Origin of the sequence: uncultured Dysosmobacter sp. (assembly GCF_947631635.1) — a bacterium.
Taxonomy (GTDB): domain Bacteria; phylum Bacillota; class Clostridia; order Oscillospirales; family Oscillospiraceae; genus Oscillibacter.
Genome location: NZ_CANRMB010000017.1, coordinates 1 through 55,986 on the forward strand (window position 1 = coordinate 1; position 55,986 = coordinate 55,986).

The 55,986-nt window shown below is 59.2% G+C and carries 58 protein-coding genes; 28 read left to right on the plus strand and 30 right to left on the minus strand.

Going from position 1 to position 55,986, the window contains the following annotated elements; all coding sequences use genetic code 11:
* Positions 1–304: 304 nt before the first annotated feature.
* The 3 genes from Q0Z71_RS09750 to Q0Z71_RS09760 all read right to left on the minus strand — a co-directional run bounded on the left by Q0Z71_RS09750 (position 305) and on the right by Q0Z71_RS09760 (position 2,412).
* On the minus strand, positions 305–865 hold the full coding sequence (locus tag Q0Z71_RS09750) for a TetR/AcrR family transcriptional regulator C-terminal domain-containing protein (RefSeq protein WP_298021623.1): 561 nt from the start codon (positions 863–865) through the stop codon (positions 305–307).
* A 120-nt stretch (positions 866–985) separates the two neighbouring features.
* On the minus strand, positions 986–1,564 hold the full coding sequence (locus Q0Z71_RS09755; protein ID WP_298021626.1) for a dipicolinate synthase subunit B: 579 nt from the start codon (positions 1,562–1,564) through the stop codon (positions 986–988).
* Positions 1,561–2,412 carry a dipicolinate synthase subunit DpsA gene (locus Q0Z71_RS09760; protein ID WP_298021629.1) on the minus strand — a complete coding sequence of 284 codons (852 nt, stop codon included), beginning with the start codon at positions 2,410–2,412 and terminating at the stop codon, positions 1,561–1,563. Before Q0Z71_RS09760 ends, Q0Z71_RS09755 begins: the two co-directional genes overlap by 4 nt.
* Positions 2,413–2,520: 108 nt before the next feature.
* Here Q0Z71_RS09760 and Q0Z71_RS09765 point away from each other — a divergent pair, with 108 nt between their 5' ends.
* Positions 2,521–3,204, plus strand: coding sequence for a YjjG family noncanonical pyrimidine nucleotidase (locus Q0Z71_RS09765; RefSeq protein WP_298021632.1), 684 nt, complete (start codon positions 2,521–2,523; stop codon positions 3,202–3,204).
* Positions 3,205–3,352: 148 nt separating this feature from the next.
* Here Q0Z71_RS09765 and Q0Z71_RS09770 read toward each other — a convergent pair whose 3' ends face one another.
* From Q0Z71_RS09770 to Q0Z71_RS09780, 3 genes are all read right to left on the minus strand, one after another.
* Positions 3,353–4,342: an HD domain-containing protein gene (locus tag Q0Z71_RS09770; RefSeq protein ID WP_298021635.1), complete on the minus strand. Its 990-nt coding sequence runs from the start codon at positions 4,340–4,342 to the stop codon at positions 3,353–3,355.
* Positions 4,339–6,060, minus strand: a complete 1,722-nt coding sequence (locus Q0Z71_RS09775) for a hypothetical protein (RefSeq protein ID WP_298021638.1) — start codon at positions 6,058–6,060, stop codon at positions 4,339–4,341. The genes Q0Z71_RS09770 and Q0Z71_RS09775 overlap by 4 nt, the downstream gene beginning before the upstream one ends.
* 90 nt (positions 6,061–6,150) lie before the next feature.
* On the minus strand, positions 6,151–7,464 hold the full coding sequence (locus tag Q0Z71_RS09780) for a CCA tRNA nucleotidyltransferase (protein ID WP_298021642.1): 1,314 nt from the start codon (positions 7,462–7,464) through the stop codon (positions 6,151–6,153).
* A gap of 185 nt (positions 7,465–7,649) precedes the next feature.
* Here Q0Z71_RS09780 and murC point away from each other — a divergent pair, with 185 nt between their 5' ends.
* Entirely contained in the window at positions 7,650–9,035 is a 1,386-nt protein-coding gene (murC, locus tag Q0Z71_RS09785; protein WP_298021645.1) for a UDP-N-acetylmuramate--L-alanine ligase, read from the plus strand.
* Positions 9,036–9,041: 6 nt separating this feature from the next.
* Positions 9,042–9,581, plus strand: coding sequence for a prolyl-tRNA synthetase associated domain-containing protein (locus Q0Z71_RS09790; RefSeq protein WP_298021648.1), 540 nt, complete (start codon positions 9,042–9,044; stop codon positions 9,579–9,581).
* Positions 9,582–10,067: 486 nt separating this feature from the next.
* Here the strand turns inward: Q0Z71_RS09790 and Q0Z71_RS09795 are convergent, their stop codons facing one another.
* From Q0Z71_RS09795 to Q0Z71_RS09840, 10 genes are all read right to left on the minus strand, one after another.
* The gene (locus Q0Z71_RS09795; RefSeq protein WP_298021652.1) at positions 10,068–10,883 is read right to left on the minus strand and encodes a hypothetical protein; all 816 of its coding nucleotides are present in this window, start codon (positions 10,881–10,883) and stop codon (positions 10,068–10,070) included.
* 30 nt (positions 10,884–10,913) lie between these two features.
* On the minus strand, positions 10,914–12,173 hold the full coding sequence (locus Q0Z71_RS09800) for an amidase domain-containing protein (protein WP_298021655.1): 1,260 nt from the start codon (positions 12,171–12,173) through the stop codon (positions 10,914–10,916).
* Positions 12,174–12,210: 37 nt separating this feature from the next.
* Positions 12,211–12,579, minus strand: a complete 369-nt coding sequence (locus Q0Z71_RS09805) for a hypothetical protein (RefSeq protein ID WP_298021659.1) — start codon at positions 12,577–12,579, stop codon at positions 12,211–12,213.
* Positions 12,576–12,974, minus strand: a complete 399-nt coding sequence (locus Q0Z71_RS09810) for a hypothetical protein (protein ID WP_298021662.1) — start codon at positions 12,972–12,974, stop codon at positions 12,576–12,578. Before Q0Z71_RS09810 ends, Q0Z71_RS09805 begins: the two co-directional genes overlap by 4 nt.
* A gap of 16 nt (positions 12,975–12,990) precedes the next feature.
* On the minus strand, positions 12,991–13,383 hold the full coding sequence (locus Q0Z71_RS09815; RefSeq protein ID WP_298021665.1) for a hypothetical protein: 393 nt from the start codon (positions 13,381–13,383) through the stop codon (positions 12,991–12,993).
* 15 nt (positions 13,384–13,398) lie between these two features.
* A complete protein-coding gene (locus tag Q0Z71_RS09820; RefSeq protein ID WP_298021668.1) occupies positions 13,399–13,806 on the minus strand; it encodes a hypothetical protein in 408 nt (135 codons plus the stop codon).
* Positions 13,807–13,827: 21 nt separating this feature from the next.
* Positions 13,828–14,277, minus strand: coding sequence for a helix-turn-helix transcriptional regulator (locus Q0Z71_RS09825; RefSeq protein WP_298021671.1), 450 nt, complete (start codon positions 14,275–14,277; stop codon positions 13,828–13,830).
* 488 nt (positions 14,278–14,765) lie between these two features.
* Positions 14,766–16,148, minus strand: coding sequence for an NADPH-dependent glutamate synthase (gene gltA, locus Q0Z71_RS09830; RefSeq protein ID WP_298021674.1), 1,383 nt, complete (start codon positions 16,146–16,148; stop codon positions 14,766–14,768).
* A gap of 2 nt (positions 16,149–16,150) precedes the next feature.
* A complete protein-coding gene (locus tag Q0Z71_RS09835; RefSeq protein ID WP_298021676.1) occupies positions 16,151–16,993 on the minus strand; it encodes a sulfide/dihydroorotate dehydrogenase-like FAD/NAD-binding protein in 843 nt (280 codons plus the stop codon).
* A gap of 154 nt (positions 16,994–17,147) precedes the next feature.
* A complete protein-coding gene (locus Q0Z71_RS09840; protein WP_298021680.1) occupies positions 17,148–17,807 on the minus strand; it encodes a Crp/Fnr family transcriptional regulator in 660 nt (219 codons plus the stop codon).
* Positions 17,808–17,998: 191 nt separating this feature from the next.
* Here Q0Z71_RS09840 and Q0Z71_RS09845 point away from each other — a divergent pair, with 191 nt between their 5' ends.
* Positions 17,999–18,448: a CBS domain-containing protein gene (locus tag Q0Z71_RS09845; RefSeq protein ID WP_298021684.1), complete on the plus strand. Its 450-nt coding sequence runs from the start codon at positions 17,999–18,001 to the stop codon at positions 18,446–18,448.
* A gap of 79 nt (positions 18,449–18,527) precedes the next feature.
* Here Q0Z71_RS09845 and Q0Z71_RS09850 read toward each other — a convergent pair whose 3' ends face one another.
* Positions 18,528–19,139, minus strand: coding sequence for a helix-turn-helix transcriptional regulator (locus tag Q0Z71_RS09850; RefSeq protein WP_363316702.1), 612 nt, complete (start codon positions 19,137–19,139; stop codon positions 18,528–18,530).
* A 244-nt stretch (positions 19,140–19,383) separates the two neighbouring features.
* Here Q0Z71_RS09850 and Q0Z71_RS09855 point away from each other — a divergent pair, with 244 nt between their 5' ends.
* The 8 genes from Q0Z71_RS09855 to Q0Z71_RS09890 all read left to right on the plus strand — a co-directional run bounded on the left by Q0Z71_RS09855 (position 19,384) and on the right by Q0Z71_RS09890 (position 29,531).
* Complete coding sequence (locus Q0Z71_RS09855; protein ID WP_298021687.1) at positions 19,384–20,796, plus strand: YgeY family selenium metabolism-linked hydrolase; 1,413 nt, start codon at positions 19,384–19,386, stop codon at positions 20,794–20,796.
* 355 nt (positions 20,797–21,151) lie between these two features.
* On the plus strand, positions 21,152–22,342 hold the full coding sequence (ygeW, locus tag Q0Z71_RS09860) for a knotted carbamoyltransferase YgeW (protein ID WP_298021690.1): 1,191 nt from the start codon (positions 21,152–21,154) through the stop codon (positions 22,340–22,342).
* A gap of 107 nt (positions 22,343–22,449) precedes the next feature.
* Positions 22,450–23,382 (plus strand): carbamate kinase, encoded by a 933-nt coding sequence (gene arcC, locus Q0Z71_RS09865; protein ID WP_298021693.1) that lies wholly within the window; start codon positions 22,450–22,452, stop codon positions 23,380–23,382.
* Positions 23,383–23,635: 253 nt separating this feature from the next.
* A complete protein-coding gene (locus tag Q0Z71_RS09870) occupies positions 23,636–24,889 on the plus strand; it encodes a BMP family ABC transporter substrate-binding protein (protein WP_298021696.1) in 1,254 nt (417 codons plus the stop codon).
* A gap of 116 nt (positions 24,890–25,005) precedes the next feature.
* Positions 25,006–26,562, plus strand: coding sequence for an ABC transporter ATP-binding protein (locus Q0Z71_RS09875; protein WP_363316703.1), 1,557 nt, complete (start codon positions 25,006–25,008; stop codon positions 26,560–26,562).
* A complete protein-coding gene (locus Q0Z71_RS09880; protein ID WP_298021701.1) occupies positions 26,555–27,637 on the plus strand; it encodes an ABC transporter permease in 1,083 nt (360 codons plus the stop codon). Before Q0Z71_RS09875 ends, Q0Z71_RS09880 begins: the two co-directional genes overlap by 8 nt.
* Positions 27,638–27,639: 2 nt before the next feature.
* Positions 27,640–28,623 (plus strand): ABC transporter permease, encoded by a 984-nt coding sequence (locus Q0Z71_RS09885; RefSeq protein ID WP_298021703.1) that lies wholly within the window; start codon positions 27,640–27,642, stop codon positions 28,621–28,623.
* Positions 28,624–28,859: 236 nt separating this feature from the next.
* Positions 28,860–29,531, plus strand: coding sequence for a phosphatase PAP2 family protein (locus Q0Z71_RS09890; protein WP_298021706.1), 672 nt, complete (start codon positions 28,860–28,862; stop codon positions 29,529–29,531).
* 206 nt (positions 29,532–29,737) lie between these two features.
* Here the strand turns inward: Q0Z71_RS09890 and folD are convergent, their stop codons facing one another.
* The 6 genes from folD to Q0Z71_RS09920 all read right to left on the minus strand — a co-directional run bounded on the left by folD (position 29,738) and on the right by Q0Z71_RS09920 (position 36,141).
* On the minus strand, positions 29,738–30,577 hold the full coding sequence (gene folD, locus Q0Z71_RS09895) for a bifunctional methylenetetrahydrofolate dehydrogenase/methenyltetrahydrofolate cyclohydrolase FolD (RefSeq protein ID WP_298021708.1): 840 nt from the start codon (positions 30,575–30,577) through the stop codon (positions 29,738–29,740).
* On the minus strand, positions 30,561–31,559 hold the full coding sequence (gene lgt / locus Q0Z71_RS09900; protein ID WP_298021710.1) for a prolipoprotein diacylglyceryl transferase: 999 nt from the start codon (positions 31,557–31,559) through the stop codon (positions 30,561–30,563). Before lgt ends, folD begins: the two co-directional genes overlap by 17 nt.
* A gap of 37 nt (positions 31,560–31,596) precedes the next feature.
* Entirely contained in the window at positions 31,597–32,868 is a 1,272-nt protein-coding gene (locus Q0Z71_RS09905; protein ID WP_298021712.1) for an EF-P 5-aminopentanol modification-associated protein YfmH, read from the minus strand.
* Positions 32,865–34,127 carry an EF-P 5-aminopentanol modification-associated protein YfmF gene (locus Q0Z71_RS09910; RefSeq protein ID WP_298021817.1) on the minus strand — a complete coding sequence of 421 codons (1,263 nt, stop codon included), beginning with the start codon at positions 34,125–34,127 and terminating at the stop codon, positions 32,865–32,867. Before Q0Z71_RS09910 ends, Q0Z71_RS09905 begins: the two co-directional genes overlap by 4 nt.
* 121 nt (positions 34,128–34,248) lie before the next feature.
* On the minus strand, positions 34,249–35,211 hold the full coding sequence (locus Q0Z71_RS09915; RefSeq protein WP_298021715.1) for a dipeptidase: 963 nt from the start codon (positions 35,209–35,211) through the stop codon (positions 34,249–34,251).
* 63 nt (positions 35,212–35,274) lie between these two features.
* Positions 35,275–36,141 (minus strand): DUF819 domain-containing protein, encoded by an 867-nt coding sequence (locus Q0Z71_RS09920; RefSeq protein WP_298021718.1) that lies wholly within the window; start codon positions 36,139–36,141, stop codon positions 35,275–35,277.
* 271 nt (positions 36,142–36,412) lie between these two features.
* Between Q0Z71_RS09920 and ylxM the strand changes: the two genes are divergently transcribed.
* The 4 genes from ylxM (at position 36,413) to Q0Z71_RS09940 (ending at position 38,711) form a co-directional block, all read left to right on the plus strand.
* Positions 36,413–36,778, plus strand: a complete 366-nt coding sequence (ylxM, locus tag Q0Z71_RS09925; protein ID WP_298021721.1) for a YlxM family DNA-binding protein — start codon at positions 36,413–36,415, stop codon at positions 36,776–36,778.
* A gap of 3 nt (positions 36,779–36,781) precedes the next feature.
* Entirely contained in the window at positions 36,782–38,143 is a 1,362-nt protein-coding gene (gene ffh / locus Q0Z71_RS09930; protein WP_298021724.1) for a signal recognition particle protein, read from the plus strand.
* 79 nt (positions 38,144–38,222) lie between these two features.
* Entirely contained in the window at positions 38,223–38,465 is a 243-nt protein-coding gene (rpsP, locus tag Q0Z71_RS09935) for a 30S ribosomal protein S16 (RefSeq protein ID WP_298021820.1), read from the plus strand.
* Between the two features lie 15 nt (positions 38,466–38,480).
* Positions 38,481–38,711, plus strand: a complete 231-nt coding sequence (locus tag Q0Z71_RS09940) for a KH domain-containing protein (protein ID WP_298021727.1) — start codon at positions 38,481–38,483, stop codon at positions 38,709–38,711.
* A 16-nt stretch (positions 38,712–38,727) separates the two neighbouring features.
* Here the strand turns inward: Q0Z71_RS09940 and Q0Z71_RS09945 are convergent, their stop codons facing one another.
* Entirely contained in the window at positions 38,728–39,312 is a 585-nt protein-coding gene (locus Q0Z71_RS09945; RefSeq protein ID WP_298021730.1) for a hypothetical protein, read from the minus strand.
* A 273-nt stretch (positions 39,313–39,585) separates the two neighbouring features.
* Here Q0Z71_RS09945 and Q0Z71_RS09950 point away from each other — a divergent pair, with 273 nt between their 5' ends.
* The 4 genes from Q0Z71_RS09950 to Q0Z71_RS09965 all read left to right on the plus strand — a co-directional run bounded on the left by Q0Z71_RS09950 (position 39,586) and on the right by Q0Z71_RS09965 (position 42,883).
* A complete protein-coding gene (locus Q0Z71_RS09950) occupies positions 39,586–39,822 on the plus strand; it encodes a helix-turn-helix transcriptional regulator (protein WP_298021733.1) in 237 nt (78 codons plus the stop codon).
* Between the two features lie 1,168 nt (positions 39,823–40,990).
* A complete protein-coding gene (gene rimM / locus Q0Z71_RS09955) occupies positions 40,991–41,497 on the plus strand; it encodes a ribosome maturation factor RimM (RefSeq protein WP_298021737.1) in 507 nt (168 codons plus the stop codon).
* Positions 41,487–42,263 (plus strand): tRNA (guanosine(37)-N1)-methyltransferase TrmD, encoded by a 777-nt coding sequence (trmD, locus tag Q0Z71_RS09960; protein WP_298021740.1) that lies wholly within the window; start codon positions 41,487–41,489, stop codon positions 42,261–42,263. Before rimM ends, trmD begins: the two co-directional genes overlap by 11 nt.
* 68 nt (positions 42,264–42,331) lie before the next feature.
* Positions 42,332–42,883, plus strand: coding sequence for a hypothetical protein (locus tag Q0Z71_RS09965; RefSeq protein WP_298021743.1), 552 nt, complete (start codon positions 42,332–42,334; stop codon positions 42,881–42,883).
* Positions 42,884–42,918: 35 nt separating this feature from the next.
* Here the strand turns inward: Q0Z71_RS09965 and Q0Z71_RS09970 are convergent, their stop codons facing one another.
* From Q0Z71_RS09970 to Q0Z71_RS09990, 5 genes are all read right to left on the minus strand, one after another.
* A complete protein-coding gene (locus Q0Z71_RS09970) occupies positions 42,919–43,389 on the minus strand; it encodes an LURP-one-related/scramblase family protein (RefSeq protein ID WP_298021746.1) in 471 nt (156 codons plus the stop codon).
* Positions 43,386–44,258, minus strand: coding sequence for a DUF3795 domain-containing protein (locus Q0Z71_RS09975; RefSeq protein ID WP_298021749.1), 873 nt, complete (start codon positions 44,256–44,258; stop codon positions 43,386–43,388). Before Q0Z71_RS09975 ends, Q0Z71_RS09970 begins: the two co-directional genes overlap by 4 nt.
* 192 nt (positions 44,259–44,450) lie before the next feature.
* Positions 44,451–45,758, minus strand: coding sequence for a M18 family aminopeptidase (locus Q0Z71_RS09980; protein ID WP_298021752.1), 1,308 nt, complete (start codon positions 45,756–45,758; stop codon positions 44,451–44,453).
* 251 nt (positions 45,759–46,009) lie between these two features.
* A complete protein-coding gene (locus tag Q0Z71_RS09985; protein ID WP_298021755.1) occupies positions 46,010–46,279 on the minus strand; it encodes a hypothetical protein in 270 nt (89 codons plus the stop codon).
* Positions 46,263–46,496: a helix-turn-helix transcriptional regulator gene (locus Q0Z71_RS09990; protein ID WP_298021758.1), complete on the minus strand. Its 234-nt coding sequence runs from the start codon at positions 46,494–46,496 to the stop codon at positions 46,263–46,265. Before Q0Z71_RS09990 ends, Q0Z71_RS09985 begins: the two co-directional genes overlap by 17 nt.
* A 182-nt stretch (positions 46,497–46,678) precedes the next feature.
* Here Q0Z71_RS09990 and Q0Z71_RS09995 point away from each other — a divergent pair, with 182 nt between their 5' ends.
* The 8 genes from Q0Z71_RS09995 to Q0Z71_RS10030 all read left to right on the plus strand — a co-directional run bounded on the left by Q0Z71_RS09995 (position 46,679) and on the right by Q0Z71_RS10030 (position 55,467).
* On the plus strand, positions 46,679–47,506 hold the full coding sequence (locus Q0Z71_RS09995) for an HAD family hydrolase (protein ID WP_298021760.1): 828 nt from the start codon (positions 46,679–46,681) through the stop codon (positions 47,504–47,506).
* Between the two features lie 217 nt (positions 47,507–47,723).
* Positions 47,724–49,631 (plus strand): acyl-CoA dehydrogenase family protein, encoded by a 1,908-nt coding sequence (locus Q0Z71_RS10000; RefSeq protein ID WP_298021763.1) that lies wholly within the window; start codon positions 47,724–47,726, stop codon positions 49,629–49,631.
* 25 nt (positions 49,632–49,656) lie between these two features.
* Positions 49,657–50,874 carry an FprA family A-type flavoprotein gene (locus Q0Z71_RS10005; RefSeq protein WP_298021767.1) on the plus strand — a complete coding sequence of 406 codons (1,218 nt, stop codon included), beginning with the start codon at positions 49,657–49,659 and terminating at the stop codon, positions 50,872–50,874.
* A 152-nt stretch (positions 50,875–51,026) separates the two neighbouring features.
* The gene (locus tag Q0Z71_RS10010) at positions 51,027–51,554 is read left to right on the plus strand and encodes an ECF transporter S component (protein WP_298021770.1); all 528 of its coding nucleotides are present in this window, start codon (positions 51,027–51,029) and stop codon (positions 51,552–51,554) included.
* A 329-nt stretch (positions 51,555–51,883) separates the two neighbouring features.
* Positions 51,884–54,082 carry an anaerobic ribonucleoside-triphosphate reductase gene (gene nrdD, locus Q0Z71_RS10015; RefSeq protein ID WP_298021773.1) on the plus strand — a complete coding sequence of 733 codons (2,199 nt, stop codon included), beginning with the start codon at positions 51,884–51,886 and terminating at the stop codon, positions 54,080–54,082.
* A 67-nt stretch (positions 54,083–54,149) separates the two neighbouring features.
* A complete protein-coding gene (locus tag Q0Z71_RS10020) occupies positions 54,150–54,428 on the plus strand; it encodes a hypothetical protein (RefSeq protein WP_298021776.1) in 279 nt (92 codons plus the stop codon).
* Between the two features lie 19 nt (positions 54,429–54,447).
* A complete protein-coding gene (gene nrdG, locus Q0Z71_RS10025) occupies positions 54,448–54,987 on the plus strand; it encodes an anaerobic ribonucleoside-triphosphate reductase activating protein (RefSeq protein ID WP_298021779.1) in 540 nt (179 codons plus the stop codon).
* 282 nt (positions 54,988–55,269) lie between these two features.
* Positions 55,270–55,467 (plus strand): alpha/beta-type small acid-soluble spore protein, encoded by a 198-nt coding sequence (locus Q0Z71_RS10030; protein WP_187028650.1) that lies wholly within the window; start codon positions 55,270–55,272, stop codon positions 55,465–55,467.
* Between the two features lie 54 nt (positions 55,468–55,521).
* Here the strand turns inward: Q0Z71_RS10030 and Q0Z71_RS10035 are convergent, their stop codons facing one another.
* Positions 55,522–55,941, minus strand: coding sequence for an Rrf2 family transcriptional regulator (locus Q0Z71_RS10035; RefSeq protein WP_298021785.1), 420 nt, complete (start codon positions 55,939–55,941; stop codon positions 55,522–55,524).
* Positions 55,942–55,986: the final 45 nt, after the last annotated feature.

The window sequence follows — 55,986 nt, forward strand, 5'->3', positions numbered from 1 at the left end:
AGATTTTTTCCTTCTGATTTTCCGTGTTTCGCGCCGCAGCTTCGTGCCGGACAGTTTGGTTAGAATACCAGACCCCTCGTCAAAAGTCAACCCCTTTTTTCATGATTTGTTCATTTTTTCCATGCGCCAATATTTTTTTCCGAAATTTGGTTTTCTATTCATGTATGCAGCTAATAATATTAATATTTACTATTAGTTGCTCTTATCAATTCAATCTTTCTCTCCACCTTTCTTTCGTCATTTTTACTTTCTGCTGGTTTTTGCCTTTTTCAGCGTATTTTTTAAGAAATGGTCCTTGTCTTTTTTACTCCTGAAGATTCTTGAGCATAAATGGGATACTGCCATGTGCGGCTTTCAAAAGCTTTTCCAATTGAATATCCGGGATCTCTTTCTTCTCCTTTTCGATCCATTCATGGATCATACCCACCACGGAAAGCGTCAAAAGCTCCGTAACAAATTCAATATCCTCCGGCGCCGCCGGCGGCATCATGCCTTCCGCCTCCGCCTGCACGACACGCAGCATATAGGGCCACAGGGTGCGTTTCATGTAGTTCGTCACCGCCTTATGGCTGAGGGAATGATAGGCGTTATATACCAGGGTGCGGTTTTCCCACAGGGAATTCATAACCATATACACCCCTTTATTCCAGTCCTTATAATCCTGCTGTTCCCCCAACAAGGTATCCGCCGCATCCTGAAAAAGCCATTCCATCAACTCATATACATCGTGAAAATGATAATAAAATGTCTGCCGGTTCACGCCGCAGTCATCTACGATATCCTGCACAGTGATTTTTTTCAATTCCCGCTTGGACAGCAGCTTTTTGAAAGACTCCGCAATGGCCCTTTTCGTTTGGAGCGGCATAATGGTCCCACCTTTTCTTTCGCTTTTTTATAATGGTATAATTATAGCACACCTCATCTTCCTCTCAAATGATTTTTTTGTTAAAAAGACCAGGCCGACGGCCTGGTCTTTTCTCCTGGTCTACCCACGCAGCAGGATCGGCTGAAGCTGCTCTCCCCGCAGCGCGGCATCCACGGTTTCAGGCAGCTTTTCAAAGTCCGCGATCAGGGAGCAGGGCTTGGCGGCTGCGTTGTCCTGTCCAAAGGGCACAAAATAGTACTGCTTGCGCACCAGCAGCTCTCCGATATTCCGCGCGCCGGCGGCAAGGCCGTCATTGCTGGCCATGGCGAGGACCACCGGTCTTCCATTCCGCAGGTGAGCTTTTGCCGCCATTGTGACCGCCGTATCGGTGATCCCCGCCGCCAGCTTGGCAATGGTGTTTCCCGTGGCGGGCGCGATCACCAGCACATCCAGCAAGCCCTTGGGGCCAATGGGCTCCACCGACGGAATGTCGCAGAGGACCTCATGTCCCGTCAGCTCCTCCAGCTTTTCCATCAGGTCATCCGACGTGCCGAAGCGCGTGTCTGTAAAGGCCGCAGTCTCCGACACGATGGGGATCACCGTCTCGTACAGCTCCGTCATCCGCTCCAGTGCTTTCAGCACCTGTCCGTGTGTGCAGAAGGACCCGCATATGGCGAATCCGACCCGTTCTTTTCTCATACAGGGGCACCCCGTTCTTCCAAGATGTAATAGACCGCGTCCCGGATGACCGCCGCCGCGGTGCGGGGCACTATGCGCCCCGGCAGGGACCTTGCCCAGATATGGGGCAGGCCCAGCTTTTCCGCTTCCGCCAAATCGATCCCCGGTATGGACGCGAGCTCCACACACAGGCAGTCCCTTGGCAGCTGGGCCAGCAGAGGCGCATCCAGGACCGGAGAGGGGATCGTGTTGAACACCACGCCGAACGGCTCCAGGTTTCCATCCAGAGCGCCTGTCTCCAGAGGCTGCCAGCCAAAGGCTCGGATCCAGGCCAGGTCCTCCGGTTTTCGGGCGGCGGCCGTCACCTGCGCGCCCAAGCCATGGAGCCGGTGGCTCAAGAGCTTGCCGATCCTGCCAAAACCCAGGACCAGGCAGGGCATTCCCAGCAGCGTTTGGTCCAGCTGTTCCATGGCCACCTGGATAGCCGCCTCCGCTGTGGCGGCGGCGTTGGCCACTGTCAGCTCCTCCCGCAGGAAGTAGTCCTCCAGGGCCAGGCCGCAGGCCGCGGCCTCCTGGCGCTGCTGGGGCTTCACCTGTCCGGCCAGGATCGCCTGGCCGGGGCGCAGGCGGCGGAACAGGTCGATGGTAGGCACAGCCCCCTCCTCACAGTTCAATACGCCCTCCCCCTTGCACAGCGGCAGCGGCAGGATCACCGTATCCGCTGATACCGCGCGGTCCAGTGTGCCCTCGCCGCCCGGTTTCCAGCGGTCCAGTCCGTATGTGCGGACCGTATTTCCATCCGCCGCCAGCAGCTGGGCCAGTTCCGCCTGCCGCCGGTCTCCTCCGATGACGCCAAAGACCTTGTTCATCCGGCATTCCCCCTCGCTTCATGGTATGGCCGGACGCCTCCGGAGGTGATTGCCTTTTTGATGCTTTCATGATAGGATGGAGACAAGTTTCTGAAAGGAAGTCAGCCGATGAAGTATTCACACCTGCTCTTTGACGCGGACGATACGCTGTTCGATTTCCCCAAAGCCTCCTCCCGTGCCTTCTCCATCATGTGTGAAGCCCATGGGATCTCCAACTCCCCGGAGATCTATCAGCTGTATCACGAGATCAATCTGGAGCTGTGGGCCGCTTTTGACCAGGGCGAGGTGACTAAGGAATTCGTCACGCTGGAGCGCTATGTCCGCTTTTTCAAGGCACTGGACATCGACGAGGACCCCGCCCAGTGCAACCGGGACTATCTGGCGGCCCTCGGTCAGGTGGTCTATCCCCTTCCCCACGCCGAAGCGGTGTGCCGCACGCTGGCGGAGCGGGGCCACCGGCTGTACATCGTCACCAACGCGGTGGCGTCCGTCCAGCGGAGCCGCCTGCGGAACTGCGCCTTCGGAGACCTGTTCACCGGCGCCTTTATCTCCGAGGAGGCGGGCGCCTCCAAACCCAGCAGGGCCTATTACGACTATGTGCGCGCCTGCGTCCCCGCCATCACGTCGGAAAACACGCTGGTCATCGGCGACTCCCTTGCCACCGACATCCGGGGCGCAAACAACGCCGGGTTTCCCTGCTGCTGGTTCAATCCCGGCGGAAAGCCCCGCCAGGAGGGCCTGCGCATCGACTACGAGGTCACAGACCTGCGGGAGCTGTTGGATATCGTATAATTGCCGCAGAAAGCCCAATCATGGCCGCGGTCCGCGGCCTGTCACAGCGCATGTGCGCTGTGACAGACTTGAAAAGTGGATTTACCACGTTTCAAGTTATTTGATGATAAAGAGAGCGCCGGAGAAGCTTCTCCGGCGCTCCTGTTTTTCACTCCGCGCTGAGCCATTGGGAAAAGTCCAGGTCCCAAAACCATTCCAGCTGTTTCCGCACCTCCATATCCCACTGGGAGACACGGCCCATTCCCCGCACCAGCGGGTCGATCCACCGCTTTTTGGCGTCCACCTGGAGCCAGCCGTCCCCCGGGCATTCCGCGCTCCGCAAAATGCGGGACCAGCCGCAGAACCTCCGCCAAGCCGGACCGCAGACCGGGTCCGCCGCCAGCTTTTGGATGACCGGCCCCTCCGTGCCCCACAGCTCCTCCCGCCGCAGAACCCCCCGGTCCAGCGCCAGCCTCAGCAGGTCCGCCAGAGACTGCATGGCAAAGCGGTCCTCGTCCGCCACATAGACGCGGGCGTTCCGCAGCGCCGTTCTGGTAAAGGCGGCCGCGGTCTCCGGCGTGGAAAACACCAGCTCCGGACGGCCCGCCTCGTCCTCCCCCACGGTCAGGTCTTCATAAAAGCCGCGGAGCTGTTCCATATCGGCAAATCCGTAATTCAGCGCGTTCCCCAGGGTGTATTCCAGCCGGTCCGCCGACAGGGCGGGCGACGGATTGTCGGCAATGGGGTACTGGTGATAATCCGCCGTCTGTTCCACGGTGAGGCCGTATCGCTCCAGCAGAGCGCAGAGCTCCGGCGAGTCCGTGATGCGCTCCGCCGTCCCTGCCTCTGTGGACTCCTGCCGCAGGTGGTCTCCGTTGAGGAAGTCCACCACATGGGCGAAAACCGGCGTGCCGATATCGTGGAACAGTCCCGCCAGGGCCTGTTTCCTGTCCCCGGTAAAATGCCAGACGATCAGCGCCACCCCCAGGCTGTGGTCATAGCGGGAATAGGGGCCGATGCCCGCAAACCGGGGGAAGTGGGTATATTCACACCCGCAGTTCATGCCCACGGCCTTCAGCCGCGCCATGGGCGGCGCGGCTGAAAACTCCTGGAGAAAGGGCGGGATCTCTCTGTGATAGAGCTTCCACAATCGGTTCATAGCATCTCCCATTCCACAGCGGGGACCGTCCCGCCGCAGGACACTGTGTAAAGATAACACTGGTTTTTCCAAAAGGACACCGCGAAGGTGGATTGCCACTCCGCGTCGTGGAACACGCCGTCGGTCCCGATCTCATGGCCCTCGCAATAGTTGACACAGTAGGCATACACCGTTCCATCCTGCTCATGGAAAATGATGTACTGGTCCGCCCACCCCTCTTTGCCGTCCAGCAGCCGGAGGACGCACTCCCGCTGTCCGTCCTGGTCCATATCCACCCAGGCCAGCTTCTCCACGGTCTGCGGTGTGTCCGCAAAACGGTCCACGCCGCCGGGGGCCAGATATTGTTCCAGCGTCGTCCAGCCGGTGTCCCCGCCGAAGCCGTCGGCGGAAGCGCCGTAAAATTCCGCGCCGTCCTCCAGGACTGCCGTGATGGCCCGCCGGGCTGCCTCGTCCCGGTCCGGGCCGGTCTCCCGCCGCTCCCGCTGCCGGCCATAGTCGTAGATGGGCAGGAGCAGCGGCTGATCCGCGCCGGAGCCGGCCTCCTCCAAAAACGTCAGCCCCAGGGTGGTCCGCGTCTCCCGGAGATCTGTACTGCCGGGCACAATATCCGTTATATCGGTATATTCATCCTCCACGGCATACTCCGAAAAGACATCCTCAAAGGTCAATGTGCTGCCCGCCAGACTGATCTTTTGTACATAGTGGCCGCCCATGTGGCCCCAGTTGAACGCCACGGCGTTCTCCCCCGGCCAGGTGTACAGGCTGGAATGGCCGCTGGGAAAGTCCCCCAATTCCACTGCCGTGCCGTCCACCCAGCCGTACACACAGGTGTGGTACGCCGCCTCACAATCCCCATATCGGATGAACATCTCCGGGATGCCATCCTCATTGATATCATAAAGGCAGCAGCCGCTGCTCAGCACCCCGATCTCTGCGGCGTACGCATTGGGGTCATAGTCCGGCCGTTCGATGTTCCGCACCGCCGCCTCCTGTCTGCACAGCTCCCGCAGGAAGTCCGCGTAGGCCCGCTGCCAGTCCGCGCAGCTGGACTCGTCATAGGTGAAGTCCAGTTCCCGCGTCTCACCGTAGCGGTCGATCAGCGCGGTGTTGGGTGTCTGGGTATAGACGCCAGTGACGTCGTCCAGCTCCCCCTCCGCGACGGCCGGAGCACAGCGGTCTGCCAGACATTCGCTGCCGGGGAGCCATGCCGCCATGTCGGTGTATTCCTCCAGCGGCTCGTCCAGTCCCGCCTCCCGCAGGGTCTCGACGCGCAGGGCGCCGTCTGCAACGCTGATCTTGTCGATCCGCTCCACCATCATCTGCCCATAGTGCAGGGCCACGGCGTTCTCCCCCGGCCAGGCGTACAAGCTGCTGTGCCCGCTGGGAAAGTCCCCCAGCTTTTTCACAGCGCCATCCGCCCAGCCGTAGACGTCGGTGCGGCGGTCCGCCTCGCAGCTCCCGTACTGTACCAGAAGCTCCGGCACGCTGTCCTTGTCGATGTCATACAGCCAGTAGCATCCGAGGGGCCGTTCCCGGTCCTCCTTCCCCCACTGTTCCGCATCCATGTCGCACAGTATTTTCAGCTGTGCCCTGTAAGCCTCCCGCCAGTCCATTGCCTCGGGTATCTCCGCGGCTTCCGCCAGTGCCGTGCCCGGCTCCATTCCGCAGCCGGTCAGCACCAGACAGGCCGCCAGCAGATACCCCAAGGATTTTTTCATCACATGCCACCCCCTGTTGTTCTGGGAACAGTATAGGGCATGTCCTCCAGGGAGCTCCACCGCATTTTGGTTACAAATCTCTCGATTTGGTTACAATTTCCCCACCGCTTCCAGCAGGCTGGCCCGGTCATTGGGGAGCTCGCCGTCCACCACGCTGTCCAGCAGCGCCTTCAGCGTCCGCCCGATCTCCGGGCCTGAAAGCCCCAGCTCTATCAGGTCCCTGCCATTCACCGCCAGCTGTTTCAGGGAAAAGCAGGCGTCCGCCGCCAGCAGCTTGTCCAGAATTTCCTCTGCCCGGTCAATCTCCCGCTGGATGCCCCGGTATTCCGGCGCCTGGGCCAGGTTGTCCGCCCGCTTGACGAGAATGAGCCGCCGCAGGTCCTCCTCCCCCAGCGCCCGCAGGGCGCGGCGCAGCCCCCGGTCCGTCCGGGGGATATTCCGGTCATGCCAAGCCACCAGCCGCACCACGGTCTCCCGAAATCCCGTGGGGCATTTCAGCCGCCGGAGCATATTGTCCGCCAGCTCCCGGCTGATCTCCGGGTGGCCGTAAAAGTGGCCGTTCCCATCATCGTCCACGGTGAAGCACCGGGGCTTTCCCACGTCGTGGAGCAGCATGGCGCAGCGCAGGACCGGGTCCGGCGGAACCGCCTCCACCGCGTGGAGCGTGTGCTCCCACACGTCATGGCAGTGGTGGCGGTTCCGATGGTCAAAGCCCACCATGGGCAGGACCTCCGGCCAGAACACGCCCACCACATCCGGGTATCCCCGCAGGACCGCCGCCGCGTCCTTTCCGCACAGCAGCTTGAGCAGCTCCGCCTGGATGCGCTCGGCGGCGATATCCCCCAGCAGCTCCCGGTGTCTGTGGATGCTCTCCGCCGTGGCCGGATCGATGGCAAATCCCAGCACCGCCGCGAACCGCAGCCCCCGCAGGATGCGGAGGGCGTCCTCCTCAAACCGCCGGTCCGGCTCTCCCACGCAGCGCAGGACGCCCACTTCCAGGTCGGTCTGTCCACCGAAGGGGTCCCGCAGGCCGCCCCGCAGGTCCATGGCCATGGCGTTGACGGTGAAGTCCCGCCGCCGCAGGTCCTCTTCCAGGGAAGGGGTGAAGGTCACGGTGTCCGGCCTGCGGTGGTCGTGATAGGCTCCGTCCACCCGGTAGGTGGTGACCTCCACGCTCCGGTGCTCCGCCCGCACCGTCACAGTGCCGTGCTGCAGCCCCGTGGGAAACGCGTGGGAGCCAAACAGCGCCATGGTCTCCTCCGGCAGGGCGCTGGTGGTCACGTCCCAGTCCTCCGGGACCCGGCCCAGCAGAACATCCCGCACGCAGCCGCCCACGCACCAGGCCTCATGGCCCGCCGTCTCCAGTGCCGTCAGCACCCTCTGCACATATTCCGGTATTTTCACTGTCTTTTCACCGCCTTTTCCCGTTGCATTTCCGGCATTTCTGCATTATAATAATTGGGCCTGTCGGAATCGCCTCCGGTCCAGCTGGAAGCCTCTCCGCCTGTCTGCAAAATCTGTGATGATTATATACCGCTTTTCTCCCCTTCGCAACGCGAAAAGCTGTTTTGGAAAGGAAGTCCGTTCCTATGATGAATAATCCCACTCCCATCCGCGACTATCTGGTCGCCGGCAAGCGTGTCCACCTGGTGGGCATCGGCGGCGTGTCCATGTGCCCCCTGGCCGAGGTCTTGAAGGGCAGGGGCCTGACCGTCCAGGGCTCCGACATGACGGACAGCGACACGGTGAAGCATCTCCGCTCCCTGGGCATCTCCGTGGCCATCGGCCACAACGCCGAGAACCTGGGCGACTGTGATTTCGTGATCCGCACCGCCGCCGTGCACGACAGCAATCCGGAGATCGCCGGCGCCGTGGCCCGGGGCATCCCCGTCTATGAGCGCGCCCAGGCCTGGGGCGCCATCATGCAGCACTACCCCAACGCCCTGTGCGTCTCCGGCACCCACGGCAAAACCACCACCACCTCCATGTGCACCCACATCTTCATGGCCGCCCAGGCGGACCCCACCGTCATGATCGGCGGGACCCTGCCCCTGCTCCACTCCGGCTACCGGGTGGGCCACGGCGACACCATCATCCTGGAGTCCTGCGAATACTGCAACAGCTTTCTGTCCTTCTATCCCACCGTGGCGGTGATCCTGAACGTGGAGGCCGACCACCTGGACTTCTTCAAGGACCTGAACGACATCGAGCACTCCTTCCACAGATTTGCGGAGCTGGTCCCCAATGCCGGACATGTGGTGGTCAATGTGGATAATCAGGGCGCGGTGGATTCCGTGGCCGGTGTGGACCGCCCCATTTTTACCTTCGGCCTGGACCACCCCGCCGACTGCACCGCCGCGGGTCTCACGGATGTGGACGGCGCGCCCTCCTTTGACATCATGGTCAAGGGCGAGAAATACGCCCATGTCACCCTTCACGTCTATGGGCACCACAATATTTTAAACGCCTTGGCCGCCGCCTCTGCCGCCTATGTGCTGGGCATCCCCGGCCGCGCCGTGGAGGAGGGACTGGCCGCCTTCACCGGCGCCGGACGCCGCTTTGAGCGCAAGGGTGTTTTCAACGGCGCCGAGGTCTACGACGACTATGCCCACCACCCGGATGAGCTCCACGCCCTGCTGACCACCGCCCGGGAGCTGGGGTATCAGCGCCTGGTGGTGGCCTTCCAGCCCCACACCTACTCCCGCACCGCCAAGCTGTTCGACCGCTTCGTGGAGGAGTTGAAGCTGGCGGATGTGGCGGTGCTGGCGGAGATCTACGCAGCCCGGGAGCAGAATACCCTGGGCATCTCCTCCGCCGACCTGTGCCGCAATATCCCCGGTTCCGTCTACTGCTCCACGCTGGATAAGGTGACGGACCAGCTGCGTCAGCTGGCCCGGCCCGGCGACCTCATTTTGACCGTGGGCGCGGGGGATATTTACCGCGCGGGCGAGAAACTTTTGGCAAAGGAAGCATAAGGAGCCATGGAAATTTCCCCGCTGTACCACAATACCCGCCCCGCGGGAGAACTTCTCCCCCAGGAGGATGCCGCCTTCGGCCTTTTGGAGGAACTGGGTATCGACTATGACCGGGTGTCCAGCGACCCCGCCGACAATATGGAGAAGTGCGCCGCCGTCAGTGAGGTCCTGGGCGTGCCCATCTGCAAGAATCTCTTTCTCTGCAACCGGCAGAAAACCCAATTCTACCTGCTGTGCATGGGACCGGATAAGCCCTTTCACACCAAGGACCTGAGCCATCAGATCGGCTGCTCCCGCCTCTCCTTCGCGCCGGAGGAGAGCCTCTGGGAGCTGCTCCATTGCACCCCCGGCTCCGCTACCCTTCTGGGGCTGATGAACGACACGGAGCACCGCGTCCGCCTGCTGATGGAGCGGGAGGTCTACGAGGCGGAGTACTTATCCTGCCACCCCTGCATCTGCACCAGCAGTTTAAAGCTGAAAACCGCCGACATCCTTCACAAATTCCTGCCTCACACCGGCCATGAGGTCACGGTGGTGGAGCTGTAAAATCGCACAAAACACCCCTGCCCGCATTATGCGGGCAGGGGTGTTTTACTAAATCCTCATCTATATTATACAATACAATTGCCGAAATTGAACCCAACACTGATTTTCTATTTGTCTCCCCGCAGATCACAAAGTCTTGTCAGCGGATTGTGATCTTCTCAGAATACGCTACCGGATGTCCGTCCCAAGTAAGGACATTTCCGACTTTCACATTGGAGATACTAACAGAAACCGCGATCGTATGCCCCGAAATAAAGCTCGTACTAGTAACAGAACCAGACAAGCTGTTTCTCGGTGTAGAGGCTTTTGCAGTAAAACTGTCATACTGTGACTTGCAGCCAAAATAGTCATTCCTTCCTTAGTATATTAAAAAATTATCCATATAACGGTTTACCCTTTTACACATAGCGCAAACGGGTAAACCATTATACAAAGGGAGAGGGCGATACAAACCTGTATCGTCTTCTCTCGTCTTCTCCCTTTGTGCTATTCAAACATCAGTTTAATACTCGGGTTTTCCCACTGATTATCGTCAACGAAATACCCTTCTACATTGTCTTCAAGAAATACTACAATTTTTATCCCATTTTCTGTTTCTTCAAGTGTATAATCTTTTACATATGGATTAAGAGATAATGTTTCCTCTCCAAAAACCTCAGTTGTTATACCCTTTCTTTCTATGTTCACAAACAACACTCTTTCTTCGCCACTTCCTCCTATTTCTATGTAGGGAAGCAACGGAAATCCATCCACTGATTTTTCGGAGTCTTCCTTTGAAGAAAATCCTATGCATATATCTCTAATTCCAAATTCCAAATCTGCGTGTTCGGCGTTCGCTTTATGTTCTGTTCCAACGATTACGCTTTCTGTTAAATTAAACTGCACCGGTTCTCTTACACTCTCAAAAGCTGAATCGCTATCATAAACTCGGAAACACTTTATTGTTTCAGGTGCAGTTCTGTCAACAGACTCGCTGTTCATTCCCGTAGTACGAAAAATATAATAGTTTTCATTTATAATTTCTTCAAGAACAACATGTTCCGGCATTGTCGGAAGATTATACACTGCCCCTTCTTCTAAATCATATAAATCAAATTGTGGTGCGTTTCCTTTTATCTGGGTTTCAACCAAAACAAACCTATCGTTAATTTCATACTTTCCACGAATGTTTTCTGTTGGAAGTTCAATTGGCTTAGGATTGTTTTCTTTTTCTGTCCCTTGTTCATTTATCGGTTCTGGCGCGCAAGACACGAGAAACAAAATCACTACAAGGCAGCAGAGAGCCATTTGCCCTTTCCTCATTATTCGTCACGTCCTCTCGCTGCAATGCCTTTAATAATAGCTCCCCGAGATGGTAAGTAGTCTCAAATTGCTCTGCCCGGCCCCCAAGATGCTCTGAAGGGTTTCATTTCGCCGATTTGCAGAATGGGCGCAAACATAATAATTTGCATTTGTGCGTGATCCAGAAGTTCCCGTTGCCTGAACAATGATATATGTATGATACCATACGCCATCGCTATCTCTAATATGAACCATATCTCCAGCGCAGCCATTCGCCATGCTCCCCGCTTTTCCTGTTGCACCTACCAACCCATCCTTGTCTGCTCCTCCGTCCTCAATGTATGACTTAAAACTCCCGATACTTGTCCACGTACCATTAGAGCATGCTTCAGAACTCGTTGACCACCATTCTCTTCCCGCTGTCTTAATCATGGGTAGGGACTTTGCTTCGATTGCTGCAGCAGTATTCGTTCCATAAAGTCCTGCCCAAACACATTGCGAGACAAAATTTTGGCAATCTTTTGGGTTGTGCTGATCAAACAAATCATTGTACGGTTCTGTATCATAATTACTGTGAGAACTGTTAGAATACTCTAAAGCGTAAGTCAATGCCTGTACCCCACTATACCAATGGAATGTTCTGCTAATCACACCCCGTGCGCTTTGGCTTTCGTTCTGCCTCTTCTGTTCTTCTGCACGAATGTGTTCCGCCTCGATGGTCGGATCCGCAACTGGCGTCACCGCACTATCCGCCACAAATAATGTTGTAACATCAGCAACACCCTCAACTAATCCTTCCAGTTCGTTATTTGTCTTAATTCTGTCGATTTTCCATTCGTTTTCATGTTTAGAAAGTGAAATATTATAAGTAATTCCTCGCGAACTTACAATTCCATCTTCTGCTGAATCCAAGATATATGTATAATTTTCATAAGCAGTAACAGCTGCGGTGTTTCCGTCTACTTTCACCTTATTAATTGTTACCTCGAAGTTCTCTCTCGACACATCCGCGTCAATACTCTGCCTTACAATTTTTTCAAACTGAAAAAGCTTACTACTCGTTTTCTCAGCAAGCGTGTTTCTCACCGCTGGCGCATAAAACTCGGCAAGGCTAATCTCTTTTTCTGATACAAAGTTCTGCTGTTTCTTTTCAAAAAAGTCTTCCGTCAGTGCCCTTACTGCTGCAGCCTCTGCTGTCTCGAATCCGGCATCTTGAGTGGCGTCCAATGCAAAGCCTGTCCCGCCAATAACTGAGACCAGCATAAATAGAACCAGTACCAAAGCGCCCATGCTCTTTGTTTTTCTTTTCATAGTGGTCCTCCTTTCACAAATCGTAAATTCAATAAATTCAATAGGTTACAAATCCTGATACAGATATATCAAAACTGGAATTGTTCCTAACAGCTAGCGTATAATAGCCTCGCTGGTTAACCTCTATGGTCTTATCAAAACTACCATTTTCCGCTCTAAAAGGATAAAACAGACTATCTGGTGCAATTAAGCCAAAATCTACACTAGCAGATCGTGGGGAGTAAACGGCGCTAATTGTTACAGTTTCCCCAGCTTCTAATGGAAAATAGGAACTTGTAACTGCAAGTGTGTTTCCTGGTATATCAATGCTAAATCGTCCCGAAGCACGTTCCACATCGGAATGCACTTCACACACTTCTACACCAGCCGCCTTTGTACTAAATCCAAAACAGCTAACTGCAATCACACAGCTAAACACCATGCATATGTAGTAGGGATACTAAATTCAGTAAAATTCACATAGGTAACATCCACGTCAAAACTTAAAATTTGCGCAGAAGATGCCCAACTGGCAGTTCTGACCGTTACTTGTGTATAAATTTTGGTAGTTCCAATCTTTTGATAAATTTCAATATCAGCAACAATCTCTTCCTCAACAAGTTCCGCCATAGGAGCAATTCCGCTGTCTACGGCAATTATTGCCCGCTGAAGCGGAATAGTCCTTTTTGCCAAAAGAACATAGCCTCCATCCTTGAAGTCCGGCGTCTCCTGGGGTTCCCGTGCAAAAGCTGCCCCAGAAAGCATTCCAACAGTCATTGCAAAAGTCAAAAGGATTGCAGACAGTCTCTTCAAACTTTTCATGAGGCCATTTCCTTTCTTATCTATTTTTTCGTTTTCGTCCTATTCTCAGCAGCAGCCAAGTCATCACGGCGGCAACATAGCAGGCACCGGCCGCCAGACGGATCCGCGGTGCGTGAGAGCTTTCCACAGTAACAGTTCCCAGGGATACCGTACCCGCCCGCGGGAAAATTCCATAAATCAGCAAAACGATAAGCGCAGCTGCCGCCAGCACCCCAGAGCCAGCCAGCAAGGCCGTTTTTCCAGAAACGGCAGGCGCTGCCCACGCCAAAATAACAGATACTGGAAACAGCATTGCCGCGGCAAACGCAGCCATCCGGCCATACAGCGGGGGCAGGACTAGTATTTCATAAACCACAATGAGCAGGAGCATTGCTGCGGGCATGCCAAATTTACAATGACCCATTTTCAAAACAGCGCCCCTTTCTCAATAGTTCACATACCCGGATACCGAAACCGTGCGCGAGGAATTGTTTCTGAATGCCAGCTTATAATTCCCCCGTTCATCTACCCGAAACGATTCTTTTGCATTGCCGTCAAAGGCTGTTACATAATAAAATGCTCCATCGGGACCAATCAGCCCAAAGTCCACTTTTGCAGATGCGGGAGAATAAACAGCGTTGATCGTGACGGTCTCTCCTGCTTCCAGTGGAAAAGTGCTGTTCGCGCTTACAAGCGTCTCTGCGGGGATGTCCATGTTGAAAGATCCGGAAGCCCGTACTGCGATAACCGCAGTTTCAGCACTCTCCGCCTCCGCTGCTCCGGCGCTGACGCTTACGCAAATCGTCACGGTTGCGCAGGCCATCAGCATACACAAAATTTTTCTTAGTCTCACACGTCAACCTCCTTTCCGACATCACCATTGGATGGAAAATTCTCCCTCTGAGACAGGATTCACCTCCTTTACTGTATCTTTCATCAGGTCTAACGGTCCTTCTTTTGCACGCTCTCTCACCACTGCCAGGCAGATCATCGCCCCCAGCGCAAACGCGCACAGGAGAAGCAGCGCCCATCGCGCTTTATCTTTCCAAGTGCCCCGCCGCGGCTCCTCCGGCGCGGCCGCCGCTTTACCCTCCGCAGTGCGCCATTCTCCGCCGCTCCCCTCTTTCCTGCCGTCCACCAGCTCATCCAGCTGCACATCATGCAGCCGGGCCAAAAAGATCATGTTCTCCATGGTGGGGATGGCGGTACCGTTCTCCCACCGGGACACCGCCTGCCGGGACACTCTCAGTATATCCGCCAGTTCCTGCTGAGACAGGTCTTTTTCTCTCCGCAGCCGGGCCAGCTCGTTTCCTAAATCCGTCATCTTCACCTCCGACTGTACCGTGTTTTTTATCAAAAGCAAGCCACTTTTGATTTACACGAGAGCAACTATGGGTTGCGTCGGCCGTTTTTTGGGCCGTTTGCCAACCGGGGCCGCACTCCGTGTCCCTTTTAGTCAGGACCACCCGTATAACGGGTGGCCTGCACTCGCCCCTATAAGGGGCTTTTACTGGCAAAGCCTAAAGGCTTTCGAATTTTATTTCTACTGCATCTGTGCCCTGCTGCCGATTTTTATCGGCGGTGGGGTGCAGTCTTTTTCGTCTCTCCGAGACTTTTTCTTGCTTGGGTTCTTTTCATTTAGTTCCAATGTCTATATTCGTGCTTGTACTCAACCTGGTTGCTTTCTTTGGTCTCTTTTCTTCTCATTTTTCTCCGCATAGGCTTAGCCTTTTTAGAACCACGGGCATAGCCCGTGGTTTTCATTTATACAAAAAAAACCGCCGCCATGTGTCATGGCGGCGGTTTTCGTGCTTACTTGCTCAGGGCCTCGTCAATGGCGTTGGCCGCGGTCTTGCCCGCGCCCATGGCCAGGATGACGGTGGCCGCGCCGGTAACGGCGTCGCCGCCGGCGTAAACCTTCTCGCGGGAGGTCAGGCCGTCCTCATTGACCACGATGCCGCCCTTGCGGTTGATCTCCAGGCCCTTGGTGGTGGACTTGATCAGCGGGTTGGGGCTGGTGCCCAGGGACATGATGACGCAGTCCACATCCAGGTCAAATTCACTGTTGGGGACCTCGATGGGACGGCGGCGGCCGGAGGCGTCCGGCTCGCCCAGCTCCATCTTGATGCAGCGGATCCTGTTCACGTCGTCGTTCCCGTCGGCGAAGATCTCCACAGGGTTGCAGAGGGTCTTGAAGATGATGCCCTCCTCCTCGGCGTGCTCCACTTCTTCCTTACGGGCGGGCAGCTCCTCCATGCCGCGGCGGTACACGATGTACACCTCGGCGCCCAGGCGCTTGGCGCAGCGGGCGGCGTCCATGGCCACGTTGCCGCCGCCCACCACAGCCACCTTCTTGGGGTGCTGGATGGGGGTGTCGGAGCCCTCACGGTAGGCCTTCATTAGGTTGATGCGGGTCAGGAACTCGTTGGCGGAATACACGCCGCGGTAGTTGACGCCGGGGATGTCCATGAACATGGGCAGGCCCGCGCCGGAGCCGATAAACACGGCCTCGAAGCCCTGCTCCTCCATCAGCTCGTCGATGGAGATGGTGCGGCCCACCACGGTGTTGGTGGCGATGGTGACGCCCAGGGCCTTCAGGCCATCCACTTCCTTCTGAACGATGGACTTGGGCAGACGGAACTCGGGGATGCCGTAAACCAGCACGCCGCCGGCCAAATGGAGCGCCTCGAACACGGTGACTTCATATCCCTTCCGGGCCAGGTCGCCGGCACAGGTCAGACCGGCAGGGCCGGAACCCACCACCGCCACACGGTGGCCGTTGGAGGCGGGCTTTTCAGGCGCGGTGGTGCAGTGGGCGTTGTGCCAGTCGGCCACGAACCGCTCCAGACGGCCGATACCCACGGGGTCGCCCTTCTTGCCCCGGACGCAGTACTTCTCGCACTGGCTCTCCTGGGGGCAGACACGGCCGCACACGGCGGGCAGGGCGCTGGTGTTGGAGATGATCTGATAGGCGGCCTCAAAATCGCCCTTGGCGACTTCCTGAATGAACTCAGGAATATGTACCATGACGGGGCAGCCGGTCATGCAGGGCTTGTTCTTGCAGTTCAGGCAGCGCTGGGCCTCGTCCAGAGCCTGTTCCTCGGTATAACCCAGTGCCACTTCCTCAAAGTTCTTATTCCGGACGTTGGGGTCCTGAGAGGGCATGGGGTTCTTTGTCAAAGACATATTCGCCATGATCATTCAGCCTCCTTCTTGAACAGATTGCAGGTCTCCTCGTGCTTGTGCATCTCGAAGTCCCGGTACATCTGGTTGCGCTTGACCGCCAGATCCCAGTCCACTTTGTGGCCGTCAAAGTCGGGGCCGTCCACACAGGCGAACTTCATCTCACCGCCAACGCTGAGGCGGCAGCCGCCGCACATGCCGGTGCCGTCGATCATGATGGGGCTCATGGAGACGGTGGTGGGGATGCCGTAGGGTTCGGTGGTCTTGGAGACGAATTTCATCATGACCATGGGGCCGATGGCGAACACCTCGTCATACTGGTTACCGGCCTCGATCAGTTCCTTCAGGGCGTCGGTGACCAGGCCCTTGCGGCCATAGGAGCCGTCGTCGGTGCAGACGATCAGCTTGTCAGAGGACTTCTTGAAGTCCTCCTCCAGGATGACCAGGTCCTCCGTGCGGAAGCCAACAATGGCATGGACCTCCGCGCCGCAGTCGTGGAACTTCTTCAGCACGGGATAGGCAATGGCGCAGCCCACGCCGCCGCCGACCACGCAGACCTTCTTCTTGCCCTCGGTCTCGGTGGCCTTGCCCAGGGGGCCCACAAAGTCGTGCAGGCAGTCGCCCTCGTTCAGGTGGGACAGCTTCTCCGTGGTGGCGCCCACGGTCTGAACAATGATAGTGACGGTGCCCTTTTCAGGGTCGTAGCTGTTAATGGTGATGGGGATGCGCTCGCCGTTCTCATCCACGCGGAGGATGATGAACTGGCCCGGCTGTGCCTTCTTGGCGACCAGAGGCGCCTCGATCTCGTACAGCGTAACGGTGGGGCGCAGAGCCTCTTTTCTCACGATACGATACATACTCTTCCTTCCTTCCCGAATGTTTGAATTTTCATGCGGACCTGCATCCTGACATTGACACATTAAAATATATTTTAATATATCTTCTTTAAGCTCGTCAATCTCTTTTCGTCACGTTTCTCCCAAAATTTTTACCAATTATTTGGTATTTCCGTTAATTCAGGGTAAACTTCCGTCCCTCCGAGTGAAGAACGCCTTCCTCCCGCAGCCGTTTCAGCTCCCGCATCATGGCGCTGCGGTCCGTGGCGATGTAATCCGCCAGCGTGCTGAGGGAAAATGGGAGGGTAAAGGTGCTGCTGTGCTCCTTTTCTGAAAGCTGGTGAAAATAGCACAGCAGTTTTTCCCGGATGGATCGCCGGGACAGCACGTCGACCCGCTGGCTGAGGGCCTGGGCCTTGTCCGCCATCAGGCGGAGCATGTTCTGCACCAGCAGGCTGTGGTGCCTGCACGCCCGTTCGCACCGCTTTAAAATATGGGCATAGTCGATGAACAGCACGTCGCAGGGCGTCCGGCACACCACCTCCAGGCTGTCCCGCTCCGATCCGGCATACGCCAGCGTCCGGCCAAACACCCCGCCGGTGCTCAGGTCCTCCAGCACCGTAGACACACCCTCCTCGTCGATCCGGATGATGGAGGCTGTCCCCCGCTCTATGATCCCCACGGCGTCCCTTCCCCGGGAGGCAAAGTCATAGATCAGGTCATCTGTTTTGAACGACCGCTGGACCGCCTGAAAACAGTCCAGCATCCCGCGGTATTCTTCATAGGCAATATCCTGAAACAACGGGCTTTTTTCCAGCTCCTGCTGTGTCAGCATGGTATCCGCTCCTTTCCTGTTGCATATATCACAAGTCTAGCATACCAGCTTTCTCCGGAAATGTAAAGCCCATTTCCAGGCAGATTTCATAAATTGTTCACCAAATCGCCGCGCCCATCCTGTATATTATTGATAGAAGCCAGATGGGCAAATACAGGCGGGTCCCCGCCTCACAGAAAAGAGGCTGAAACGTGAACATTGCTTATTTTCTGCTCCCGAAGAACCGTGTTGCTTATCTGTACGATGACTGTACGTTCCGCCAAGGGCTGGAAAAAATGCGGCACCATGGCTACACGGCCATTCCCGTCATCACACGGAACGGGCAATACGTGGGAACGGTCAGCGAGGGCGATTTCCTCTGGCGCCTCCTGGCCGACGAACCGTCAGCACTGTTCTCCCGCTCCATGAAGGACTTGGAACAGCTGCGTATCCGGGACATCCTTCGCGGCAACAACTACCCCTCCGTCCGCATCACTGTCAGTATGGAGGAGCTGCTCAACAGCGCCATGAACCAGAATTTTATCCCCGTGGTGGATGATATCGGCAGCTTTATCGGCATCGTCACCCGCAAGGACATCATCCGCTATTTCGCTGAACAAAAGGCCGCCGCAGAGCCTTCGCTTCTCCGCAAGATCGTATAACACTGTATAACACAGATCCCGGCAGGGCGGTCCTGCCGGGATCCTTTTTTGCCTGCGGCCTGCTCTTCGAGGAAACCAGTCAAGTCGTTTTTTCCTCCTGCTTGGCATCAATATAGGAATATAAAGTATATTTGGATATGCCGAAATATTTTGCGATCTTGTCTCCGGATTTTGTGACCAAAAAGGCGCCGTTCTGGTTCAGGAACTGAATGGCCTTCACCTTGTCCTCCTTGTTCATCAGCGCCACCGGCTTGCCCACCAGCGCCACCGACTGCTGGATCAGATCCTCCAGCATATCATTGATATTCACGATCCGCTCCGGCTCCGCCTGCTGGGGATCCGGGGTGGAGACCAGCTCCCGGACCGCGCCCTCCACCATCAGCAGCTTGGAGATGTCGTAGTTGATGGACAGGATCCCCGACACCTTGCCCTTGCTGTTGCGGATATAGACGGTGGAGGATTTCAGGATCTTGCCGCCCGGCGTCTTTGTCAGGTAGCAGAGATGGTCCTTGGGTTCCGGATCGTTGGTCTGCATCTGCTCGATGACCACATGGGACGCGCCGTCCCCCACCTTCCGCCCGGAGACATGGCCGTTCTCGATCGCCGCGATCGTGTGGTCGGGATGGCGGCTCAAGTCATGCACCACCACTTCGCAGTCGCTGCCGAACTGCGCGGCGATCCCCGCCGCCACCTGTTTCAGCAGTTCCAGTTTTCCGTTTTCTATGGCTTTTCCCCCCTATTTTTAATTATTTCATCCATTTTACCATGACTATCATATCATAAATTTCCTAAAAAGCAATCCCTTTTCTCAAAATTTGTTTGGTTTTCAAAAATTTTGTTTGACAAGTGGATTTCTTATGCTATGATAGGGATAGAACCAAGAAACGCCATCAGGCAAAGGAACTGCTCACAACATTTAAACGGAGGGTATCGATATGGATTTTGAAGCGATCAAAGCGGCCGCGAAGGGCTATCAGGCCGACATGTCCCGGTTCCTGCGGGATATGATCTCCCACCCCAGTGAGAGCTGCGAGGAAAAGAACGTCGTCATGTGCATCAAGGCCGAGATGGAAAAGCTGGGCTTTGACAAGGTGGAGATCGACGGTCTGGGCAACGTCATCGGCTGGATGGGCGAGGGCGAGAAGATCATCGCCATCGACTCCCACATCGACACTGTCGGCGTCGGCAACAGCAGCAACTGGGAGGCCGACCCCTACCAGGGCTATGAGACCGAGGACGTCATCTTCGGCCGGGGCGGCTCCGACCAGGAGGGCGGCATGGCCTCCGCCGTGTACGGCGCCAGGATCATGAAGGACCTGGGTCTGATCCCCGCCGGCTACAAGATCATGGTGGTGGGCTCCGTTCAGGAGGAGGACTGCGACGGCATGTGCTGGCAGTACATCGTCAACAAGTACTTCAACGGTCCTGAGGACGCCCGCAGCAAGATCGAATTCGTCATCTCCACCGAACCCACCGACGGCGGCATCTACCGCGGCCACCGGGGCCGCATGGAGATCCGGGTGGACGTGAAGGGCATCTCCTGCCACGGCTCCGCCCCCCAGCGCGGTGACAATGCCATTTACAAGATGGCCGACATCCTCCAGGACGTCCGCGCCCTGAACGAAAACGGCGACGGCCCCTCCAACAAAGTCCGCGGCCTGGTGAAGATGCTGAACCCCGCATTCAACCCCCAGCATTACGAGGACGCCCAGTTCCTGGGCCGGGGCACCTGCACCACCTCCCAGATCTTCTATACCTCTCCCAGCCGCTGCGCCGTGGCGGACAGCTGCTCCATCTCCATCGACCGCCGCATGACCGCCGGTGAGACCTGGGACTCCTGCCTGGAGGAGATCCGCCAGCTGCCCAGCGTCAAGAAGTACGGCGACGACGTGAAGGTCTCCATGTACATGTATGACCGTCCCTCCTGGACCGGCGAGGTCTATGAGACCGAGTGCTTCTTCCCCACCTGGATCAACAAGGAGAGCGCCGCCCATGTCCAGGCCCTGGTGGACGCCCACCACGCCCTGTGGGGCGACAAGCGCATCGGCCACGCCGACGTGAACCCCCAGTTCGACGCCATGCACCTGCGGGACGGCCGCCCTCTGACCGACAAGTGGACCTTCTCCACCAACTGCGTGTCTATTCAGGGCCGGTACGGCATCCCCTGCGTGGGCTTCGGCCCCGGCGCCGAGTCCCAGGCCCACGCCCCCAACGAGATCACCTGGAAGCAGGACCTGGTGACCTGCGCCGCCCTGTACGCCGCCGTTCCCGGCCTGTATAAGCCCGAGAACAAGACCGGCGATGTGACCGAATTCCGTCAGAGCCTGACGGACAACGACATCCAATAAAATTCCCGGCCAAACACCTCCCTGTAGGGGACGGCCTCTGTGCCGTCCCGTCCCGCGGGAGGCACGGTCTCTCGTGAAACCGCCATTTCTTTCTCCGGGGGAAGCATAATCTCTTGTGAAACGGGCCGCCCCCGCCTCCGCGGGAGGTACGGTCTCTCGTGAAACCGGCCGCCTCTTTCTCCGGGGGAAGCATAATCTCTTGTAAAACGGGCCGTCCTCTCTTTCGCGGGAGGTACGGTCTCCCGGAAAACGGGCCGTCTCCTTCTCCGGGGAGGCATAACCTCCCGGGAAAACGGGCCGCCGGAGACGGCGGCCCCTACACCGCAAATATTAAATATCAAAGGAGCATATCGATATGTCTAAGACCATTGAACTGGCGCAGCACCTGGAAAAGCTGCACATCAATCATATGTACAAGTCCGACTTCTACTGGACCTGGGACAAGACCGACGAGGAGCTGGACGCCATCTTCACCGTGGCCGACGCCCTGCGGGACCTGCGGGAGCGGAACAAGTCCACCCGGATCTTCGATTCGGGCCTCGGCATCTCCATCTTCCGGGACAACTCCACCCGGACCCGGTTCTCCTTCGCCTCCGCCTGCAACCTGCTGGGCCTGACCGTCCAGGACCTGGACGAGAAGAAGAGCCAGATCGCCCACGGCGAGACCGTCCGGGAGACCGCCAACATGGTCTCCTTCATGGCCGACGTCATCGGCATCCGGGACGACATGTTCATCGGCGAGGGCCACAAATATCAAAAGACCTTCATGGACGCTGTGAAGGAGGGCTACCGGGACGGCATCCTGGAGCAGCAGCCCACCCTGGTCAACCTCCAGTGCGACGTGGACCACCCCACCCAGTGCATGGCCGACATGCTGCATATCATCCATGAGTTCGGCGGCGTGGAGAACCTGAAGGGCAAGAAGATCGCCATGACCTGGGCCTACTCCCCCAGCTACGGCAAGCCCCTGTCCGTGCCCCAGGGCGTCATCGGTTTGATGACCCGCTTCGGCATGGATGTGGTCCTGGCCCATCCCGAGGGCTATGACGTGATGCCCGAGGTGGAGGAGATCGCCCGCAAGAACGCCGCGGCCACCGGCGGCAGCTACAAGAAGGTCGCCACCATGGAGGAGGCCTTCCAGGACGCCGACATCGTGTATCCCAAGAGCTGGGCGCCCTTCGCCGCCATGGAGCAGCGCACCAAGCTGTACCAGGCGGGCGACCAGACCGGCATCGACGCCCTGGAAAAGCAGCTCCTGGCCCAGAACGCCCAGCACAAGGACTGGACCTGCTCCGAGGAGATGATGAAGCGCACCAAGGACGGCAAGGCCCTGTATCTGCACTGCCTGCCCGCCGACATCACCGGCCTCAGCTGCCCCCAGGGCGAGGTGGACAACTCTGTGTTTGACCGCTATCTGGTGCCCCTGTACAAGGAGGCCAGCTACAAGCCCTATATCATCGCCGCCATGATCATGATGAGCAAGGTCAAGGACCCCGTGTCCGCCCTGATGGCCATGGACGCTGCCGATAAGCGGAAGCGCTTTTAAAAAAGCCCCCTGACTGGGCCATGGACCGCCGGCTTCCCGCCCCGTGGGAGAGCCGGCGGGGAATCCTTTCCTCTCCCAATTCTGACCAACAACGAGGTGTCACCATCATGGGTAAACGTATCGTCATCGCCTTGGGCGGCAATGCCTTAGGCAAAAACCTGCCGGAACAGATGGCCGCCGTGAAGCACACGGCGAAGGCCATCGTGGATCTCATTCAGGAGGGCCATGAGGTCGTGATCGTCCACGGCAACGGCCCCCAGGTGGGCATGATCAACAGCGCCATGACCACTCTCTCCCGGGAGGACCCCTCCCTCCCCATGGCCCCCATGTCTGTCTGCACCGCCATGAGCGAGGGCTATATCGGCTATGACCTGCAAAACTCCATCCGGGAGGAGCTGCTGGACCGCAAGGTCGATAAGCCCGTCTCCACCATCCTGACCCAAGTGGAGGTAGACCCCAGGGACCCGGCTTTCCAGAGCCCCTCCAAGCCCATCGGCACCTTCATGACCGAGGCGGAGGCAGAGGAATTGCGCCGCCGGGGAAATGCCGTCATGGAGGACGCGGGCCGGGGCTGGCGCCGCTGTGTGGCCTCCCCGCTGCCCAAGTCCATCGTGGAGATCGAGACCATCCGGGCGCTGCTGGCCGCCGGACAGATCGTGGTGGCCTGCGGCGGAGGCGGCATCCCCGTCATCCAGGAGGGCCACCACCTCCGGGGCGCGGTTGCCGTTATCGACAAGGATTTTGCCGCCGAGCTTTTGGCGGAGGAGCTGAACGCCGACTCCCTGGTCATCCTCACCGCTGTGGAGAAGGTGGCCGTCAACTTCGGCAAGCCCGATCAGCAGTGGCTGGACCATCTCACCCCCGCGGAGGCCCGGCAATATGCCACAGAGGGGCAATTCGCCCCCGGCTCCATGCTGCCCAAGGTCCAGGCGGCGGTGAAGTTCGCTGAGTCCAAGCCCGGCCGCACCGCTCTCATCACCCTGCTGGAAAAGGCCAAGGACGGCATCGCCGGCAGGACCGGCACGTCCGTCTCCCTGTGAGCGCTCCATATCCGGACTTTCGCGCCATGCACAGATCTTTCAAACAGGAGAGCGAAAACGCTCTCCTGTTTGTCGTTTTTGTGCGGTCCGCTGCTTTTAATCAGGGCATTTCCAGATCATAGTAAATTTTTTCTCTTCTTTTTTCCCTCTTTTCAAAAATTAAGTTGAATTTCCAGGTGTGACCCTGTATGATAAGAATAGGCAAATTTTTTTCGCGTACCGTTGCTCATATTTTTTGAAGGAGGAAATTAAAATGAAGAAGTTTCTTGCACTGCTTCTCTCCCTGGTCATGGTCTTGAGCCTGGCCGCCTGCGGCGGTGGCAAGGGGGATGAGGCCCCTGCCGCCACCGACGACCCCGCCAATACCGAGGAACCCGCCGCCAAGACCGTCAAGGTGGGCCTGATCTGCATCGGCGACGAGAACGATCAGGGCTATACTTACAACTTCATCCGCGGCAAGGAGGCCGCCACCGAGGCTCTGGCCGCGAAGGGCATCCAGGTGGAGTGGAACGTCAAGTACAACATCAACGAGGACAGCGGCTGCGCCGACGCCAACATCGAGCTGGCCGAAGAGGGCTGCGACCTCATCATCAACAACTCCTACGGCTTTGAGCCCTTTATGCTCCAGGTCGTGGACGACTATCCCGACATCCAGTTCATCTCCTGCACCAACCAGGGCTCCTGGAACGACGGACGGGACAACACCCACAACGCTTTCGCCAACATCTATGAGGGCCGCTACCTGGCCGGCGTGGTGGCCGGCATGAAGATGCAGGAAATGATCGACAACGGTGAGATCACCGCCGACCAGGCCGTCATCGGCTACGTGGGCGCCTTCTCCTTCGCCGAGGTCATCTCCGGCTTCACCGCCTACTATCTGGGCGCCAAGAGCGTCTGCCCCAGCGCCACCATGAAGGTCCAGTTCGTCGGCTCCTGGTCCAACGCCACGGAAGAGGGCAACGCCGCCGCGGCTCTGGCCGACATGGGCTGCGTCATGATCTCCCAGCACTCCGACAACACCACCCCCGCCACCACCGCCCAGTCCAAGGGCGTGTTCCACACCGGCTATAACAACGACATGATCTCCGTCGCTCCCGAGGCCTCCCTGATCGGCACCCGGATCGACTGGTCCCACTACTTTGAGTACGCCATCGAGGCCGTCGCCAACGGCGAGGAATTCGACCAGGATTGGTGCCATGGCATGGACATGGGCGCTGTGGTCCTGACCGACCTGAACGAGGACATCGCCGCCGCGGGCACCGCTGAAAAGCTGGCCGAGGTGGAAGCCGCTCTGGCCGACGGTTCCCTCCAGGTGTTCGACACCTCCACCTTCACCATCGGCGGTCAGCCTCTGACCAACGCCTTCGCACTGGACACCGACGGCGACTTCACGCCCGACGCCGAGGAGGCCGTGTTCGACGGTGCCTTCCACGAGTCCTACTTCCAGTCCGCTCCTTACTTCGCTCTGCAGATCGACGGTATCGAGTGGCTGAACTCCGCCTTTTGATTCCCTTCCCAAACCAGGGGGCTGCGACCTCGCAGCCCCCCTTTTCCTATCGGGCACATTCCGTTCTTTTTGTCATACCTCCGCGGAATGACGCCACGCAACTTTAAAAAGAAAGGATGACAACCGTGGAATCTTTTCACGCCATTGAACTGCGTCACATCACCAAGCGCTTCGGCAAGGTAGTCGCCAATGACAGCATTGACCTGACCCTGGACCGCGGCGAGATCCTCTCCCTGCTGGGAGAGAACGGCAGCGGCAAGACCACTCTCATGAACATGCTCGCCGGCATCTATTTCCCGGACGAGGGCGAGATCCTGGTAGGCGGCAAGCCCGTCTCCATCCGCTCCCCCAAGGACGCCTTTGACCACGGCATCGGCATGATCCACCAGCATTTCAAGCTGGTGAATGTGTTCACCGCCGCGGAAAACATCGCGCTGGGACTTTCCGGCGGCGGCAAGCTGGACCGGAAGGCCATCGCCGTCAAGGTCCAGGAGATCAGCGACCGGTACGGCTTCGGCATCGACCCCAATAAAAAAGTCTATGATATGTCCGTCTCGGAAAAGCAGACCGTGGAGATCGTGAAGGTCCTCTACCGGGGCGCGGACATTTTGATCCTCGACGAGCCCACCGCTGTCCTCACGCCCCAGGAGACGGACCGTCTGTTCGGTATCCTGCGGGCCATGAAGGCCGACGGCAAGGCCATCGTCATTATCACCCACAAGCTCCATGAGGTCATGGCCCTGTCCGACAAGGTGGCCGTCCTTCGCAAGGGCAAATACATCGGCACGGTGAAGACCAGCGAGACGAACCCCCAGGCTCTGACGGATATGATGGTGGGCCGCAGTGTCACCCTGAACATCGACCGTCCCATGCCGGTGGACCCCACGCCCCGCCTGGAGATCCAGGGCCTCACCTGCCTGGACGCGGAGGGTGTGAAAAAGCTGGATAACGTGTCCTTCACCGCCATGGGCGGTGAGATCCTGGGCATCGCCGGCATCGCCGGTTCCGGCCAGCGGGAGCTGCTGGAATCTATCGCGGGGCTCTATCCCGTGGCGTCCGGCTCCATCCACTACACGCCGGTGGGCGCGGACAAGGCGGTGGAGCTGGTGGGCAAGCCGCCCATGGAGATCAAAAAGGCCGGGGTCGCCATGGCCTTCGTTCCGGAGGACCGCCTCGGCATGGGCCTGGTGGGCGGCATGGGCATGACCGGCAACATGATGCTCCGCTCCTGGCGGAAGGGCAAGGGCGTTTTCGTTAACCGGAAGGACCCCAACGCCCTGGCGCTGGAGGTCAAAGAGCGTCTGGAGGTCGTCACCCCCAGCGTGGATTTCCCCGTCCGGCGGCTGTCCGGCGGCAACGTGCAGAAGGTCCTGGTGGGCCGGGAGATCGCCTCCTCCCCCACGGTCCTCATGAGCGCCTATGCCGTTCGGGGACTGGATATCAACACATCCTACACCATCTATAACCTGATGACCGAGCAGAAGATGAAGGGCGTCGCCGTGATCTACGTGGGTGAGGACCTGGACGTCCTGCTGGAGCTGTGTGACCGCATCCTGGTCCTGTGCGGCGGCCAGGTCAGCGGCATCGTGGATGCCCGCACCGTTACCAAGGAAGAAGTCGGCCTGCTCATGACCCGGGTAGGCGGCGGAAAGGAGGATGTGCCTCATGCATGAACAGAAGATCCCTCTGATCCGGCTGGCAAAGCGGGACTCCATGGAGCCTTGGAAGGTCTGGTGCATCCGGGGCAGTTCCTTTTTGGCGGCCATCCTTTTGGGCGCCCTGATCTTTTTGCTGATGGGGAACAATCCCATCGCCGCCTATGGGACCATTCTCTCCGGTTCTCTGGGCAAAAAGACGGCCATCCGCCAGACTGTGAAGCTGGCCATCCCCTTGCTGGGCACCGCCCTTGCCATCGCCCCCTGCTTCAAAATGCGCTTCTGGAACATCGGCGCCGAGGGGCAGATCACGGCCGGTGCCATGGCCGCCAGCTATTTCGCCCTCTTTTGGTATGATAAGCTGCCCGCCCCTCTCCTTCTCCTCGTCATGGGTGTGGCCGGCGCCGCGGCCGGCGGCCTGTGGGCGCTGATCCCCGCCTTCTTCAAGGCCAGGTGGAACACCAATGAGACGCTGTTCACCCTGATGATGAACTATATCATCATCGGCATCGTGAAGTGGCTCCAGGGTGGTCCCTGGGAGGGCCGTCCCGGCTCCCAGATGATCCCCATGTTCGACTCCGCCGCCGTGCTGCCCAAGATATTCGGCGTGCACTGCGGCTGGATCATCGTGCTGGTGATGACGGTCCTGATGTACATCTACATGCGCCATACCAAACACGGCTACGAGATCGCCGTCATCGGCGAGAGCGAGAATACCGCCCGCTACGCCGGTATGAACGTGGGCCGCATCATCATGCGCACCATGTTCCTCTCCGGCGGCATCTGCGGCGTCGTGGGCTTCATCGTGGCCTCCGGCGCCAACGGCACGCTGTATGACGGCGTGGCCGCCGGGGTGGGCTTCACCGCCATCACCGTGGCCTGGCTGGCCCAGCTGAACCCCTTTGCCATGATCGGCATCTCCGGCCTGCTGGCGGTGCTGGAAAAAGGCGCGGATACCTTGCAGACCCGCATGGCCGTGCCCGCCTCCATCTCCGACATCATCACCGGCATCTTCCTGTTCTGTATGCTGGGCTGTGAGTTCTTCATCAACTATCGAATGATCTTCCGCGGCAAGCACAAGGAGGTGGCCTGATCATGAATGCTCTGCTGTTATTGATCTACAACGCCGTGCTCAACGGCACGCCTCTGCTGTTCGGCACCGTTGGCGAGGTGCTGACGGAAAAGACCGGCAACCTGAACCTGGGCGTGGAGGGCATGATGTACATGGGCGGCGCCCTGGGCCTGGGCGGCGCGTTCTACTATGAGATGTTCGCCGGGCAGAACGCCAGCGGCTTTCTGGCGGTCCTCATCGCCATTCTGTGCGCGTTTCTGGGCGGCGCCTTCGGCGCTCTCATTTACAGCTTCATCACCATCACCCTCCGGGCCAATCAGAACGTCACCGGCCTGGCCCTGGCCATCTTCGGCACCGGCGCAGGCCAGTTCATCGGCGAATACATGCGCACCACCTCCGGCGGCTACGTGGCCATCAGCAACCATCTGAAGTCCGCCTTTATGACCTCTCCCCTGCCCGCGGCCCTGCAGAACATTCCAGTCCTGGGCCCGCTGCTGTTCCAGTACAACATCTTTGTCTACCTCGGCATCATGATCGCGGTGCTGATGGGCCTCTATCTCCGCAGGAGCCGTTCCGGCCTCTATCTGCGCGCTGTGGGCGAATCTCCCTCCACCGCCGATTCCGCCGGCATCAACGTCACCCGCTATAAGTATCTGGCCACGATCCTGGGCGGCGGCATCTCCGCCATCGGCGGCATGGTCTACATCATGACCATCGCCGGATGCGTCTGGAACCACGAGGGTCTTGCCGGTGAGGGCTGGCTGGCTGTGGCTCTGGTCATCTTCTGCCTGTGGCGGCCCGTCAGCGCCATCTTCGGCTCCATCCTGTTCGGCGCGCTGATGATCCTGTACCTGCGCCTCCAGCTGCCCTTTATCCCGGACCAGATCTACAAGATCCTCCCCTATATCGTGACGGTCATCGTCCTGATCTTCACCAGTATGCGCAACAGCAAGGACAAACAGCCTCCCGCAAGCCTGGGCCTCGCCTATTTCCGGGAAGATCGCTGAATCAAACCACCGAAAACACCGCTGCTTTCGCAGCGGTGTTTTTCATCTCCCACAGGCTGGCGGCCTCACGCCTGGTATCCCCATGTATGGCAGCGGCCCTCTGGGAATATTTTATTTCCAAAACGGGCAAAATTTTTCTATCCCAATTCACAGATTGTTTGCAGATCATCTATAGATTCCTCAAAATTTTTATGATATCTTAACGGTAATCAACCTCATGATCGGAGGTGCTCATCTTGCGCCCTTCCCTGTCCGTCCCCTGGCGTGATTTAAAATATGCCCTCTGGCTCCCGGTCTATCTGGCCAGCTTCCTGCTGCTGGAACAGCTCGTCGACGGCTCTCACGGCTACTGGGCCACCCAGCTGCCCCTGGACCGCCTGATTCCCTTCCAGGAGCTTTTTGTGGTCCCCTACTGCTTGTGGTATCCTCTGCTGGTGGTGGTAGGCCTGTACCTGCTGCTGCGGGATGGCAATGCGTTCCGCCGCTACATGTGCTTTCTGGCCGTGTCGTTTTTCCTCAGTGAGCTGATTTGGCTTCTGATCCCCAACGGCCAGGACCTGCGCCCGCTGGTCATGCCCCGGGACAATCTCTTCACCCGCTGGGTGGCCGGACTGTACAGCATCGACACCAACACCAACGTTTTTCCCTCTGTCCACGTGGTCGGCTCCATCGGCGCCGCCCTGGCGGTGTGGGACGGTTTCCGCAGAAAGCCGGTCCTCCGCTGGGGCACGACGGTCCTGGCGGTCCTGATCTGCCTCTCCACCCTGTTCATCAAGCAGCACGCAGTCCTGGATGTCGCCGGCGGCGCCGTTCTCTCCGCCCTGGTGGCTCTCCCCATCTACCGCCGCGTACCCCTAACCGCGTTCCGACTCCGCCGCCGCTCCCAACCCCTGGAAAATCCGGAATAACAAAAACGCCGCAAGCCATGGCTTGCGGCGTTTTTATAATCAATTCACTTTTCAAGTGTCACAGCGCATGTGCGCTGTGACAGGCCGCGGTCCGCGGCCTTGATTTGCATTTCATAGTCCATCACTGTGCGCTTTACGCACAGCGGGCATCGCCCGCTTGAAAAATCCCATGCGTTTTTTCAAGTGAATGGACGATATGATATCTGTCAGCCCTGGTGGTTTTGGGCGGCGGTCAGGATATTCCGCATCAGCAGGGCCCGGGTCATGGGACCCACGCCGCCGGGGACCGGTGTGATACAGGACGCCTTCTGCTCCACAGGGCCAAAGTCCACATCTCCGCACAGCCTGCCGTTCTCATCCCGGTTCATGGCCACATCGATGACCACGGCGCCGTCCTTCACCATGTCCGCCGTAACGAACCTGGTCCGGCCCACGGCGGACACCAGGATGTCCGCCTCCCGGGTGATCTCCGCCAGCCTCTCTGTCCGGGAGTGGCAGAGGGTCACGGTGCCGTCGCTCTGGGTCAGCAGCATCGCCATGGGCTTGCCCACGATGTTGCTCCGCCCCAGCACCACGCACCGCTTTCCCCGGACGGGGATGTCATACTCCCGCAGCATCTCCATGACGCCGGCGGGCGTGCAGGGCAGGAACACCGGCTCGCCGATGACCATCCGCCCCACATTGAAGGGGTGGAAGCAGTCCACATCCTTGTCCGGAACGATGGCGTCGATGATCTGCTCCTCGTCCAGATGCGCGGGCAGCGGCAGCTGCACCAGGATGCCGTCCACCGCGCTGTCCGCGTTCAATTCCCGGACCAGCGCCAACAGGTCCTCCTGGGTCGTCTCCGCGGGCAGCCGGTGCTCAAAGCTCTCAATGCCGCATTCGGCGCAGTCCTTTTCCTTGCCCCGGACATAGACCTGGGAGGCCGGGTCGTCTCCCACCAGAACCACCGCCAGGCCGGGCCTGCGGGACAGCTTGGCCGCCTCCGCCCGCACCTGGTCTTTGACCTTGGCGGCCAGCGCCTTTCCGTCAATGTGCGTCGCCATCCGTGTCTCCCTCCCGCGCCGCCAGGGGCGCCTGTTCCGCTTTCTCCGCTTCCACAGTCTCTGCTATCTCCGCGGCTTCCGCCGCCTCCCGCTCCGCCTTTTCCCGGGCCAGGCAGTTCACCAGCAGATCCTCCGACGAGCGCTTTTTGATGCGGATGTTGTAAAACAGCATCCAGGCGGCCACCGCCGCCATCACCATGCTCAGGGCCTGGGACACCCGGATGGGCTCTCCCAGGATGGTCCAGTCGAACAGATACAGGCTGTCGGTCCGCAGGCCCTCGATCCAGGCGCGGCCCAGGCCGTACCACAGGAAATAGAACCAGGTGTTCTCGCCGTCGAACCGGCGGCCCCTGGACACCACAAACAGGATCAGCAGCAGGCCCACCAGATTCCAAAGGCTCTCATACAAAAAGGTGGGGTGCACCTCGATATACGCGGAGGCGCTGGTCCACAGCCGCATCCGCCAGGGCAGGTCCGTCAGGCCGCCAAAGGCCTCCCGGTTGATGAAATTGGCCCAGCGTCCAATGGTCTGCCCCAGCAGCAGGCCCATGACGGCCAGGTCCGTCATGGCGGCAAATTTCAATTTCTTGTGCCGGGTATAGAGCAGGGCCACGATCACACCCGCGATGACTGTGCCGTAAATGGCCAGGCCGCCGTCCCAGATGGCGATCATGCGTCCCCAGTCCAGACTGCCGTCGGCGTTCCGGTACAGGTCCAGATAAAAGATCACATAGTAGATGCGGGACCCCAGAATGCAGCAGGGCACCGCCCAGAGCACCATGTCCAGCACGTTGTCCTCTGTCAGGCCAAAGCGCTTGGCCTGCTTCATGCAGAGCAGCAGCCCCGCCAGCATGGCCGCAGCCAAAATGATGCCGTACCAGTACACGCCGTGGCCGATGTGGATTGCAATGGGGTCGGGATTGAACTCCCAGCCGCCGAACAGGCCTGGAAAGCTGATCGGCATATCCTTCAAAGCTGTCAAAACAGGATTCTTCCTTTCTTTCTAAACACGGGATGGTTTACGTCTCCCGGGGCACGATCTCGGACAGGACCATCCGGTCCTCCGTCAGGTTGTCCCGCAGGAACCCCAAAACGTCCTCTTTGGAGATAGAATCGAACACCTGGGGGAAGCGGAAGGGGTCATATCCATGGAAATACCCCTCCGTCAGGGAGACGGCGATGTTCTCAAAGGAGTTCAGCCCCCGCAGGTTGGAGCCGAAGGCCGCCCTGCGGACCCGCTGGTAAAAGTCCTCGCCGATGCCCTCCGCCGTCAAGCGGCGGATCTCCTTTTGGATCTCCGCCGTCACCCTGTGCGCGTCCTTGCTGTCGCCGCCGGCGTAGAGGTAGGCCACGCCGGGCATCATCTCAAAGGCGCCGCCGAAGCTGGTGTTGATAAGCCCCTGGTCATAGAGACGCAGGTACAGGGGGCTGGAATCCCCCAGCAGGATATCGCAGGCCATGTCGCCCAGGACAGCGGCGCGCAGATAGCCCTCGCCGTCCTTCACAGGGCGGCATTTGAAGCCAGTGAGGAACTGGGGGCAGGAGACCTCCATAGCAAGGCTGGTCTCCTTCTCCGCCACCGCCTCCGGCTCCGTGCCGTAGTCCCGGGGGATCACCGGACCGCCCTCCCGGGGCAGGACACGTCTCGCCAGGTCCACCACATGGACGGGGTCCACATTGCCCACCACGGTCAGGATCATATTGGAAGGCGTATAGAACGCCTTGTGGCAGTCGTAGAGCGTCTCCGCCGTGATGTGGGAGATGCTCTCCACCGTGCCCGCGATGGAGGTGCGGGCGGTGCTGGTCTGATACAGCGCCTTCATCATGCGGGTGTAGATCTGCCAATCGGGGTTGTCCTCGATCATGCGGATCTCCTGCCCGATGATGCCCTGCTCCTTGGCGACGCTCTCGCCGGTGAAATAGGGGATGGACACAAAGGACAGCAGGATCTTCAAATTCTCTTCAAAATGCTCCGTGGAATCGAAATAGTAGCCCGTCATGGCATTGGAGGTGAAGGCGTTGGGCTCCGCGCCGTTTTTCGCCAGCTCTTGAAGGGCGTTGCCCTCCTTGGTGTCGAACATCTTGTGCTCCAGATAGTGGGCGATGCCGGCGGGAGTGTCCAGCCACCTGCCGTTCAGGCAGAAGCGGGTGTCCATACCGCCGTAGCGGGTGGCGAAAAAGGCATAGCTCTTGGCATATCCCGGCTTGGGGACCACGCAGATCTGCAGTCCGTTGGGCAGCACCTCCCGGTAGACGGACTCGCCGATGCGCTCGTAGAAGCTCTGTTTCATTCCGCCGCCTCCTTTCCCCGCAGGAAGTACACCGTGTCCAGCCGCACCGTCTTCATGGCCTCAAAAATGCGCTGCGGCGTCACGCCGCGCACCTGTGCCGCCAGGTCCTCCGGCGTCTCGGACTGTCCTGTGGCCGCCTGGCCCAGGTAGAAGTTCTCCAGCTTGCCCTGGGAGTCCCCCATGGAGGCGTAGGCGTTCAGCAGGGTACTGCGGGCGCCCTCCAGCTCCCAGTCCTCCAAGTCGCCGTTCTGGACCGCCGTCAGCTGGGCCAGGATCTCGTCATAGGCTTTCTGATAATTCTCAAACTCGATGCCGGAGGAGACGGTGATCATCCCCTTCTGCCGGTGATAGAGGGAGGAGGCGTAGTAGCAGAGGGACAGCTTTTCCCGCACGTTCAAAAACAGCTTGGAATTGCTGCTGCCGCCAAAGAGGGTGTTGCCCATCAGCAGGGCGGCGGTGTCGGAGCTGCCGCAGGAGAAGCCCATGCCCAGCTTTCCCTGGGTCACATCCAGGGCTTCTGTGACTGTATGGACCGCCTCGCGGGCAGGGTGGGTCCGTGCCGCGGCCACATCCCGGATATTGTCCCGGGGCAGGGTGGAGAACGCGGACAGCAGGGCCCGTTCCACCCGCTCCCGGCCGGCGCTGCCGCTGTAAAACAGCTCTAGCTGGGAGGTGGCGATCAGCTGGCCGTACTGGACGTGGAGCTTCTGCAATTGCAGCTTCTCCGCGCTCTTCTCATCCCCCAGCCGGGGGATGCCGTAGGGCTCGTCCGCGCACATCTCCCGCAGGAGACGGCTGTCGGCATAGTCCCGCTTGTCATTGATGAGACTGCGGATGGCGTCGATCAGGTTTGTCTTTTCGCTCTCAAAATAGGCGGGCACAAAGCGGCCCCGCTCCGTGGCCGGGTCGCAGACCAGCTCGCCCAGAAGGTCCGCCACCGGCTCCAAAAGCTTTTCTCCGCCGGGGGCAAAGCTGTCGTCGATCAGGCTGGCGACGAAGCCCACGCACTGGTTCTCCCCCTTCTTCCGGACCGTGTAGTCGATCCGGGCGCCATACAGCTTGTCCAGCCGTGCGGAGAGGCTCCCCATATCCGGATACGTCACGGTGCCCCGCCGCAGCACAGCGGGCAGCAGGGCATAGGCCGCGGCGGTCTCCTGACGGATGGGTGTCACAAACTGGGCGGACAGCAGGCTGGTCTTAAACTTCCGCGCAGGCAGATACGTCAGATATACTCCATCGGCGAGCTTTGTTCTTGTCACTTCCAAGGTCTCAACTCCTCTTCTGTTCCATGCAATATGGAAACATTATAGTATATCTCCCTCCATAATTCAATCATGCAAATTTGCCGTTCTTTTTGCGGGAAAGGCCGTCACGCCAGCTTTATGCCAGCACCCGCAGGAGGTTCTCCCGGGCGATCAGCTCCCGCTCCCGGGCGGACATGCCCAGCTGTTCCAGCCAATAAAACAGGTTTTGGATCTGGGCGCAGTTCTCCAGGCCCTGGGCGCCCTCGTTGCCGGGACCCATGAATTCGCAGAAGTCGAATCCGCAGGCCACATGCTCGATCCCCATGACCTCCGCCATGTGGGCGGCGTGGCGGGCCAGCATCTCCGCCGTCTGTTCCGCGGGGTCTGCGTGGACAAAGGCGTGGTGTACATTCAGCCCCACCACGCCGCCGGTGTCCCGGATGGCCCGGAGCTGGTCGTCCGTCAGGTTCCGGCGGACGCTGCACAGGGCGCGGCAGTTGGAGTGGGAGGCGATCACCGGGCCGTGGGTCTCCCGCATCACATCCCAAAAGCCGCCGTCGTTCAGGTGGGACACATCCACCAGCATCCCCAGGTCCTGCATCCGCCGGACGGCCTGCCGTCCCAATTCCGTCAAGCCGGAAGCGGGATCCCCTCCGGCGCCTGTGGCAAGGCAGTTCTCCTCGTTCCAGGTCAGCATCCCGATCCGGGCGCCGAAGGCGTGATAGCGGTCAATGCCGCCCAGGTCTCCCCCGATGGCCGCCATGCCCTCGATGGCCAGGAAGGCGTACAGCGCTCCCGCCGCCCGGGCCTGCTCCGCCTCCCCGGCAGTCCGGACAACGGACAGCCACGGGCACTCCGCCAGCTCCGCCCGGGCGCAGGCCATCATGATCCGGGTCCGGTCCGCGTCGGTCTCCGCCTCCGGCACATCTCTCCAAAAGGTCTGTCCGGCCGCCGCGCTGGTCCACAGCGCCAGCACCAGGCCCTCCACGCCGCCGCGGCGCAGGCGGTCCAGATGACACCGCTCCAGCACATGATCCTCCCCCGCCAGACGCCGGCGGGTCACGTCATACAAAAGGTCCGAATGGCCGTCAAATACCATGAAAAGCGCTCCTTCATTTTATGATGCGTCCGCTCAAGGGACTCCGCGGTCGTTTCAAAAGGTTCATGCCCCCAGCGCGCCGCCCACCAGGATGCCGAGATAGGTGCCGATGACATAGCCGAAGGTGCCCACCAGCATGACCGGCCCCACCAGGGCGCTCCACCCCTGGGAGATGGCCATGCCCGCGGCGGTGGTGGGGCCGCCGATGTTGGCATTGGAGGCGAGAATGATGTCCTCCAGGTCAAAATGCAGCAGCTTGCCGCCCACAAAGCAGAACAGCATGTTCACCGCCACCATGATGCCGGTGAACGCCAGCAGCAGCGGCGTCTCCCCGAGGATCTTCGGAATGGAGGCCGGCACGCCGATGACAAACAGGAACAGGTAGATCAGATACGTGCCGATCTCCTGGGAGCCGCTGAGCTTTGCCACCTGTTTCTCTCCCCAGGTGGCGCAGGCCATGGCAACGGTGGTGATCCATACATATTCGCTTCCAAAGAAGGTATGCAGCATATGCAGCGCCACGCCGGTATCCGGGATCATCCCGCCGATGAACGCGGCGATCAGCTTGGCCGCGAACACCACCAGCACGGAATAGGCGATGTTCAGGGCAATATCCTTCAGGGAGATGTCCTTCCGGCTCCAATAGGCCGCCGCCTGGGTCTGGGCCCCGGCCAGGTCTCCGCTCTCCGCCACGGCGTCGATATGGGGATGGGTGAAATGCTTCCGGAAGAATTTCATCCCCGCGAACAGCAGCAGGGCGATCATCAGCGCGATGATGGCGCCGGAGATCTTGGACGCCCATATGTACCTCTGCTCCAGCCAGATAGCCAGGGCCACGGAGCACACCAGCAGGGCCAGCAGCGCCCAGGTGTCCTCCGCGGCGATGAGGCTTGCCCGGCCCAGCTTTTCCATAAAGAAATCCGCAAACATAAGCTCTTCTCTCCTTCTCCGGTCCGCCGCATACAGGGCAGGCCACATATCTTTTTCAGTATAGCGCCTGCCCCCACTCTACGCAAGACCGATCTCCCGCATCCGGCACAAAATGGCAGGATCTCCGCATATTCCGCGCTTTTTTTCCGGCGCTGAAATTTTTTTGGCTTTCCGCCTATTTCATCCGTTTTTTCTCTTGACTTTTCCGGCAAATTCCTGTAAACTATTTCATGTTGTAAAGGTATAGGGCTTTACAGAAAGGAGCGATCCCTTGAAAAATCAGACATACCGCATGACCATGCTCTTCGATTTTTACGGAGAACTCCTAACGGACCGGCAAAAGGAATTCTTCGACCTCTATTACAATGAAGACCTCTCCCTGGGCGAGATCGCGGAAAACGCAGGCATCTCTCGGCAGGGCGTCCGGGACGTTATCGTCCGGGCTGAGGCCGCCATGCAGGAGATTGAGGACAAGACGGGCATCATCAAGCGCTTTGAGGCCCAGCGCCCCCATTTGAACGCCATCGCCTCTGCCGCCGCCGAACTCAAAACCATCAACTACCGCCAGTACGAGGACGCACGGCTCACGGAGCTGGCTGACCTCATCACCGCGGAAACCAGCGCTTTGAAGGACTGAATTATGGCATTTGAAGGACTCTCTGAAAAACTGAATGCGACGTTCAAACGCCTGCGAGGCAAAGGCCGCCTGACGGAGAACGACGTCCGGGAGGCCATGCGGGAGGTCCGCCTGGCTCTGTTGGAGGCCGACGTCAACTACAAGGTGGTCAAAGACTTTGTGGCCACTGTCACGGAGCGGTCCATCGGCAGCGACGTTTTGGACAGCCTGACCCCCGCCCAGCAGGTCATCAAGATCGTCAACGAGGAGCTGACGAATCTGATGGGCGGCGCCAACGCCAAGCTGTCCATGGCCAACAACGGACCCACGGTGATCATGATGGTGGGCCTTCAGGGCGCCGGCAAGACCACCACCACCGCCAAGCTGGCGGGCCTGATGCGCCGGCAGTACACCAAGCGCCCCCTGCTGGCTGCCTGCGACGTGTACCGCCCCGCCGCTATTGAGCAGCTGAAGGTCGTGGGCTCCCAGATGGAGCTGCCCGTTTTTGAGCAGGGCCAGGGGGACCCCGTGAAGATCGCCGAAGCCGCCATCCGCCACGCCAGAGACTATGGCAGCGACATGGTGTTTCTGGACACCGCCGGCCGCCTCCATGTGGACGAGACGCTGATGGACGAGCTGAAGCGGATGAAGGCCGCGGTCCATCCCAATGAGATCCTGCTGGTGGTGGACGCCATGACCGGCCAGGACGCCGTGAATGCCGCCTCCGCCTTTGACGAGGCCCTGGGCATCGATGGCGTCATCCTCACCAAGCTGGACGGCGACGCCCGCGGCGGCGCTGCCCTTTCCATCCGGGCCGCCACTGGCAAGCCCATCAAATTCGTGGGTACCGGCGAAAAGCTGGATATGATCGAGCCGTTCCATCCGGACCGCATGGCTTCCCGCATTCTGGGAATGGGCGATATGCTCTCCTTCATTGAAAAGGCTCAGGCCAATTACGATGAAAAGCAGGCCGCCAAGCTGGAGGAAAAACTCAAGAAAAACCGCTTCACCCTGCAGGACTATTACGACCAGCTCCAGCAGCTGCGGGGCATGGGCGACTTGAGCCAGCTGGCTGGGATGATGCCGGGCAACCTGGGCAAGCAGCTCCAGGGCGCCTCCATCGACGAAAAGGTCATGGCCCATACCGAGGCCATCATTCTCTCTATGACGCCTCTGGAGCGGGAAAATCCCCAGATCCTGAACGCCAGCCGGAAAAAGCGCATCGCCGCGGGCTGCGGTCTGCAGGTGGTGGATGTGAACCGTCTGCTGAAACAGTTCGAGATGATGCAGCAGCTGACCAAGCAGTTCTCCAAGGGCCGAATGCCCGGCATGCGGGGCATGGGCGGCAGGATGCACGGCTTTGGCCGCAAGAAGCGTTTCAAATAAGCAAGGTCTCTTTTACAAGGATATAAGTGCACAGCATTTATAGATAGAATTATTTTTATCACATTTTTGGAGGTACAAAATCATGGTTAAGATCAGACTGCGCCGCATGGGCGCCAAGAAGGCTCCCTTCTATCGCGTTGTTGTCGCCGATTCCCGTTTCCCCCGCGACGGCCGCTTCATTGAGGAGCTGGGCACCTACAACCCCTGCGTCTCCCCCGCCGAGATCAAGATCGACACGGACCGCGCCCAGGCTTGGATCAAGTCCGGTGCCCAGCCCACCGACACCGTCAGAGCTCTGCTGAAAAAAGTGGAAGTCCTCTGATCCGGAGGAGTTCAGATGAAGGACTTGCTGCTCTACATCGCCAGAAACCTGGTGGATGACCCTGACGCCGTCTCCGTCACGGAGATCCCGGGCGATCAGGAGCTGACGTTGGAGCTGCGCGTCGCCCCCGACGACATGGGCAAGGTCATTGGCCGTCAGGGCCGTATCGCAAAGGAGATCCGGACCGTCGTCCGCTCCTATGCGCAGCGTACTGGAGTCAAGGTTTCCGTTGATATTGTAGACTGAATAGAGAGAGGACCGGCTATGGCCGGTCCTCTTTTTCGTGGTTCAGGTCCGAACGTTTCTTTGCGTCACGTTCGCTTAACAGATATGCGGTCAATGCCCGTCCGTTCTCCTCCAGGGCTTCCTGCGTATAGCGCGTGTCTATGATCTTCAGCTCAAATTCTGTCAGCAGGATCTTTTTCTCCAGCTCCTCCAGCTTCTGCGGCATCCGCTCCTCCGCGATGGCCGCCAGACCGCAGCGATAGCCTAAATAGAAGCCGTACTGCAGCATACCATAAACCCGGTCGTCCCACACACTTTTGATGTTACGGATATATTCTTTCGCTGTCTCGTCGGCCTCTTCCTCCAATTTGGAGAGAAAGTCCGCGCATTGATTCTGGCGGTTCAGGAGACCGCGGTTGAATCTTGCCAGCGGTTCTGTCAGCAGCTGTTCCTCTACCCAGTCGTGAAAGGCGGTCTCGCCGGTGCCGTCGCTGTAATACTGCTGGAAGATAGCGCAGAGGCCCCTGGGAAAGGCGAAGCGAAAAGCATGGTGCAGATTGTGCCGATAGGCGCCCTCAATGTCTGACAGTTTTCTCCGCTGGGAATCTGTCAGCAGCTTCAACAGGGCGGGTCGTCCTTCTGTGTAGAGCTCTTCCCAGGGGTCTGGGACAAATTTGTCTTTGTCCAACAGATATCCGTGTAAAAGTCTTTTTACACGTTCGTCACTGTAAATCATTTCCTCAATTGCATCTACCTGTTCATTAAAGTTCATTGCCCTTTCCTTTCTATTTATACATGCAATTAAATACATGTAATTTCTGGCATCTTATAAAGACACTTTAACAGGTATATACTAAGTTTGTCAATACAAGTGATGAGATAGGGCGGTGAGATCTTGGCGAAATACGGTACAATCAAAATTCACGCATGGGAGCTTATTCAAAAGAATGGGATTAGTAAAACGAAGCTGTGCCAACGTGCGGAAATGCAGCTGACACAGCTCAATAATTATTGCAACAATGACATTTCTCGTTTGGATATCGATGTTTTGGCAAGGCTGTGTACTGTCCTTAACTGTCAAATTGGTGAACTTTTGGAATTTATCCCGCCGGATCATGCAGATGATTCTTAACCCCGTACTATTAATAGTGCGGGGTTCGTTCCGTTCTATATCTGATTCGCGCTTTCTTCAAAACAATAGCAGAGCCTTGCAGATCTTCTCTAAATATGTAATCAAGTTCCCGGCTATTGGGCCGGGACTTTTTTGTCTGGGGCAAAATGGCGGGTTTCCCGCCCACGGGGCGGGGACGGGGATGTGCCGCTTTGCGGCACGGGAATGCACCCCCCATTTTCTTTGGTTGCGCCAAAGAAAACGGGCCGTGCACGGTCCAAAAGAAAAACGCTTTTTGGTGTCCACAGTTGGCCCATCGGGCCAACTGTGGACGGACGGGAGTTGGTGGTTAGATGTGCCACCAGGTCCGGAAATCTTCTGCCGGATGCGCCGGACTGGGTACAAGTTTAGAACTGCTCCGCCGCAGGTTGGGGGCTTGGGTGCAAATTCGGGGTGGTCGACGAAAGGCTTTCAGCAACAAGCCCCGTGTGTTCCGCTTCGCTACACACTACCTGGGCGATTACATTGGCCGTCGGCGGGTGCGCCGGACTTGGTACGAAGGTAGGAGTACGTGCCCGCATTTGGGGGCGTGGGTGCAGATTTGGGGCGGTCGTCGAAAGGCTCTTACCACTGGCCCCGTGTGTTCCGCTTCGCTGCACATTACCCGGGCGGTTGAATTGGCCTCTGGCGGGTGCGCTGGACTGGGTACGAGTTTAGAACTGCGCCGCCGCAGGTCGGTGGTATGGGTACAAATTTGTGGTGGACATCAAAAGGCTTTCAGCAATGTCTGGTCCCGTATAAGGCCCACACGCAGACGCTTCCGCAAGGAACCAAAGAGCGGCAGCGACAGGAGCCGCTGGTCCTTTCAGCCTTCGCCCGTCCCCGCAATTCTCATTCGCGTGGCTAAAAACCAAAAGATTCAGCAAGACTGTGCCCGCGCCCAACGCAGAATCCAGCACTGACTGCCAACGGTCTCTTTCTGGGACCCCACGTCTCGTCCACACTTGGCCCATCGGGCCAACTGCGGACACCAAAGCGCCTTTCTTTTGACCGGGCGCGGCCGTTTTCTTTGGGCAAGACCCAAAGAAAATGGGGGCGCATTCCCGTGCCGCAAAGCGGCACACTCCCCCTTGCCACTTGGCAAAAAACAAGCTATACTACCTGTATCAACACAAAAGGAGCCACTCCCATGAAACTGGAAACCATCAAAGTTGGCCGCATCGTCAACGCCCACGGCATCAAGGGCGAAGTCCGTGTTCAGCCCCGGGACGGCGATCCCAGCTTTTTGACCCGCTTCAAGACCTTCTATATTGACGGCAAGCCCGTCACTCCCACTGCCAACCACGTCCACAAGAGCCTGGTGCTGATGAAATTTCCCGGTGTGGACGATATGAACGCCGCCCTCTCCTATAAGGACAAGGACCTGTATATCCGTCGGGCCGACGCCCGCCTGCCGGAGGGCGAATACTTCGACGACGAGCTGCTGGGCCTGGAGGTCTATGACGCGGACTCCGGCGCCTGTTTGGGCGAGCTGACCGCCGTGGACCCCTATCCCGCCCACAAGGTCTATACCGTCCGGGGCGCCCGGGAATACCTGATCCCCGCTGTGAAGGATGTCTTTATCAAATCGGTGGACCTGGACCTCAACCGCATGGAGGTCCACGTCTGGGAGGGACTGGCGACGGATGAACATTGATATCATGACCCTCTTCCCCGACTCTGTGGACGCCATGCTGAACGTCAGCATTCTGGGCCGCGCCCAGGAGCGGGGCTATATCGCCATCCGCACCCACCAGATCCGGGAATACACCACCAACAGGCAGATGCAGGTGGACGACTACCCCTACGGCGGAGGCCGGGGCGCCGTCATGCAGGCGGACCCCCTGTACCGCTGCTGGGCGCATATCGTGGAGACCTGCGGCCCCGGGCGGACCATTTTCATGTCCCCCTGCGGCAGGACCTTCACCCAGGAGGTGGCCAAGGAACTGAAAGCGCGGTATGACCATCTGATCCTGGTCTGCGGCCACTATGAGGGCATTGACCAGCGGTTTATCGACGAGTGTGTGGACGAGGAGATCAGCATGGGCGACTTCGTGCTCACCGGCGGCGAGATCCCCGCCATGGCGGTGGCGGACGCCGTGTGCCGCATGGTCCCCGGCGTGCTGCCGGACGCGGAGTGCTTTGAGGAGGAATCCCACTGGAACGGCCTGCTGGAATACCCCCAGTACTCCCGCCCCGCCGTGTGGCACGGCCGGACCGTGCCGGAGATCCTGCTCTCCGGCGACCACGGCAAGGTGGCCGACTGGCGGAGGAAGGAGAGCTACAAGCGCACCATGCGCCGCCGCCCGGACCTGTTTGCCCGGTTTGACGAATCCCAGCTGACCACAAAAGCGGAAAAAAAGGTCCTCCAGCAGGCCAAGGACGAGCTGGCCGCAGAGGACGCGGGAGAAACCGAGTCGTAACACGGAGATGCGCCTCTGCTTTGCCGTCGGCCTTTCCACCGTTATGTCCATCATGAAAGGAGTGTTCTATGAAACTGCTGCGGGATCACCCGATCCCCCTCTTTATCGCATGTATCGCCTTGATCCTGACGCTGGCCGTCCTGAATTTCCCCGGCAACCGGACCATCGATATGAGCCTCACCGCCACGGAGTACCGTCTGGACGCGCCGGATTACGCCGTGGAGCACGTTGTGACCATCCGGGGGCGGGACACCCGGAACCTGCTGGGCAAGGGCCGGTTCCAGGGCACGGTCTCTGTCAGCGGCCTGGAGGAGACGGACACGGCGCAGAGCATCGTACTCACTTTTGGGGAGTCTTTGAAAAAGGAAGGCCGCGTCTCCACCATGGATGCGGAAGGCTTTGTCTCACCTGGCGGAGGGGCGTTTGGCCCTGTGTTTCTCAACCGGAACTACTCGAAATTTGTCTGGATCCTGGCAAATGAGGTTCATGAGACGGGCGCCTCCTACGGCGGCGGTTCAGCCCGCTTTCTCATCAGCGGACCCGCCGACTGGGAGGAAGCCTTTGCCATGGCAGCTAAACTGACCAGAGGATCTTTCTGGGAGCCCCTGTTTTCCGAATAAAAAGGACAGGCACGGTTCTCCGTGCCTGATCTTTTTTAATTTCTGGAACATTTCTCCGCGTCGATGGCCAGCACCAGCATCAGCACCCGCAGGGCGTCCCTGGGCTCCGCTACGTCGATGACATAGGTGTCCGTCCAGTTGAAGAGCTCCTTGGTGATGGTGGCCACCACCGCCCCGCAGGGCTCCGTCACCGTGTAGTCCCACTCCAGAAAGCTGCCCTGGACCTGCCAGCCGTTGCAGTCGATGTCAAACCGGGGGGTGAAGAATGTGAACGCCTTCTGGATGCAGCCCACATAGGCCTCGCCCTCATACAGCTCGAACTTGGGCAGGAGGGTGAGCACCCGCTCCTGCACGGTGCCGATGTGGTCCCCGCAGGCGTTCAGGATGTGGAGACAGTGGCCCCAGGAGAGCTTGCCCTCCACTGTGAACACGGTGTTTCCCGCCTCGTCGTAGATGTCATAGCTGTCGAACCAGCTGAAAAAACGCTGTTTGAACAGGAGTCTCATTCCGGCAGCGCCTCCACTTCCATGGGGATATGCTCCCGGAACAGCTTGGCCGTCCGGTACAGGTACACCAGCTTCAACACCGATACCACGATCACGCCGATCATATCCGCCAGCAGGGCCAGGAGTCCCAGCCATCCGGCAATCGCCGCCAGCAGCACACAGGCAAACATGCCGGCCAGCAGCCCGATATACCATTTCCACAGTTTCCGCCACGCCGCGGAAAGCCCGTCGTCCGCGCCTTCCAGCACATCGGCGTGGGCGTTGAATTCCTGATATACCGCCAGGATGCCCACCACCGAAACAGGCAGCTCTATCAGAATCGTCAGGCCGCCGTCTGCGTCCCGGGCGCTCACAACTGCCAGCAGTACAGCCGCCGCGGCCAAGATCAGCTGCCAGACCGCCGCGGTGCCGTACCGTTCTCCGGCCTCCCGCAGGCGCCACAGGATCGCGGCGCATGCCAGTCCGCACAGCACCCCCAGGATCTCTCCCGCCATTCCCACGGCGGGAAACTCTGCCGCCACATTGTCGTTGCTCATCAGCGTTCCAAGCTCGCTGGGGATGAACAGCCAGAACAGCACCCACAGCCACTTGCCCAGCAGCGGCGCCTTCCGGTCCAGGGCCAGCCGCCGCTGTCTCTCCGCATCGGCCCTCCGCTGCCGCTCCTCCGGCGCCCGGTCCCGGCTCATCCGCCGGGGACAGCCTGTCAAATAGCCGCAGGTGGCACAGATCTCATGGCCCTTCTCCCGGCAGCAGGCGGCGATATCACAGTCGCCGGACAGGGCTCTCCCAGGCCCTGTCTGACAGCCGGGGCACGCCGTCCGCTCCCGCCAGGTGCAGGTCTCACAGTTTTTTCCGCAATATCCCTCCATATACTTCTCCTTTCATGGCTTTGCTGCGCCGCGTTCCAGCCGTGCCAGCCTTCGCCGGCCGCAATGGCTGCCCGCAGCTCCTTTTCGTCCATAGGTACCTCCTAATTTTTTCTATCATACCACAGGCCGCGCCGCCAATGTGTAACAAATCTATGACAAAAGCCGGTGTATCCACCGGCTTTTGCAGCTTCCCTATGAAACTTCCACGCCCTCCGGCCCAAACCGCAGGCTCCTGCCGAAATAGGCCGTCATGGCCCGGACCAGGGCCTCCGTGTCCCGGACGCCCGCCACCTCATAGGCGGCGTGCATCGCCAGCTGGGGCAGGCCGATGTCCACCGTGGGGATGGACAGGTGGGCGCTGCTGATGTTGCCCAGGGTGGAGCCGCCGGGCAGGTCCGCCCGATTGCTGTACCGCTGTACCGGTACGCCCGCCTCCCGGCAGATCTGCCGGAACACCGCGCCGGACAGGGCGTCGGTGGTGTAGCGCTGGTTGGCGTTGTATTTGATGACCACGCCGCCGTTCAGCACCGGGCACTCCTGCTTGTCCGCGTACTCCGGGTGGGCCGGGTGGACGGCGTGGGCGTTGTCCGCCGACACCAGGAAGCTGTTGGCAAGGGCCGCGTGGTGCTCCTCCGGGGACCGGCCCAGGGCCGCGCTGACGCGGGACAGCACATCCGTCAGGAAGGTGGAATCCGCCCCCTGCCGGGTGCCGCTGCCCACCTCCTCGTTGTTGAACACGCAGAAAACGGGAACGCTCCCGCTGTCCTCCGCCGCCAGAAATCCCCGGAAGCAGCCGAATACGCATTGCAGGTCGTCCAGCCGGGGCGCGGCGATGAATTCCCCGTTGAGCCCCAGCAGCGTCCCTGGCGTGCGGGGATAGAGGAACAGCTCGGTGGACAGCACCGTGTCCTCCGGCACGCCGGCTCTCTCCGCGATCAGACGGCGGAACTGTCCCGGCTCGCCCGCGCCGCCCAGCAGCGGCAGCAGGTCCGTGTTGGCGTGCAGGGCCGCGCCCTTGTTGACCTCCCGGTCCATATGGATCGCCACGCTGGGGATGACCAGCAGGTCCCGGTCCACCTTCACCAGCCGGGAGACGATCCTTCCGTCCTCCGCCGCCATGACGCGGCCCGCCACGGACAGGGGCCTGTCCAGCCAGGAGCGCATGATCATGCCGCCGTAGGGCTCCACGCTGAGCCGGGTGCACGCGCCGGGGGACGGCACCTCCGCCGCCTCCCGCACCTTGAAGGTGGGGGAATCGCTGTGTCCTGCCGCCAGCACAAAGCCCTGAAAATCCCGGCGGGGCACCCGGAAGGCCACGAGGGTGGACTCCCCCCGTACCACAAAATACCTTCCGCCCTCCGCCAGCCGCCATGGCCGGGATTCCCACAGCTGCCGGTATCCATTGGACAGCAGTTTCTCTTTCAGCGCATCCACCGCGTGATAGCAGGTGGGGCTGGCGTCCAAAAACGCCAGGAGCTGTTTGGAAAGTTCCTGTTTCATAAAAAAACCTCCGTCGTCACCATCAGATTTTTTATAGAGCATACCATATCCTTGAAAAGGTGTCACTCCGCCAGTCTGTACGCCGGCGGCTCCCTCTATCCGCGCTTTTCATAGTAAAGGCCGGCAAACAGCTCCGCAAGCACGGATACGCTGAACGCTCCGGCGAACCCAAGTCCCGCATACACCACCGACTCTTCTCCCTCGCTCTTTCCCAGGATCAGAAGAAGGCTCATCAGTGCCAAGCAGATGAGCTATGTGACCTGGAAGGCTCTGTTTCCCGTTTTCAGCTGCACCAGCTGGTTCCGCTCGTCCAGCTCCTCCACCTTATCCTCTCTAGACAGCTTTGGGGACAGGCTTCGGGCGATCAGGCCGATCCCCAGCAACAGGCACAGTCCGATGAGGATCATGGTCTTTCCCTTTTGCAGCAGCATGATCTCCGGAAGGCTCACGGCCAGAAGCAGAATCCCCATTGCCGCAAAAAACAGGCCCAGCGCAAAATTTCTTTTATGATAGATCTTCATACCGGTTGTCCTCCAATATCCGGTTTTCTTTCAGGCAGCACAGCTCCTCCACCGTTGTGCCGAATATCTCAGCTATACGGTATGCCAGCATCAGCGACGGGCTGTACTGCTCCTTTTCTATGGAAATAATCGTTCGTGCGGAGACATGGACTAGGTCCGCCAACTGCTGCTGTGTTATACCTGCCGCTATCCGCAGCTCCCTGACTCGTGTTTTCATCGTCCCCTCCGTTTCAGCATGTGAAGCTGGCTTCTTGTGAAGTTAGCTTCATATTATCCTGGTTTTCTCTCTCTGTCAAGCAAAATTCTGAAGTTTACTTCATATTTTAGGCTGTGGTCCTCTTTTGCCCCGTTGCATCCGCTCCGCCCTCATGCTAAAATAAATTTATAGGAGGCGATGAGATGGATATCAAATGTATCGCGCTGGATCTGGACGGGACCACCCTGGACCGGGAGGGCCGTCTGCCGCCGGAAAACCGGCAGGCGCTGGAATATGCCATCGGCAAAGGCGTGCACATCGTCATTGCCAGCGGCCGGTCCTTTGACTCCCTGCCCCGGGAGCTGGTGTCCCTTTCCGGCATCGAGTACGCCATCACCTCCAACGGCGCCGCTGTCTACCACGTTCCAACCGGCAGGCGCCTGCACAGCTATGCGCTGGAGCCCCGGTCCGTCCAGGCGATCCTGTGCCTGACCTCCGGTGGTCCGGCCGTCTATGAGGCCTTTGTGGACGGAAAGGCCTATGCGGACGCCGCCTATGTGGCGGACCCGGTGGGCCACGGCGCCACGCCCCAGGCCATCCCCTACATTCAGCGCACCCGCCGTCCGGTGGCGGATATCGCGGTCTTCATCCGGGCCCATATCCGGGAGCTGGACGGCCTGGACCTGGTAGTCCCGGACGAGGAGACCAAGGGCCGTCTCTGGGCACTGCTGAAAGGGCATGTCCCGGACATCTATATCACCTCCTCCGTCCGGCAGCTGATCGAGATCTCCCACCGGGACGCAGGCAAGCATTCCGGCGTCCGGTATGTGGCGGAGCTGCTGGGGCTCTCCTCCGGGCAGATCGCCGCCTTTGGCGACGGGGACAACGACGCGGACATGCTGTCCTATGTGGGCTGCGGCATCGCCGTCGCCAACGCCTCCCCCGCCTGTCTCGCGGCGGCGGATCATGTGACGGTCCGCCACGACCAGGGCGGTGTGGCCCGCGGCATCTATGACATCCTCCAGATCTGATTTGAACAGCAGCCCTGCCGCTGTCTTTTTGATTTTTCCATTATCGGAATCTCTAAAAAAATAATGCGTATTTTGTGATGACTTCCAAAACGAGCCAAAAGTTGCAAAAATCACTTTTTTACTGTATCATTTTTTTGTATACTGTTTTCAAAATAAGATCTCACCACAAGCACTTGTCTGTGCAGCATCCCAAAAATGGCAAAGGAGGAAAGTCAATATGTTCTATCAAACCACCGAAGCCCATGAAGCCCTGCGGGCCAAGATCCGGGAATTCGCGGAGGCCGAGGTAAAGCCCATCGCCTTTATGCTGGACCAGGAGAACCGCTTCCCCACCGAGGCTGTGAAAAAGCTGGGGGAAATGGGCCTGATGGGTATCCCCTATGAGAAGAAATACGGCGGCGCGGAGCTGGATGTACTCAGCTACGCCATCGCCGTGGAGGAGCTGGCCCGGGTGGACGGCGGCACCGGCGTCATCCTGTCGGCCCACACCTCCCTGGGTACCTTTCCCATCGTCCAGTTTGGTACGGAGGAGCAGAAGAAAAAGTATCTGCCCGATCTATGCTCCGGCAAGAAGATTGGCGCCTTCGGCCTGACGGAGCCCAATGCCGGCTCCGACGCGGGCGGCACCGAGACCACCGCCGTTCTGGAGGGCGACCATTACATTCTGAATGGCGAAAAGATCTTCATCACCAACGGCGGCGAGGCGGACACCTATGTGGTCTTTGCCGTCACCACGCCGGATATCGGCACCCGGGGCATCTCCGCCTTCATCGTGGAGCGTGGCTGGGAGGGCTTCACCTTCGGCGACCACTATGACAAGATGGGCATCCGCTCCTCCGCCACCTGCCAGCTGCTGTTCAACAATGTGAAGGTCCCCAAGGAGAACCTGCTGGGCAAGGAGGGTCAGGGCTTCAAGATCGCCATGGCCACGCTGGACGGCGGCCGCATCGGCATCGCGGCCCAGGCGCTGGGCATCGCCCAGGGCGCCTTTGAGGCAGCGGTGGAGTACTCCAAGGAGCGCGTCCAGTTTGGCCGCCCCATCTGCCAGCAGCAGTCTATCGCCTTCAAGATCGCCGACATGGCCACCAAGCTCCGGGCCGCTCGGCTCCTGGTGTACAGCGCCGCGGACCTGAAGCAGGACCACGCCCCCTACGGCATGGAGTCCGCCATGGCCAAGCAGTACGCCTCCGACATCGCCCTGGAGGTTACCAACGAAGCCCTCCAGATCTTCGGCGGCAACGGCTATCTGAAGGGCATGGAGGTGGAGCGGTTCTACCGCGACGCCAAGATCACCACCATCTATGAGGGCACCAACGAGATCCAGCGGGTGGTCATTGCCTCCCATATCCTGGGGAAGGCGGGCAAGGCGGAAGCCGCTCCCGTCCAGAAGCACGGCCCTGAGACCGGCGAGCGCAAGAAGCTGATCCTGAAGGACGGCACCGCCCAGGAGCGGGTGGACGCCCTGGTCTCCGCCCTGAAAAAGGACGGCTACGACTTCACCGTGGGCATCCCCATGGACACCCCCATCGTCCAGGCGGAGCGGGTGGTCAGCGCCGGCAAGGGCATCGGCGAGAAGAAGAACATGAAGCTCATCGAAGATCTGGCCAAGGCCGCCGGCGCCGCCATCGGCTCCAGCCGTCCCGTGGCCGAGACCCTGCAATATGTCCCCCTGAACCGCTATGTGGGCATGAGCGGCCAGAAGTTCAAGGGCAATCTGTACATCGCCTGCGGCATCTCCGGCGCCGGCCAGCACCTGAAGGGCATCAAGGACGCCTCCACCATCGTGGCCATCAACATCGACCCCAACGCCCGCATCTTCAAGAACTGTGACTACGGCATCGTGGGCGACGTGCTGGAGATCCTGCCCCTGCTGGCAAAGGCGCTGGACACCGGCGAGAAGCTGCCCGCGCCTCCCATGAAGAAGATGAAGCGGGCCACGCCCAAGAAAACCACGCCGCCCCGGAAGCTCTATATCTGCAACGGCTGCGGCCACGAGTACGACGTGCTGGTGGGTGACCCGGAGAACGACGTCAAGCCCGGCACCAAGTTCCAGGACCTGCCGGAGGGCTGGGTGTGCCCCCACTGCGGCGAGCCGGTGGATCAGTTCATCGAAATCGAAGTTTAAAGCGGCCTAAAAGGAGGTATCTGTTATGTATAATGTTCGGAAGGTCACCGATGACCTGTATTGGGTAGGCGCCAACGACCACCGCCTGGCCCTGTTTGAGAATATCCATCCCCTCTATCACGGCGTCTCCTACAACGCCTATGTCCTACTGGACGAGAAGACCGTCCTGTTCGACACGGCGGACTGGTCTGTGGGCCGCCAGTTCATCGACAATGTGAAGGCCGTGCTGGATGGCCGTCCCCTGGACTACCTGGTCATCAACCATGTGGAGCCGGATCACGCCGCCTCCATTGAGGAGATCCTGCTCCGCTGGCCGGAGGTGAAGATCGTCACCTCCCCCAAGGCGGTGATCCTGCTGCACCAGTTCGGATTCCCCATTGACGTCAAACAGGTCGAAGAGGTTCGGGAGGGCGACACCAAGTGCTTCGGTAAGCACACCATCGCCTTTGTCAGCGCCCCCATGGTCCACTGGCCGGAGGCCATGGTGTCCTTCGACACCACCAACGGCGTCCTCTTCTCCGCCGACGCGTTCGGCTCCTTCCGGGCGCTGGACGGCAAGCTGTTTGCCGACGAGTTCGACTTTGACGGCGAATGGCTGGACGACGCCCGCCGCTACTACACCAACATCGTGGGCAAATACGGTCCCCAGGTGCAGGCCCTGCTGAACAAGGCCGCCAATATCGTGGGGCTGGACAACATCAAATATCTCTGCCCCCTCCACGGTCCCGTGTGGCGGAAGGATCTGGGCTATATCATCGACAAGTACGTCCATTGGAGCACCTATGAGCCGGAGGAAAAGGGCGTGATGATCGTCTACGCCTCCATGTACGGCAACACCGAGCAGGCCGCCGAGATCCTGGCCGCCAAGCTGGCGGAGCGGGGCGTGCTCAACACCCGGCTGTACGACGTGTCCAGCACCCATGTCAGCTATCTGATCTCCGACCTGTTCAAGTACAGCCACCTGGTCCTGGCCTCCGTCACCTATAACCTGGGTATCTTCCCGCCCATGCACAATTTCCTGGCGGACATGAAGGCCCTGAACCTGCAAAAGCGCACTGTGGCCCTGCTGGAAAACGGCTCCTGGGCGCCCCGGTCCGGCGCGCTCATGCGCCAGGAACTGGAGAAGCTGAAGCACATAGACATTTTGGACGACGGCATGACCTTGGCCTCCTCCCTCCAGGAGCAGAACATCGGCGAGATGGACGCCCTGGCCGACGCCATCGCGGCCTCTGTCAACAAGTGATACCTCCCTATAGGCAAAGCGGGAAGCCCTGTCGGGCTTCCCGCTTTTTTACGCTATATCTGGCCTTATAAAATTTTCCTATATTGGTACTTTTAATATGGTCATTGTGGAATTAAAATGAGGGCACCACATCAAGAAAGAAGGCTTTCCCCATGTCATCCTCCACTCTCCACACCGTGCGTCCGGTGAAGTGGCTCACGGTCACCGCCATGCTGATGGCGCTGAACATCGTGATGAGCTCCTTCAGCATTCCCGTCCCCGGCGGCCACCTATACCTGAACGACGCTGTGATCTGCACAGCCGCCATCCTGCTGGACCCCCTGGGGGCTTTTCTCGTGGGCGGCGTCGGCGCGTTCCTAGGCGACTTTTTCTTCTATCCCGCTCCCATGTTCGTCTCCCTGGTTACCCACGGGCTCCAGGCTGTGGTGGTCTCCCTGTGCGCCCACAAGCTGGCCCGGGAGCACCGTGTCCGGGGCGCTCTGGTGGGCGTGGTTCTGGGCGTTGTCATCAATGTGGCGGGCTACTCCCTGGGCCGCACCTTTGTCTATGCCGATGCCAGCGCGGCATTGCTGAAACTGCCCTTCCAGATCTTCCAGGCCAGCTTTGGCGCTGTGGTGTCCATCCTGCTCTGCTTCAAGGGCGGCCTGCTGTCCTTCTGGAACAAGTTCTCCGTCCGTTGAGGTTTTCTGAATATGGAGGGTGCGCAGGTGCGCACCCTCTTTTTTCGGTGGATACCCCGCCGCACATCTCAAAGTCCGCAGTCCCGGCATCTTTGAAGCGGGCTCCCGCTATATGGAGAATTTTCCGGTCGATTTCTGGCGAAACTCCCAATGGACAAACCGCTGTTCTTTTGCCAGAATAGAAATTGTGCCGCCGGCATACGCCAGTACAAATCTTTTTCGCAATAGTGGTAAAAGCGACTTGCTTTTCTATATCTTGTGTATTATAATAGCAGCATCACAATAGATATTGTGGTTCATCCACAATAGAATCAACGGAGGGAGCTTTCATGAAAGTCATCAAGCGAAACGGAACAGAAGTGATCTTTGACATCACCAAGATCATCGCAGCCATCACAAAAGCCAATGAGAGCGTTGGGGAAAGCGCCCGAATGACGCCGGTTCAGATCCAGCGGATCGCGGAGTCCGTGGAGCTGTCCTGTCTGAAAATGAACCGCTCTCCCTCCGTGGAGGAGATCCAGGACCTGGTGGAGTATCAGATCATGGCCCACGGCGCGTTTGAGGTGGCGAAGAACTATGTCACCTACCGCTATACCCGCTCCCTGGTCCGCAAGAGCAACACCACCGACGAAAAGATCCTGAGCCTGATCGAGTGCTGCAACGAGGAGGCCAAGCAGGAGAACTCCAACAAGAACCCCGTGGTGAACTCCACCCAGCGGGACTACATGGCCGGCGAGGTCTCCCGGGACATCAGCGAGCGCCTGCTGCTTCCCGCCGACATCGTGGAGGCCCACCGGGAGGGCATCATCCACTTCCACGACACGGATTACTACGCCCAGCACATGCACAACTGCGACCTGGTGAACCTGGAGGACATGCTCCAAAACGGCACCGTCATCACCGGCACCCTCATTGAGCGGCCCCACAGCTTCTCCACCGCCTGCAACATCGCCACCCAGATCATCGCCCAGGTGGCGTCCAACCAGTACGGCGGACAGTCCATCTCCCTGACCCACTTGGCGCCCTTCGTGGATGTCAGCCGGAAGAAGATCCGGAAGATCGTGGAGCAGGAGATGTCCTCCATCGGCGCCGACCCCGGCGAGGAGAAGATCTCCGAGCTGGTTGAGGCCCGTCTGCGGGATGAGATCAACCGCGGCGTGCAGATGATCCAGTACCAGGTGGTCACTCTGCTGACCACCAACGGACAGGCCCCCTTCGTCACCGTGTACATGTACCTGAACGAGGCCAAGAACGAGCGGGAGAAGCGGGACCTGGCCCTCATCATTGAGGAGGTCCTGGAGCAGCGCTACCAGGGCGTGAAGAACGAGGACGGCGTGTGGATCACCCCCGCCTTCCCCAAGCTGATCTACGTGCTGGAGGAGGACAACATCCACGAGGACTCCCCCTACTACTACCTGACCAAGCTGGCCGCCAAATGCACGGCCAAGCGCATGGTGCCGGACTATATCTCCGAGAAGAAGATGCTGGAGCTGAAGGGCGACGTGTACACCTGCATGGGCTGCCGCTCCTTCCTGACGCCGGACCGCTTTACCGACGCGGGCATCGGCAACATCGCCAACGCCGGCAACTACGAGCCGGGCAAGCACAAGTACTACGGCCGCTTCAACCAGGGCGTGGTGACCATCAACCTGCCGGACGTGGCCCTCTCCTCCGGCGGCAATCTGGACAAGTTCTGGAAGATCTTTGACGAGCGTCTGGAGCTGTGCCACCGGGCCCTGCGGTGCCGCCATGAGCGTCTGCTGGGCACTCTCTCCGACGTGGCGCCCATCCTGTGGCAGTACGGCGCCCTGGCCCGCCTGAAAAAGGGCGAGCCCATCGACGAGCTGCTGTACCACGGCTACTCCACCATCTCCCTGGGCTACGCCGGTCTCTATGAGTGCGTGAAGTTCATGACCGGCAAGAGCCACACGGACCCCTCCGCCACCCCCTTCGCCCTGCAGGTGATGGAGACTATGAACGCCGCCTGCCGCAAGTGGAAGGCCGCCGAGGACATCGACTACTCCCTGTACGGCACGCCTCTGGAATCCACCACCTATAAATTTGCCAAGTGCCTGCAAAAGCGCTTCGGCGTCATCGAGGGCATCACCGACAAGGGCTATATCACAAACTCCTACCATGTCCACGTCACCGAGGAGATCAACGCCTTTGACAAGCTGAAATTTGAGGCCCAGTTCCAGCATCTGTCCCCCGGCGGCGCCATCAGCTATGTGGAGGTGCCGGACATGCAGAACAACCTGGAGGCGGTGCTTCAGGTGATGAAGTTCATCTACGACAACATCATCTACGCCGAGCTGAACACCAAGAGCGACTACTGCCAGGTCTGCGGCTGGGACGGTGAGATCCAGATCGTGGAGGAGAACGGCAAGCTGGTCTGGAAGTGCCCCAAGTGCGGCAACACCGACCAGGACAAGATGAATGTGGCCCGCCGGACCTGCGGCTACATCGGCACCCAGTTCTGGAACCAGGGCCGGACCCAGGAGATCCGGGACCGGGTACTGCACCTGTGATATCATAACGCTGACAGGGCGGGGGAAAGCCCCGCCCTGTCTCCTATCTTGGAGAGGTGCCCGGCATGTGGAAAAGGCCTATACGCAGATCTTCAACGGTCTGTTTTGGATGCAGCAGGAACCGGTCTGGAGCGCCATTCTCCTGTTTCGGATAGCTGGGTATCTTCCGGTCTTGTCATTTCGGCCCGTCATCCTGCTGGTGGAAGAGATCGTCTTTTGTATGGGGACCATGGCCGCTCTGCTGCGGCTTTTTCGGGGGCCGGGTCTGTCCGCACATGCTGTCCATTTCCGAGCCGCTTCTTTTGTGGCTGCATTTGTCTATTTTTATGCAGGCCTGCATGACTGATGTTTTGAGGAGACACACTATGTACTATGGTGAAATCAAAAACTGCGACATCGCCAACGGCGAGGGCGTCCGGGTGACGCTGTTCGTCTCCGGCTGTACCAACCACTGCAAAAACTGCTTCCAGCCTCAGACCTGGGCCTTCGACTACGGCCAGCCCTTCACAGCGGAGACAGAGGCATATCTCCTCTCCCTGCTGGAGCCAGGCTATATCAACGGCCTGACCCTATTGGGCGGCGAACCCTTTGAGCCGGAAAACCAACGGGCGCTGGTGCCCTTCCTTCGCCGGGTGCGGGCGGCGTATCCCCAGAAGAACATCTGGGGCTTCTCCGGCTTCACCTATGAGGAGCTGCTGACGGAGGGTTCCCATCCCCGGTGCGAGGTGACGGACGAGATGCTGTCCCTGCTGAACGTTCTGGTGGACGGCCGCTTTGTGGAGGAGCTGAAGGATATCTCCCTGCGCTTCCGGGGCAGCCGCAACCAGCGGCTCATCGACCTCAACGCCACTCGGAAGGCGGGGCATCTGTGCTTTTTGCCGGACCGTGACCGGCCCAGCCTCTGACCTGGCCGCGTCAGCTTGTCCAATGGCAGCGCGCCGCCAGCATCGCCCGCCGCAAAAAGATAAAAAGCAAATATCGTTCAAAATATTGATTTAAAATATCAATATTTTGAGCATTCCGTGAATGACCGCGCATATGGATCTGAATCTGAACCAGATCCGCAGAATGCTGCAAGCAAAAATTTCCGGCAAAAAAACGGCATATTCCTGTTCTTTCGAGTCAAACTATGCTCGCGATACCCAGTAAACCCACTCAAGTTTGATAGATGAAAAGGAGAATGGATTATGTCTAGCAAGAATTCTAACAAGATCAACGTTCCCGAGGCCCGTGCCGCTATGGATAAGTTCAAGATGGAGGCCGCTTCCGAGGTTGGCGTCAACCTGAAGGAGGGCTACAACGGCGACCTGACCAGCCGTGAGGCCGGTTCTGTCGGCGGCCAGATGGTCAAGAAGATGATCGAGTCCTACGAGAAGTCCCTGTAACTTCCCGCTGGAACCAAAGGGAGGACCGGCAGTTTGCCGGTCCTCCCCTTTTCGTTATTGCTTTTTCGCCTGCTCCGCCAGCAGGTCCGCCAGAGTGAAGCGGTCGATGTAGTCATTCACCGCGGCGTACAGCCCTGTCCAGAAATCCAGCGTGGGGCATTCACCGCACCGTCGGCAGGTGTTCTCCGGCCCTTCCAGACAGGACACCGGGGCCAGGTTGCCCTCCGTCAGCCGCAGGATACTGCCCACGGTATAGTCCTTCGGCTCCCTGGCCAGACGGTAGCCGCCCTGGGCTCCCCGGCCGCTGTGCAGCATCCCCGCCTTGGACAGCATTCCCGCGATCTGTTCCAGGTACTTCATGGAGATCTCCTGCCGCGCCGCCGCGTCCTTCAGGGACACATACCCCTCCTGGTCATGGGACGCAATATCCATCATCAGCCGCAGGGCGTACCGCCCTCTGGTGGAAATCTTCATATCCATACCCTCCTTTGCCTCTCTATTCTGCCATAGGAAATCTGG

Bases quoted from the DNA above. Each gene is read 5' to 3' on its own strand.
- Q0Z71_RS09750 (WP_298021623.1), bottom strand. From the start codon at position 865: ATGCCGCTCCAAACGAAAAGGGCCATTGCGGAGTCTTTCAAAAAGCTG.
- Q0Z71_RS09755 (WP_298021626.1), bottom strand. From the start codon at position 1,564: ATGAGAAAAGAACGGGTCGGATTCGCCATATGCGGGTCCTTCTGCACA.
- Q0Z71_RS09760 (WP_298021629.1), bottom strand. From the start codon at position 2,412: ATGAACAAGGTCTTTGGCGTCATCGGAGGAGACCGGCGGCAGGCGGAA.
- Q0Z71_RS09765 (WP_298021632.1), top strand. From the start codon at position 2,521: ATGAAGTATTCACACCTGCTCTTTGACGCGGACGATACGCTGTTCGAT.
- Q0Z71_RS09770 (WP_298021635.1), bottom strand. From the start codon at position 4,342: ATGAACCGATTGTGGAAGCTCTATCACAGAGAGATCCCGCCCTTTCTC.
- Q0Z71_RS09775 (WP_298021638.1), bottom strand. From the start codon at position 6,060: ATGAAAAAATCCTTGGGGTATCTGCTGGCGGCCTGTCTGGTGCTGACC.
- murC (WP_298021645.1), top strand. From the start codon at position 7,650: ATGATGAATAATCCCACTCCCATCCGCGACTATCTGGTCGCCGGCAAG.
- Q0Z71_RS09790 (WP_298021648.1), top strand. From the start codon at position 9,042: ATGGAAATTTCCCCGCTGTACCACAATACCCGCCCCGCGGGAGAACTT.
- Q0Z71_RS09795 (WP_298021652.1), bottom strand. From the start codon at position 10,883: ATGAGGAAAGGGCAAATGGCTCTCTGCTGCCTTGTAGTGATTTTGTTT.
- Q0Z71_RS09800 (WP_298021655.1), bottom strand. From the start codon at position 12,173: ATGAAAAGAAAAACAAAGAGCATGGGCGCTTTGGTACTGGTTCTATTT.
- Q0Z71_RS09810 (WP_298021662.1), bottom strand. From the start codon at position 12,974: ATGAAAAGTTTGAAGAGACTGTCTGCAATCCTTTTGACTTTTGCAATG.
- Q0Z71_RS09825 (WP_298021671.1), bottom strand. From the start codon at position 14,277: ATGACGGATTTAGGAAACGAGCTGGCCCGGCTGCGGAGAGAAAAAGAC.
- gltA (WP_298021674.1), bottom strand. From the start codon at position 16,148: ATGGCGAATATGTCTTTGACAAAGAACCCCATGCCCTCTCAGGACCCC.
- Q0Z71_RS09835 (WP_298021676.1), bottom strand. From the start codon at position 16,993: ATGTATCGTATCGTGAGAAAAGAGGCTCTGCGCCCCACCGTTACGCTG.
- Q0Z71_RS09840 (WP_298021680.1), bottom strand. From the start codon at position 17,807: ATGCTGACACAGCAGGAGCTGGAAAAAAGCCCGTTGTTTCAGGATATT.
- Q0Z71_RS09855 (WP_298021687.1), top strand. From the start codon at position 19,384: ATGGATTTTGAAGCGATCAAAGCGGCCGCGAAGGGCTATCAGGCCGAC.
- ygeW (WP_298021690.1), top strand. From the start codon at position 21,152: ATGTCTAAGACCATTGAACTGGCGCAGCACCTGGAAAAGCTGCACATC.
- arcC (WP_298021693.1), top strand. From the start codon at position 22,450: ATGGGTAAACGTATCGTCATCGCCTTGGGCGGCAATGCCTTAGGCAAA.
- Q0Z71_RS09870 (WP_298021696.1), top strand. From the start codon at position 23,636: ATGAAGAAGTTTCTTGCACTGCTTCTCTCCCTGGTCATGGTCTTGAGC.
- Q0Z71_RS09875 (WP_363316703.1), top strand. From the start codon at position 25,006: ATGACAACCGTGGAATCTTTTCACGCCATTGAACTGCGTCACATCACC.
- Q0Z71_RS09880 (WP_298021701.1), top strand. From the start codon at position 26,555: ATGCATGAACAGAAGATCCCTCTGATCCGGCTGGCAAAGCGGGACTCC.
- Q0Z71_RS09885 (WP_298021703.1), top strand. From the start codon at position 27,640: ATGAATGCTCTGCTGTTATTGATCTACAACGCCGTGCTCAACGGCACG.
- folD (WP_298021708.1), bottom strand. From the start codon at position 30,577: ATGGCGACGCACATTGACGGAAAGGCGCTGGCCGCCAAGGTCAAAGAC.
- Q0Z71_RS09905 (WP_298021712.1), bottom strand. From the start codon at position 32,868: ATGAAACAGAGCTTCTACGAGCGCATCGGCGAGTCCGTCTACCGGGAG.
- Q0Z71_RS09915 (WP_298021715.1), bottom strand. From the start codon at position 35,211: ATGGTATTTGACGGCCATTCGGACCTTTTGTATGACGTGACCCGCCGG.
- Q0Z71_RS09920 (WP_298021718.1), bottom strand. From the start codon at position 36,141: ATGTTTGCGGATTTCTTTATGGAAAAGCTGGGCCGGGCAAGCCTCATC.
- ffh (WP_298021724.1), top strand. From the start codon at position 36,782: ATGGCATTTGAAGGACTCTCTGAAAAACTGAATGCGACGTTCAAACGC.
- Q0Z71_RS09940 (WP_298021727.1), top strand. From the start codon at position 38,481: ATGAAGGACTTGCTGCTCTACATCGCCAGAAACCTGGTGGATGACCCT.
- rimM (WP_298021737.1), top strand. From the start codon at position 40,991: ATGAAACTGGAAACCATCAAAGTTGGCCGCATCGTCAACGCCCACGGC.
- trmD (WP_298021740.1), top strand. From the start codon at position 41,487: ATGAACATTGATATCATGACCCTCTTCCCCGACTCTGTGGACGCCATG.
- Q0Z71_RS09965 (WP_298021743.1), top strand. From the start codon at position 42,332: ATGAAACTGCTGCGGGATCACCCGATCCCCCTCTTTATCGCATGTATC.
- Q0Z71_RS09970 (WP_298021746.1), bottom strand. From the start codon at position 43,389: ATGAGACTCCTGTTCAAACAGCGTTTTTTCAGCTGGTTCGACAGCTAT.
- Q0Z71_RS09975 (WP_298021749.1), bottom strand. From the start codon at position 44,258: ATGGAGGGATATTGCGGAAAAAACTGTGAGACCTGCACCTGGCGGGAG.
- Q0Z71_RS09980 (WP_298021752.1), bottom strand. From the start codon at position 45,758: ATGAAACAGGAACTTTCCAAACAGCTCCTGGCGTTTTTGGACGCCAGC.
- Q0Z71_RS09985 (WP_298021755.1), bottom strand. From the start codon at position 46,279: ATGAAGATCTATCATAAAAGAAATTTTGCGCTGGGCCTGTTTTTTGCG.
- Q0Z71_RS09990 (WP_298021758.1), bottom strand. From the start codon at position 46,496: ATGAAAACACGAGTCAGGGAGCTGCGGATAGCGGCAGGTATAACACAG.
- Q0Z71_RS09995 (WP_298021760.1), top strand. From the start codon at position 46,679: ATGGATATCAAATGTATCGCGCTGGATCTGGACGGGACCACCCTGGAC.
- Q0Z71_RS10000 (WP_298021763.1), top strand. From the start codon at position 47,724: ATGTTCTATCAAACCACCGAAGCCCATGAAGCCCTGCGGGCCAAGATC.
- Q0Z71_RS10005 (WP_298021767.1), top strand. From the start codon at position 49,657: ATGTATAATGTTCGGAAGGTCACCGATGACCTGTATTGGGTAGGCGCC.
- Q0Z71_RS10010 (WP_298021770.1), top strand. From the start codon at position 51,027: ATGTCATCCTCCACTCTCCACACCGTGCGTCCGGTGAAGTGGCTCACG.
- nrdD (WP_298021773.1), top strand. From the start codon at position 51,884: ATGAAAGTCATCAAGCGAAACGGAACAGAAGTGATCTTTGACATCACC.
- nrdG (WP_298021779.1), top strand. From the start codon at position 54,448: ATGTACTATGGTGAAATCAAAAACTGCGACATCGCCAACGGCGAGGGC.
- Q0Z71_RS10030 (WP_187028650.1), top strand. From the start codon at position 55,270: ATGTCTAGCAAGAATTCTAACAAGATCAACGTTCCCGAGGCCCGTGCC.
- Q0Z71_RS10035 (WP_298021785.1), bottom strand. From the start codon at position 55,941: ATGAAGATTTCCACCAGAGGGCGGTACGCCCTGCGGCTGATGATGGAT.